44 protein-coding genes are annotated in these 47,324 nt (G+C 64.5%); 21 read left to right on the forward strand and 23 right to left on the reverse strand.

Annotated elements, in window-relative coordinates; translation table 11 throughout:
- On the forward strand, positions 1–676 hold a 676-nt coding region (locus H8A92_RS19665; protein WP_476695695.1), incomplete at its 5' end, for a saccharopine dehydrogenase family protein.
- Positions 677–795: 119 nt separating this feature from the next.
- Here H8A92_RS19665 and H8A92_RS19670 read toward each other — a convergent pair.
- Complete coding sequence (locus H8A92_RS19670) at positions 796–1,995, reverse strand: FAD-dependent oxidoreductase (RefSeq protein ID WP_229197294.1); 1,200 nt, start codon at positions 1,993–1,995, stop codon at positions 796–798.
- Between the two features lie 147 nt (positions 1,996–2,142).
- Between H8A92_RS19670 and H8A92_RS19675 the strand changes: the two genes are divergently transcribed.
- On the forward strand, positions 2,143–2,616 hold the full coding sequence (locus H8A92_RS19675; protein WP_229197330.1) for a MarR family transcriptional regulator: 474 nt from the start codon (positions 2,143–2,145) through the stop codon (positions 2,614–2,616).
- On the opposite strand, the gene H8A92_RS19680 is transcribed toward H8A92_RS19675, so the two are convergent.
- The 4 genes from H8A92_RS19680 to H8A92_RS19695 all read right to left on the reverse strand — a co-directional run bounded on the left by H8A92_RS19680 (position 2,588) and on the right by H8A92_RS19695 (position 7,421).
- Positions 2,588–3,856 carry an O-antigen ligase family protein gene (locus tag H8A92_RS19680; protein ID WP_229197295.1) on the reverse strand — a complete coding sequence of 423 codons (1,269 nt, stop codon included), beginning with the start codon at positions 3,854–3,856 and terminating at the stop codon, positions 2,588–2,590. The two genes, H8A92_RS19675 and H8A92_RS19680, sit on opposite strands and share 29 nt — an antisense overlap.
- Positions 3,857–3,997: 141 nt before the next feature.
- Complete coding sequence (locus tag H8A92_RS19685) at positions 3,998–5,539, reverse strand: undecaprenyl-phosphate glucose phosphotransferase (RefSeq protein WP_229197296.1); 1,542 nt, start codon at positions 5,537–5,539, stop codon at positions 3,998–4,000.
- Positions 5,540–5,654: 115 nt separating this feature from the next.
- Entirely contained in the window at positions 5,655–6,794 is a 1,140-nt protein-coding gene (locus H8A92_RS19690) for a glycosyltransferase family 4 protein (protein ID WP_229197297.1), read from the reverse strand.
- Between the two features lie 3 nt (positions 6,795–6,797).
- Complete coding sequence (locus H8A92_RS19695) at positions 6,798–7,421, reverse strand: polysaccharide biosynthesis/export family protein (protein WP_229197298.1); 624 nt, start codon at positions 7,419–7,421, stop codon at positions 6,798–6,800.
- A 177-nt stretch (positions 7,422–7,598) separates the two neighbouring features.
- Between H8A92_RS19695 and H8A92_RS19700 the strand changes: the two genes are divergently transcribed.
- Positions 7,599–9,935, forward strand: coding sequence for a GumC family protein (locus H8A92_RS19700; protein WP_229197299.1), 2,337 nt, complete (start codon positions 7,599–7,601; stop codon positions 9,933–9,935).
- A gap of 78 nt (positions 9,936–10,013) precedes the next feature.
- Here the strand turns inward: H8A92_RS19700 and H8A92_RS19705 are convergent, their stop codons facing one another.
- Positions 10,014–11,351: an MFS transporter gene (locus H8A92_RS19705; RefSeq protein WP_420831342.1), complete on the reverse strand. Its 1,338-nt coding sequence runs from the start codon at positions 11,349–11,351 to the stop codon at positions 10,014–10,016.
- A gap of 234 nt (positions 11,352–11,585) precedes the next feature.
- Here H8A92_RS19705 and H8A92_RS19710 point away from each other — a divergent pair, with 234 nt between their 5' ends.
- The gene (locus H8A92_RS19710; RefSeq protein WP_229197301.1) at positions 11,586–12,524 is read left to right on the forward strand and encodes a LysR family transcriptional regulator; all 939 of its coding nucleotides are present in this window, start codon (positions 11,586–11,588) and stop codon (positions 12,522–12,524) included.
- A gap of 18 nt (positions 12,525–12,542) precedes the next feature.
- Here H8A92_RS19710 and H8A92_RS19715 read toward each other — a convergent pair whose 3' ends face one another.
- Positions 12,543–13,736 carry a GNAT family N-acetyltransferase gene (locus H8A92_RS19715; RefSeq protein WP_229197302.1) on the reverse strand — a complete coding sequence of 398 codons (1,194 nt, stop codon included), beginning with the start codon at positions 13,734–13,736 and terminating at the stop codon, positions 12,543–12,545.
- Positions 13,737–13,891: 155 nt separating this feature from the next.
- Between H8A92_RS19715 and H8A92_RS19720 the strand changes: the two genes are divergently transcribed.
- Positions 13,892–14,956, forward strand: coding sequence for a polysaccharide deacetylase family protein (locus H8A92_RS19720; protein WP_229197303.1), 1,065 nt, complete (start codon positions 13,892–13,894; stop codon positions 14,954–14,956).
- A 51-nt stretch (positions 14,957–15,007) separates the two neighbouring features.
- Here H8A92_RS19720 and H8A92_RS19725 read toward each other — a convergent pair whose 3' ends face one another.
- Positions 15,008–15,217 (reverse strand): DUF2842 domain-containing protein, encoded by a 210-nt coding sequence (locus H8A92_RS19725; protein ID WP_229197304.1) that lies wholly within the window; start codon positions 15,215–15,217, stop codon positions 15,008–15,010.
- A gap of 102 nt (positions 15,218–15,319) precedes the next feature.
- Between H8A92_RS19725 and H8A92_RS19730 the strand changes: the two genes are divergently transcribed.
- Positions 15,320–16,405, forward strand: a complete 1,086-nt coding sequence (locus H8A92_RS19730; RefSeq protein WP_229197305.1) for a COX15/CtaA family protein — start codon at positions 15,320–15,322, stop codon at positions 16,403–16,405.
- A 4-nt stretch (positions 16,406–16,409) separates the two neighbouring features.
- On the opposite strand, the gene nadC is transcribed toward H8A92_RS19730, so the two are convergent.
- The 8 genes from nadC to H8A92_RS19770 all read right to left on the reverse strand — a co-directional run bounded on the left by nadC (position 16,410) and on the right by H8A92_RS19770 (position 24,325).
- Positions 16,410–17,261, reverse strand: coding sequence for a carboxylating nicotinate-nucleotide diphosphorylase (nadC, locus tag H8A92_RS19735; RefSeq protein WP_229197306.1), 852 nt, complete (start codon positions 17,259–17,261; stop codon positions 16,410–16,412).
- Positions 17,258–18,808: an L-aspartate oxidase gene (locus H8A92_RS19740; RefSeq protein WP_229197307.1), complete on the reverse strand. Its 1,551-nt coding sequence runs from the start codon at positions 18,806–18,808 to the stop codon at positions 17,258–17,260. The genes nadC and H8A92_RS19740 overlap by 4 nt, the downstream gene beginning before the upstream one ends.
- Positions 18,805–19,791, reverse strand: a complete 987-nt coding sequence (gene nadA / locus H8A92_RS19745) for a quinolinate synthase NadA (protein ID WP_229197308.1) — start codon at positions 19,789–19,791, stop codon at positions 18,805–18,807. The genes H8A92_RS19740 and nadA overlap by 4 nt, the downstream gene beginning before the upstream one ends.
- Before the next feature lie 54 nt (positions 19,792–19,845).
- Positions 19,846–20,805, reverse strand: a complete 960-nt coding sequence (locus H8A92_RS19750; protein WP_229197309.1) for an NUDIX hydrolase — start codon at positions 20,803–20,805, stop codon at positions 19,846–19,848.
- 14 nt (positions 20,806–20,819) lie between these two features.
- Complete coding sequence (locus H8A92_RS19755) at positions 20,820–21,224, reverse strand: hypothetical protein (protein ID WP_229197310.1); 405 nt, start codon at positions 21,222–21,224, stop codon at positions 20,820–20,822.
- Between the two features lie 155 nt (positions 21,225–21,379).
- The gene (locus tag H8A92_RS19760) at positions 21,380–22,660 is read right to left on the reverse strand and encodes an O-acetylhomoserine aminocarboxypropyltransferase (protein WP_229197311.1); all 1,281 of its coding nucleotides are present in this window, start codon (positions 22,658–22,660) and stop codon (positions 21,380–21,382) included.
- 146 nt (positions 22,661–22,806) lie between these two features.
- Complete coding sequence (locus tag H8A92_RS19765) at positions 22,807–23,391, reverse strand: CoA-binding protein (protein WP_229197312.1); 585 nt, start codon at positions 23,389–23,391, stop codon at positions 22,807–22,809.
- Between the two features lie 106 nt (positions 23,392–23,497).
- Positions 23,498–24,325, reverse strand: coding sequence for an enoyl-CoA hydratase (locus H8A92_RS19770; protein WP_229197313.1), 828 nt, complete (start codon positions 24,323–24,325; stop codon positions 23,498–23,500).
- A gap of 70 nt (positions 24,326–24,395) precedes the next feature.
- Between H8A92_RS19770 and H8A92_RS19775 the strand changes: the two genes are divergently transcribed.
- The 5 genes from H8A92_RS19775 to H8A92_RS19795 all read left to right on the forward strand — a co-directional run bounded on the left by H8A92_RS19775 (position 24,396) and on the right by H8A92_RS19795 (position 27,665).
- A complete protein-coding gene (locus H8A92_RS19775; protein ID WP_229197314.1) occupies positions 24,396–24,824 on the forward strand; it encodes a PaaI family thioesterase in 429 nt (142 codons plus the stop codon).
- Between the two features lie 153 nt (positions 24,825–24,977).
- A complete protein-coding gene (gene rplM / locus H8A92_RS19780) occupies positions 24,978–25,442 on the forward strand; it encodes a 50S ribosomal protein L13 (RefSeq protein WP_229183248.1) in 465 nt (154 codons plus the stop codon).
- Complete coding sequence (gene rpsI, locus H8A92_RS19785) at positions 25,442–25,918, forward strand: 30S ribosomal protein S9 (protein WP_229183249.1); 477 nt, start codon at positions 25,442–25,444, stop codon at positions 25,916–25,918. Before rplM ends, rpsI begins: the two co-directional genes overlap by 1 nt.
- Positions 25,919–26,166: 248 nt before the next feature.
- Complete coding sequence (locus tag H8A92_RS19790; RefSeq protein ID WP_229197315.1) at positions 26,167–27,384, forward strand: GGDEF domain-containing protein; 1,218 nt, start codon at positions 26,167–26,169, stop codon at positions 27,382–27,384.
- Between the two features lie 44 nt (positions 27,385–27,428).
- Positions 27,429–27,665: a hypothetical protein gene (locus H8A92_RS19795; protein WP_229197316.1), complete on the forward strand. Its 237-nt coding sequence runs from the start codon at positions 27,429–27,431 to the stop codon at positions 27,663–27,665.
- Here the strand turns inward: H8A92_RS19795 and H8A92_RS19800 are convergent.
- Positions 27,658–28,824, reverse strand: a complete 1,167-nt coding sequence (locus H8A92_RS19800; protein WP_229197317.1) for an AI-2E family transporter — start codon at positions 28,822–28,824, stop codon at positions 27,658–27,660. The genes H8A92_RS19795 and H8A92_RS19800 overlap by 8 nt on opposite strands.
- Positions 28,825–29,109: 285 nt before the next feature.
- Here H8A92_RS19800 and H8A92_RS19805 point away from each other — a divergent pair, with 285 nt between their 5' ends.
- Entirely contained in the window at positions 29,110–29,880 is a 771-nt protein-coding gene (locus H8A92_RS19805; RefSeq protein WP_163152533.1) for a gamma-glutamyl-gamma-aminobutyrate hydrolase family protein, read from the forward strand.
- A gap of 224 nt (positions 29,881–30,104) precedes the next feature.
- Here H8A92_RS19805 and H8A92_RS19810 read toward each other — a convergent pair whose 3' ends face one another.
- Positions 30,105–31,184: an aldo/keto reductase gene (locus tag H8A92_RS19810; protein WP_338026567.1), complete on the reverse strand. Its 1,080-nt coding sequence runs from the start codon at positions 31,182–31,184 to the stop codon at positions 30,105–30,107.
- Between the two features lie 115 nt (positions 31,185–31,299).
- Here H8A92_RS19810 and H8A92_RS19815 point away from each other — a divergent pair, with 115 nt between their 5' ends.
- The 7 genes from H8A92_RS19815 to H8A92_RS19845 all read left to right on the forward strand — a co-directional run bounded on the left by H8A92_RS19815 (position 31,300) and on the right by H8A92_RS19845 (position 40,380).
- Positions 31,300–32,142 carry an ABC transporter permease gene (locus H8A92_RS19815; RefSeq protein WP_229197318.1) on the forward strand — a complete coding sequence of 281 codons (843 nt, stop codon included), beginning with the start codon at positions 31,300–31,302 and terminating at the stop codon, positions 32,140–32,142.
- Between the two features lie 87 nt (positions 32,143–32,229).
- Positions 32,230–33,192: an ABC transporter substrate-binding protein gene (locus H8A92_RS19820; protein WP_229197319.1), complete on the forward strand. Its 963-nt coding sequence runs from the start codon at positions 32,230–32,232 to the stop codon at positions 33,190–33,192.
- 21 nt (positions 33,193–33,213) lie between these two features.
- Entirely contained in the window at positions 33,214–33,984 is a 771-nt protein-coding gene (locus tag H8A92_RS19825) for an ABC transporter ATP-binding protein (protein ID WP_229197320.1), read from the forward strand.
- A gap of 16 nt (positions 33,985–34,000) precedes the next feature.
- On the forward strand, positions 34,001–35,092 hold the full coding sequence (locus H8A92_RS19830) for an LLM class flavin-dependent oxidoreductase (RefSeq protein WP_229197321.1): 1,092 nt from the start codon (positions 34,001–34,003) through the stop codon (positions 35,090–35,092).
- 21 nt (positions 35,093–35,113) lie between these two features.
- Complete coding sequence (locus H8A92_RS19835; protein ID WP_229197322.1) at positions 35,114–36,475, forward strand: LLM class flavin-dependent oxidoreductase; 1,362 nt, start codon at positions 35,114–35,116, stop codon at positions 36,473–36,475.
- 358 nt (positions 36,476–36,833) lie between these two features.
- Positions 36,834–39,104 carry a hybrid sensor histidine kinase/response regulator gene (locus tag H8A92_RS19840; protein WP_229197323.1) on the forward strand — a complete coding sequence of 757 codons (2,271 nt, stop codon included), beginning with the start codon at positions 36,834–36,836 and terminating at the stop codon, positions 39,102–39,104.
- A 208-nt stretch (positions 39,105–39,312) separates the two neighbouring features.
- Complete coding sequence (locus tag H8A92_RS19845; RefSeq protein WP_229197324.1) at positions 39,313–40,380, forward strand: ABC transporter substrate-binding protein; 1,068 nt, start codon at positions 39,313–39,315, stop codon at positions 40,378–40,380.
- 421 nt (positions 40,381–40,801) lie between these two features.
- On the opposite strand, the gene H8A92_RS19850 is transcribed toward H8A92_RS19845, so the two are convergent.
- Entirely contained in the window at positions 40,802–42,031 is a 1,230-nt protein-coding gene (locus H8A92_RS19850; RefSeq protein ID WP_229197325.1) for an ABC transporter substrate-binding protein, read from the reverse strand.
- Between the two features lie 183 nt (positions 42,032–42,214).
- Positions 42,215–43,192: a GlxA family transcriptional regulator gene (locus H8A92_RS19855; RefSeq protein ID WP_229197326.1), complete on the reverse strand. Its 978-nt coding sequence runs from the start codon at positions 43,190–43,192 to the stop codon at positions 42,215–42,217.
- Between the two features lie 152 nt (positions 43,193–43,344).
- Here H8A92_RS19855 and H8A92_RS19860 point away from each other — a divergent pair, with 152 nt between their 5' ends.
- The gene (locus H8A92_RS19860) at positions 43,345–43,608 is read left to right on the forward strand and encodes a tautomerase family protein (protein ID WP_163152514.1); all 264 of its coding nucleotides are present in this window, start codon (positions 43,345–43,347) and stop codon (positions 43,606–43,608) included.
- A gap of 74 nt (positions 43,609–43,682) precedes the next feature.
- Here the strand turns inward: H8A92_RS19860 and H8A92_RS19865 are convergent, their stop codons facing one another.
- The 3 genes from H8A92_RS19865 to H8A92_RS19875 form a co-directional block, all read right to left on the reverse strand.
- Positions 43,683–44,132: a GNAT family N-acetyltransferase gene (locus H8A92_RS19865; RefSeq protein WP_229197327.1), complete on the reverse strand. Its 450-nt coding sequence runs from the start codon at positions 44,130–44,132 to the stop codon at positions 43,683–43,685.
- 150 nt (positions 44,133–44,282) lie between these two features.
- Entirely contained in the window at positions 44,283–45,692 is a 1,410-nt protein-coding gene (glnA, locus tag H8A92_RS19870; RefSeq protein ID WP_229197328.1) for a type I glutamate--ammonia ligase, read from the reverse strand.
- A 151-nt stretch (positions 45,693–45,843) separates the two neighbouring features.
- Complete coding sequence (locus H8A92_RS19875) at positions 45,844–46,182, reverse strand: P-II family nitrogen regulator (RefSeq protein WP_011441447.1); 339 nt, start codon at positions 46,180–46,182, stop codon at positions 45,844–45,846.
- A 355-nt stretch (positions 46,183–46,537) separates the two neighbouring features.
- Between H8A92_RS19875 and H8A92_RS19880 the strand changes: the two genes are divergently transcribed.
- The coding region (locus H8A92_RS19880; protein ID WP_229197329.1) for an NAD(P)H-hydrate epimerase at positions 46,538–47,324 on the forward strand (787 nt) is incomplete at its 3' end.

The raw sequence follows: 47,324 nt of genomic DNA on the forward strand, positions 1-47,324 counted from the left end.
CGTCAAAGGCCGCGTGCGCGACATGCGCGGCACGCTGTCCGGCGGCACCGCGGCGAGCGCCAAGGCGACGTTCGATGCGGTCGCCAAGGACCTCAGCCTGGTCGCGATCCTCAACAATCCGTTCGCGTTGACACCGGGCTTCGAGGGGCCGAAGCAGCCGCGCGGCAGCAAGCCGACTTACGAGGAAGATCTGCACTCCTGGACCGCGCCGTTCATGATGGCGCTGATCAACACGCGCAACGTCCATCGCTCCAACATGCTGATGGGCTTTCCCTACGGACAGGACTTCGTCTACGACGAGATGGTCCTGACCGGGCCCGGCGAGAAGGGCGAGGCCAATGCCAAGAAGGTGATGGCGCTGAATTCCGAGAAGACCGGTCCGAGTGCACCGAAGCCGGGCGAAGGCCCGTCAAAGGAAGAGCGTGAGAACGGCCGCTACGATCTGCTCTACCTCGCGGTGGCGCCCGACGGCCGCATGGTCCGCGCCGGCATCAAGGGCGATCGCGATCCCGGCTACGGCTCGACCTCGAAGATGATCTCGGAATGCGCGATCTGCCTGTTGCGCGACACGCCCGATGTCGCACCGGGCTTCTGGACCCCGGGAGCCGCGATGCAGGGCAAGCTCATCAAGCGCCTGGTCGATCACGCCGGACTGACCTTCGAGGTCGAGAAGTAGTTGTCCTCGATGTCATCGCGGCTCGACCGGGCGATTCAGTACTCCGCGGCTTCTCCGCTCGAGCACAAACGTCTCTGAAATACTGGATGCCCCGCTTTCGCGAGGCATGACAGCCAGCACTACGCCGCCGCGCGCGGATTGTACGCGTACATGAAGTCCATGCCCTTCGACGACACCGGCAGGATCAGCTTCAGCATGTGATCGCGAAGCCAGGCGCCGGTTGGGCTGAACTCGCGCTTGCTGTTGCCGTTGCGGCGGGCGATCGCCACGATCTTTTCGGCGCGCGGGCGCCGCTCGTGCTCGAAGGCCTGGAACGTCATGCCGAGCTCCTGGCCGTCGCGCATCAGCGTGCCGAGCCGCAGGGCGTCCTCCAGCGCGAGCGACGCGCCCTGACCGGCATGCGGGCTGGTGGCGTGCGCGGCGTCGCCGATCAAGAGCGTGCGCTTGCGCGACCAAGTCGGCAGCGTCGCAACGTCGAGCGTGTCGGTCACCACGATGTCCTCGGCGGCTGCGATGATATCGGGGATCGGCGCATGCCAGCCGGCGTGGAAGTCGCGCAGATGCTGCTTGATCGCATCCTGGGTCTGCAATCGGTAGGCCGCCGCGGTCATGCCGCGCGACGGCTGCGTGCTCCACCACATCGCACCCGCGTCCGGATCGGGGCTGCACAGGCCGTAGCCGAAGAAGCCGCTTTGTCCGAACGTGGTCTCGACCTTCTGGCCGATCGGCAGATGCTCGATCACCTTGCGCGGTACGAAGCCGCCGAAGCCGAGCAACCCGGTATCGAACGGCGTCGGGCCGTCCGGGATCACGTGCCGCCGTACCGCCGAATGCACGCCGTCGGCGCCGATCACGAAATCGCCCTCGGCGGTGGTGCCGTCGTTGAAATAGGCGATGACGGGCTGGTCGCCGCGGTCCTCGATCCTGACCAGCTTCTTCTCGAAGAACACCGAGACGTTGGAGGCCCAGGCCTTGTCGATCAGAGTCTCGTTCAGGGTTGCGCGGCACATGTTCACCGCGGGCTGGCCGAAGCGCTGCTGCATATTCTGATTGAGCGAGCCGAGCTTCTTGCCGCTCTGCGAATAGAAATCGAATGACTCCGCGATCGAGCCGTTGCGGATCAGTTCGTCGGCAAGGCCGAGCTCTGCCAGCACATGCATGCCGTTGGGCGCGATCTGCAGGCCGCCGCCGATCCCGGTGGAGTAGGGCCAGGCCTCATAGAGCTCGACCTCGATGCCGGCGCGGGTCAGGAACATCGCGGCCACCGGACCGGCGATCCCGGCGCCGATGATGAGTGCCTTGCGGGGACGTCTGGTCATCATGGCTTGCTCCATGCATCCTTGTCGGCTAGGAAGGATTAGCGGCTAATCATCTTAGTTGCTAAGATATTTATCTTCTGAGGTAAGAGGTCGCACTTGTCAAGCGCCAAATCGCGCGATGCGCTGATGCAGCAACTCGAGGAGGCCATGCGCCGATCCTCGGCGCAGGGCGTGATGTATGGCCAAGCCGTTGCAAACATGGCCGGAATTTCCAATTCCGATATGGAGTGCATGGACATCCTCAACCTTGAAGGAAGGGTCACTGCGGGGCGTCTCGCGGAAGTCACCGGGCTGACCACCGGTGCGATCACCGGCGTGGTCGATCGCCTGGAGAAGGCCGGCTACGTGCGCCGCGAGCGGGACGAGAGCGACCGCCGCAAGGTCTTCATCTCGGTGGTGGAGGAAAAGGCGATGGAGATCGGCAAGTTCTACGTGCCGATGCAGGAGGCGATGCTCAAGCTCTGGAGCAGCTACACCGACGACGAGCTGCGCCTGCTGCTGCGCTTCGCCAATGACGGCTACAAGGGCGTCTTGCAGGCGACCGAAGCATTGAAGGCGGTGATCGAGATGCCGCCGGAGCAGCGCGCCGATCTCAAGCTGCCGCCGAAGTCTCGTCGATGACCTCGGTCGACGTCGCGCGGGTGTGCTCGGCCGCCGCGTACATGCCCCACATCGTGCCCAGCATCATCCAGAAGTGCCGCCAATGGTCGGTGTCGATGATGAAGCTCTCGCCGACGAAGCCGAGGAATGCCGAGAACAGCGCGAGATAACCGCGCTGCCACGGCACCCGCGTATACACGTAACGGAAGCCGATGATCGCGGTGACGAACACCAGCGCGGGATAGCAGACCCCCGAGATCCAGCCGCCCGACATGAAGGCATTGAGATAGGAGTTGTGGGTGTCCTCGGGGAAGTAGGTGTGGAATTGCAGCGGTCCTATGCCGAACGGCAATTCGAGCGCCATCTGGGCGCCGAGGATGTGGCGGCCGAACCGGCCGAAGCGGCCTTCGTCATAGCTCTGGTCGAAGCTCGCGCGCTGCTTGAACATGTCGGCGACCGAGCCGATCGAGAGCAGCACCGCAATCAGCGCAACAGCCAGGACCGCCGCGATCAGCGTCATCACGATGATGCGCGAACGCTGCGCCTGGGAGCGGCTGGTGAACACCATCAGCGCCAGCATGAAGGCCGCAGTGATCAAGAGGCCGCCCCAGGCGGCGCGGGAGAACGACAGCAGGATCGCAAGCGAGATGATGCCGAACGCGATAGCATTGCGGAATGCCTTGCCGAAGCGGTCGGAGACGACGCTCTGTAGCGTGAAAAGCGCCGGCAGGATCAGGAACGCGCCGAGCACGTTGGGATCCTTGAAGGTGCCGCGGGCGCGATCATACAGCGTCAGCAGATCGTAGCCGCCGGGCACCAGGTGAAAATAGCCGGCGATGCCCGCGAGCGAGGCGATCATCGCGCCGACGATCAGGCCGCGGCGCAGCATGTCGAGCCGGGCTTCGGTGTCCTCCGACATCACCATCGCGAAGAAGATCACGGTGACGGCCATGTACCAGGAGGTGAGGACCCAGTTCACCACCTCCGGCTTGTCGAGGAACGGCACCGCGCCGATGCTGTAGCCGACATTGAGCACGATCAGCGTGAACAGCAGCGGCATGAACACCAGCTGCATGCGCAGGCCCGTGGCGAAGAACAGCACGCAGGCGGTCAGTGTGACGAGTTCATACGGGCTCGGTTCGATGAACACGATGGCCATCGACGCGCCGGCCAGCCAGATCAGCGCCCGCTGCAACGCCAGCACGCCTGACGGCGCCGATGTCAACGATTGGGAAGTCCCGGCTGTCGCCGCATAGGCCATCGGATACTCACGCAACGCGGTACAAAACACTCGATTGCTTCGTCATTGCGAGGAGCGAAGCGACGAAGCAATCCACCTGTCCCCGAGCCGCAGCATGGATTGCATCGCTGTGCTCGCAATGACGGCAGTTGGTCTCAGGTCTCAGTACGCGTTCTCGTTCTTTGTAATCAGCGAGAACGGGGTCTTGAGCAGAATGTAGAGGTCGAACAGCACCGACCAGTTCTCGATGTAATAGAGGTCGTATTCGACGCGCTTCTGGATCTTCTCGTCAGTGTCGACCTCGCCGCGCCAGCCGTTGATCTGCGCCCAGCCGGTGATCCCTGGCTTGACGCGGTGGCGGGCGAAGTAGCCGTCGACGGCCTCGTCGAACAGCCGGTTCTCCAGCTTGCTCTGCACGGCGTGCGGGCGCGGGCCGACCAGCGAGAGATTGCCCTTCAGCACGACGTTGAACAGCTGCGGCAGTTCGTCGAGCGAAGTCTTGCGGATGAAGCGGCCGACGCGGGTGACGCGCGGATCGTTCTTGGTCACCACCTTGGAGGCGGTGGGATCGGCCTGGTGGTGGTAGAGCGAACGGAATTTGTAGACGTCGATGCGCTCATTGTTGAAGCCGAAGCGCTTCTGGCGGAACAGCACCGGGCCGGGGCTGTCGAGCTTCACCGCGAGCGCCACCAGTCCCAAGACCGGCAGCGCGGCAAGCAAGGCCAGGCCGCCCACGACGCGGTCGAACAGCCATTTCAGCACCAGATCCCAGTCGGTGATCGGCGCCTCGAAGACATCAAGTGTCGGTACCTTGCCGAGATAGGAATAGGAGCGGGGCCGGAAGCGCAGCTTGTTGGTATGGGCCGACAGGCGGATGTCGACCGGCAGCACCCAGAGCTTCTTCAGCATCTCCAGGATGCGGGTCTCTGCCGAGATCGGCAGCGCGAACAGCACGAGGTCGACGCGGGTGCGGCGGGCGAACTCGACGATGTCGTCGACCTTGCCGAGCTTCGGTGAACCGGCGCAGGTCTCCGTGGCCCTGCTGTCATTGCGGTCGTCGAACACGCCGAGCACGTGGATGTCGGAATCATCGTCGGCGTTCAGCGCCTCGATCAGCTTCTCGCCGTTCTGGTCGGCGCCGACGATGATGGTGCGGCGGTCGAGCCGGCCGTCATGCGCCCAGGCGCGCACCATCGAGCGCAGCGCCAGCCGTTCGGCGATCAAGACCGCAAGGCCGACGCAGAAGAACGACGACAGCCAGACCCGCGAGACCTCGCCGCCGAGCTTGACCAGGAAGGAGACCCCGATGAACAGCAGGAACACGAAGGCCCACGATGAGATCATCCGCGTCATCTGGCGGAGCTGGCCGCGGAAGACCTGCACCTGGTAGATGTCCGCGGCCTGGAAGCAGACCACGGCCGCAGCCGACATGCCGAGGATCGAGGCGATGTATCCCCAGTGGATGTCGCCGGCGAGCGGCCTGACATAGGCGAAATAGAGCCCGACGCCGACCAGGCTCAGCAGCACGAAATCGGCGAGGCGAACCACGCCGGCGATCACGACCGGCGAGTAGGCGCCGCGAACTTTTTGATTGGTGACGGCGAGCGCGGCCGGCGACAGGCGGCGGCGGCGTTCGACCTGCGGCTTGGTGGCCGTCGCCGACGCAGCGGCATCCAGCATCGAGCGTGCGTTAAACGGTTCCACGAGTCCACGTCCATTCCTGCGCTTGCAGATGGGCATCCGCGCGCAGCAGCGAAATTCCCCGGGACGTGACTTAAGGGGACAAATCGGAAGAAACGGTTACGTGCGTAAGAGATGGTTAACGTTTGGCAAATGCGTCCCGGTAGCCGGCCAGCACGCCCTCGACCATTGCGTTCTGCGAGAAATGTTCGGAGATCCGCTCGCGCAGTCGCTCGGCGCGCGCCGCGGTCGCAGTCGGATTGTCGAGCGCGGCCTTGATCGCCTCGGCCATCGCGGCCGCATTGCTCGGCGCGAACAGGGCGTCGGTGTGGGTGTCGAAGATCTCCGGGATGCCGCCGACATTGGCGGCGATCATCGGAACACCGGCCGCTCCCGCCTCTATCACCACATAGGGCATCGAATCGCCACGCGAGGGGACCACCAGCACGCTGCCCTTGGAGAAGCCGAAGCGCGCCTTGACGTGGCCGATGAAGCGGACGGCATCGCCGAGCGACAGCCGCTTTACCTGCTCCTTGAGGCGTTCGAATTCTTCGCCGTCGCCGCCGAGCGTCAGCGTCACCGGCTTGCCGTCGGCGCGCAGCTTGGCGACCGCGTCGATCAGGAGATCGGCGCCCTTGATGCGCCGGAACTCACCGACATAGGCCACGTCGGAGGCGTCGTCGGCCTTGGGGACCGGTTCGAATTCTTCTGAGGTGACGCCGTTGAAGACGCAGCGCACGAGGCCGGCAGGCTTGCCCACGGTGCGCTGATAGGTGTCGCGGGCGAACGCACTCTCGAACAGGAACAGGTCGGTGCTGTTCATCAGCGTGCGCTCGAGCTGGCTGTAGAAGCGGCCCTTCCAGGTGTCGAGCGGGTAGTGCAGCGAGCCGCCATGCGGCGTGTAGACCCGGATCACCTTGTTCGACCGCCGCCGCAGCCGGACATAGGCGCCGGCCTTGGCGCCATGGCCGTGCACGACATCGGGCTTCAGCTTGCGGATCAGGCCGGCGATATGCGCCCAGACCATGAAGTCGGCGAAGCGCGGCTCGCGGCGTATCGCCACCCGGTGGACGCCGAGCTTGAGGCGCGGTTCTATCTCGGCCAGCACCGCGTCGGCGCGGGTACCGCCGGTCAGGCTGTCGGCGACGATGCCGACATGGTGACCGCGCTCGATCTGGCCGTTGGCGACATCGAGGATGTGACGAATGATGCCGCCGACCGGGGCACGAACGACGTGCAGGATGCGGAGCGGCGGTTGCTGGTTTGGGTCCTGCGCCATCGATCAGAACCAGCGTTCGCCGACGAACACGGTGTCGCCGGGTCCGATCGGCGTGCCCAGGGGAGCGACGAAGCGGCCCGCGCCCGATGCATCGGTGTGGGTGAGGGTGACCTCGTCGCGCCGGGCGCGCGGCGAGAAGCCGCCGGCGATTGCCACCGCGCTCTCGACCGTCATGTTGGGCACGTAGGGATATTGGCCGGGCGCGGCGACCTCGCCGAGGATGAAGAACGGACGGTAGGACTCGATCTCGACCGCGACCGACGGCTCGCGGATGAAGCCGTTGCGCAGCCGCGCGGTGATCTCGGCAGCGAGCCCGGCCGGCGTCCGGCCGCGCGCCGGCACCGAGCCGATCAGCGGCATGGTGATCGCGCCGGCGGCGTCGATCGCATAGGAGTTGGTCAGCCCTTCCTGGCCGTAGACCACGACGCGAAGCTTGTCGCCGGGCCCGAGATTGTAGGCCGCGCGCGGCGCAGGTTCGGCGTAGGCAATCGGCGCAGCAAAGGAGGGCTGCCCATACGCCATCGAATCGAGGGCCGGGTCGCCGGCGACCGGCGACGTCCGTCCCATGCAGCCCGACAGCGCGAGCGCAGCAATCAGACAAACAAGGGGAGCGCGCAGATCGCGCATGTGAAGAATCCCGCGAAAATACTGGGTCCGATTAACGGCACTCATGGTTAACAAAGGATGACGGGCCGGGTGGTGGCGGCCATGTCCGTCAACCCCGCCGATTAACCCAGCAGCAACCTTAATGGACTGTAATCGCCCGCATTGAGGTGGAATCGCGGCGTCCGCGGGAGTTCGGTTATGCGTTTTGCATTTTGGCGTAGAGGCGAGGAAAAGGCCGTCGCGCAACGGGCGTTGCCGAAGTCTGCGCCCGCTGCCGACGAGGCTGTTGCCAAGCCGGCTTCGCCGAGACCGGTTTCCGACAAGCCGGCGCGTCCAGCCGAGGCCGCCGACCTCGATCTGCATGTGCTTGGCCGCGCGCTAGCGCGCAAACGCGGCTGGATCATCGTTCCGACCGTGCTGGTGTTCGCGTTGTCGCTAGCTGCGGTCAACGTCGTGACGCCGCGCTACAAGTCGGAAGCGCGCATCCTGATCGACAATCGCGAGAACGCCTTCCTGCGCCCGAATGGCGAGCGCGATCTGGAGCGCACCTCACTCGACGCCGAGGCCGTGACGAGCCAGGTCCAGCTCTTGCTGTCGCGCGATCTCGCACGCGACATCATCAAGAAGAACAAGCTCGCCGAGCATCCGGAGTTCGATCCGGTGCTGCGCGGCTTTTCCCCGCTGAAGTCGCTGCTGGCGCTGTTCGGCATCGGCCGCGATCCGTTTAGCCTGACGCCGGAAGAGCGGGTGCTCGATTCCTACTACGAGCGCTTCCAGGCCTTCGCGGTCGACAAGTCGCGCGTCATGGTGATCGAATTCCAGTCCGAGGATCCCGAGCTTGCGGCGCGCGTCGCCAACTCGATTGCTGACGGCTATCTGGTGTTGCAGCAGGGGGCGCGGCAGGATCAGGCCAAATCCGCCAGCACCTGGCTGCTCGGCGAGATCGACAAGCTGCGCGGCAAGGTCGCGGACGCCGATTCTCGGGTCGAGGAGTTCCGCTCGAAGTCGAGCCTGTTCGTCGGCACCAACAACATCCCGCTGTCGAACCAGCAGATGGGCGAGCTGAACACCCAGCTCAACAACGCCCGCGCGCTGAAGGCGGACGCCGAGACCAAGGCGCGGCTGATCCGCGAGATGCTTCAGGGCGGTAAGCCGATCGAGGCCTCGGAAGTGCTCAATTCCGAGCTGATCCGCCGACTCGCCGAACAGCGCGGCACGCTGCGTGCGCAACTTGCCGAGCAGTCGTCGACCTTGCTCGACAACCATCCGCGCATCAAGGAATTGAAGGCGCAGATTTCGGACCTCGACCGGCAATTGCGCGAGGAGGCCGGCAAGATTTCACGCTCGCTGGACAACGATGCCCGCGTCGCCGACGGCCGAGTCCAGGCGCTGCAGGCGAGCCTCGACCAGTCGAAGAAGCAGGCGTCGTCGAGCAACAGCCAGGACGTGCAGCTGCGCGGCCTGGAGCGTGAGGCCAAGGCGCAGCGCGACCTGCTGGAAGCCTATCTCGCCAAGTATCGCGAGGCGACCGCGCGCGAGAACATCGAGGCCGCGCCGACCGACGGCCGCATCATCTCGCGCGCCACGGTCTCGAACACGCCGGCCTATCCGAAGAAGCTGCCAATCGTGCTGATCGCGACACTGGCGACGCTGTTGCTGTCGGCCGGTATCATCATCACCGGCGAGTTGCTCCGGATCTCCGCGCCGGGTGCGGTTGGCCGTGCCTTCGCGCCGGCGGCTGCCGTGATCCGGCGCCGCGAGCCGGTCATGGAGGCCGCACCCGTGGACGAGCCGGCACCGGCGCTGCCGCCTGAACCCGTGCTCGCGCCGCCTGTTGCAGCCAGGCAGGCACCTGAGCCTGAATTGCCGCTGGAGCCTGCGGTTGTATATGAATCTGCCGTCAGCGAGCCGCAGCCCGGGCCGGCCCAGACTGTCGACGAGATCGACGAACTCGCCGAGCGCCTCGTCGCAGCAGGTCCCGTGGCCCACAAGGTCACAGTGCTCGGCCCGGCCGCCGGCGAGAGCGTCACAACGACCGCGCTGACGCTGGCCCGCCTGATGGCGCGCCAGGCCAAGGTTGTGGTGGTCGATCTCGTCGCGTCCTCGCCGGTGTTGGCGGCGGCCACCGTCGATCCCGCAGCGCCCGGCCTCGCCGAACTGATGCAGGGCGAGGCGACGTTCGCGCAGATCATCACCAAGGATCGGCAGTCGCGCGTCCAGATCGTCAGTGCCGGTCGTCCGGGCTTCGATCGCAGCCATCTGCAATCGCCACGGCTGGTGCTTGCGATCGACGCGCTGCTGCGGGTCTACGATCACGTTCTGCTGGATGCCGGTTCGGCGGTCGACCTGCCGGCCGAGCTGCTGACGGCAAAGGCGCAGGCCGTCGTCGTGCCCGATGCCGCCATGGCGCAGGATGCACGCCGCTCGATGGTCGATCAGCTCAGGGCCGTCGGCTTCTCCGAGGTGACGATGCTGAGCAAGCCCTGTGCGCCGTCGGAAACGGTCGTGACGGGCCCGCGGGTGGTCGCAGCCTGAACAAGACTTCCAAAGCGCGATGAGTCGTCATCGCGCTGCCCTTCGAAGATCGGCGTCACCCGGTTTCCAAATGGCGCTTCAGTGCGCCAGCATCGGCTCCCGCGCGGCTCGCTCCAGCACCGGATCGATCCGCAGCCGGATCGTGACGAGAGCGCCGATCAATCCGACGACTGCGAGCAGCAGCAGGCCGGCGGTGAATCCACCGGTCAGGTCCTTCAGATAGCCCATGGCGAACGGGCCGGCGAAGCCTGACAGATTGCCGAGCGAGTTGATCGCGGCAATGCCGGCCGCGGCCGAAGCGCCGTTCAGGATGCTGGCCGGCATCGGCCAGAACATCGGTGGCACCGCCGAAACGCCGATCTGGGCGATGCAGAGCAGGCCGACGATCAGCACCGGACTGGAGACCAGCCCGGCAAGGCCGATGCCGACGGCAGCGAGCGTCAATGCGCTGGCGACATGGTAGCGCCGCTCGCCGGTCTTGTCGGAATGGCGGCCGAGCAGCACCATGCCGACCGCGCCGAACACGAAGGGCAGGGCGGCGATGAAGCCGGTCTGGGTGTCGGTGACGCCAAACGCCTTGATGATGGTCGGCAGGAAGAACGCGACGCCGTAGCTCGCTGCATTGAGGCAGAAGTACACCAGCGCGCAGGCGAGCACCCGCGAGTCGGTGAGCGATTGCATCACCGAGATGTGCTCCACGGCCTCCTTCTTCTGCCGCTCGATCTCAAGGGTGTTCTGCACCCACTTGATCTCCTCGGGCTGCAGCCAGCTCGCCTGGCGCGGGAAGTCGGGCAGCATCGCCAGCACGGCGAAGCCGACCAGCACCGACGGCAGCGCTTCGCAGATGAACAGCCACTGCCACCCGGTCAGACCGCTTCCCGACAGGTTGAGCAACAGCCCCGAGATCGGCGCCCCGATGATGCTTGAGATCGGGATCGCGAGCATGAACAGGCTGATGACGCGGGCGCGATAGATCGTCGGGAACCAGAGCGTCAGGTAGAAGATGATGCCGGGGAAAAAGCCGGCCTCGCAGGCACCAAGCAGCAGGCGCAGGAAGTAGAATATCCATTCGCTCGACAGGCCGCTCGCCGCGGACATCTGCGGGATGAAGGCGAATGCCGCCGAGACGATGCCCCAGCTGATCATGATGCGGGCGATCCAGCGCCGCGCGCCAAACCGTTCCAGCAGGATGTTGGAGGGCACTTCGAAGAAGAAGTAGCCGACGAAGAACAGACCGGCGCCGAGCCCGTAGGCGGCTTCGCTGAGGCCAAGCGCGGTGTTCATGTGCAGCTTGGCGAAGCCGACGTTGACGCGATCGAGATAGGCCACAAAGTAACACAGGATGAGGAAGGGGATCAGCCGCCGCATCATCTTTCCGATTGCGCGCTTCTCGACATCGTCGCTCATCGTTCCCATCCCTTCTGGTTTTCAAGTCGGCGCACGGTCACCGCGCTGTCCGGGGTGCCACATTGTACACCCGCAGCGGTCTGTCGCGTTGCCCTTGCAAGTCTCCTTGCAATCCTCGCATTCATTGTTGTGTAATCGACGGTCGCGTGACTAATGGCATTTGGGAATGGAGCCATGGCGAAACCGTCATGATGCACCGCGGCATAATCGCGGGAACCTTGCCGGGCGGGATGGTGGCGGGCGGTGATCAACAATCTGAAATTACGCCAGTTGCGCCTGCTGGTCGCGCTCGACACCGAGCGCAAGCTGCAACTGGCTGCCGAGCGCCTGAACATCACCCAGTCGGCAGCATCGAAGATGCTGGCCGAGATCGAGGCGGTGGCGCGGGTTCCGTTGTTCGAGCGAACGGCGCGCGGCGTTGAGCCGACGGCCTATGGTTCGATTCTGATCCGTGGGGGCAGGAGTGTGCTGGCGGACCTTGACCGGGTCACCGATGAGTTTGCCGGTTACAGGTCCGGCGAGCTCGGTACGGTATCGGTCGGAACGGTCGCCAAGCCCAGCATCGACCTTGTCGTCGACGTCATGCAGTATCTCGGCGAGAAGCTGCACCGGGTGAACATTTCGCTTGATGTCAGCACCAGCAAGCCGTTGATCGCGCGTCTGCTCGCGCTCGAGCTCGACTTCGTCGTTGCGCGCATACCCGCCGGCGTCGATCCCGGGCAGTTCGACTATCACGAGATCGGCGCCGAGCAGGCCGGCCTGCTGGTTCGCGCCGAGCATCCGCTGGCCGCTCTCGACAGCGTCAATCTGGAAGATACGGTCGACCTGCAATGGATCTCCCAGCCGCGGGAATCCTTCATGCGCCAGGCGCTTGAGCGGCTGTTCTACAGCCGCGGCATTGCGCCGCCACAGCGCATGATCAACACCGAGTCCTTCTCCGCCTCGATCGGAATTGCCGCAGGAATCGATGCGATCGTGCCGGTGCCCTTGCTGATCTTCGACCTGCTCGATCCGCAGCGCTTCAAGATGCTGCGGATCCGCGACCAGCTGATGCTCGAGAGTTACGGGCTGATCAAGCTTCGCAAACGCGCGCTGTCGCCGGCCGCGATGCTGGTGTTCGATGCGATGATGCGGCTCGGCGTCGAGAGCAGCCGGCCGGCGGCTGACGGGCAGTCCGCGTGACGCAGTCCGCAGTCGTGCTCAGCGGAACATGCTGCGCAGGTTCTGTGCGATCTCGAACAGCGCGGGATTGTGCTTCACGGCGCGCTTGGCGCGGCTGATGGCCGACAATGCGCCGGCCGCAGCCTTTCCACGCAGGCTGAGCGGAATGAAGCTGTCGACGATCGCTTCGTCGTCCTTGCAGAACAGCCGCTTGTACTCGTCCGAGCCGATGCCGAGATCGAAAGCGCGGTAGTTCTGGCCGGCATGGCGATCGATGATGTCGCGCATCAGGATCAGGCCGGGGCTGAACTTGGAATTGGCCGACATCGTGTAGGTGTTGAACATCATCGAGAAGCGATGACCGTCGGAGACGCCGGCGAAGATCGCGATCACTTCCTCGTCGCACTCCAGTGCATGGATGTCGATCGCGTAGCCCTTGCCGTCGGCGCGCGGTGCGAGGCAGGCGCTGCGAATGAACTGCTCGACGCCCGGCTCGGCGAACACGTCAGGGAGCTTCTGCTCGGCCATGCGCTGCGGCTTGACGCGGAAGAACCAGTCGAGCAGGCGGCAGACATCGGCGCTCTCGCTCGCGACGTGATAGCGATAGCCGGGCAGCGGCTGCAGCTTGCGCTCCTTGCCCTTGAGGCGGCGGCGAAACGAATTGCTGATCAGTGCCGCAGGTTCCGCGCCGGGCTCGATCTGCAGCAGCGGGCAGTCGTTGACCGAAGGCTGGTGCGGCAGCAAGGCGAGGGGATTGGGCAGGTCCTGCCAGCGCAACGGTTGCTGACACAGCACGAGCGCGTCGACGCGGGAGCGCTCGGCAATCGAGCTGATCAAGGCGGTGACATCGGCTTCGGTCGCATTGGCGGCGAAATCCTTGTCGCACAGCGCCATGTTGAAGGTTGCGTGCTTGCCGCCCATGAAGCTCGCGCAGTTCGCGCCCAGACGGGACTCGGCGGCGAGCGGCAACAGCAGCAGCGGCCGGCGTTCGCTGTCATGCGCGACGACGATGAAAGGCCGCTGGCCCTCGCGTTCGCCGACCTGGCGCTGCCAATTGGCAAGAAAATCGAAGCGCTGATAGGGTGTGTAGCTGTGTTGCGATGTCTCGAGACTGCGCCAGGTCGCCTCGGCCGCAGCGAGATCATGAAAGATGTCGACGCCTGCAACGCGGATTGCGTTCGGCCACGTTCGCGTCCCCACCGTCTGGCCTTCGATTGCCGCAGCCATGGTCATCTCGGAACCTAAATTTTTTAAGGTGATAATATACAGTTCTCGGCTGGGGCCGACCTTCGCAGGGAAATGTCAACAAAGAGTAAGAACAATGGCCCAACGGGGTGCTTGGCGGCGTATAGGAACTGCCCGACGGGGCAAGGGCGGGTAGAGGGATCTTGGCGCCGGACAACGGGATTTTGCGACGGGCCCGGATGGAGCTCGCCTATTTCAGCGGCGCTTTCAGGCTGCGGGAACGCGAGGTCGGTGGCGCCGGGGTCATCCTGCGCTTTGCGCGCGTCCGCCCCGCGCGTCGAGGACGGTTCCAGCCGCTGAAGTCGCAGGAGATCACGCCGGCGTTGCTCGATCGCACGATCCGCGCGCTGAAGCGCTGGCAGTACGACATCGTCGGGATGGACGAGGCCTGCCGCCGCGCGGTGACCATGCCGGAGCGCCGGCGCTTTGCCTGCCTGACCTTCGACGGCGCCACCAAGGACATCGTCACCCATGCCTATCCCGTGCTCGCCAGGCACGGCGTTCCCTTCACCCTCTACCTGCCGACGGCGTTTCCCGACGGCGTGGGCGTGGCGTGGTGGCTGGTACTGGAAGATATCATCGCGCGCGAAAGCCGTATCAACCTGGTGATCGACGGCCGGGACCGACACTTCGTGGTCTCAAGCCTGTCGGACAAATACGAGCTGTTCGACTTCCTATCCGGCTGGCTGCGCAAGCTGTCGCCGTCGGATCTGTCCTATGCGGTGAACGATCTCGGCCGGCGCTATTCGGTCGATGCAGCGCAATTGTCGCGCAGCGCCTCGTTCGACTGGGCGGATCTGGCGAAACTCGCGGCCGATCCGAACGTGACGCTCGGCTGCGCCACGGTGAACTATCCGGCGCTGTCGAGCCTGAAGGGGGCCGCCGCGCTGCGCGAGATGGCGATGGGAAAGGCGGTCGCCGAGAGTGCGCTCCGGCGGCCGATCAAGCACTTCGCGTATCCTTTCGGGGATCGCGACGCGTTCGCTCGTCCGGATGTGGTGATGGCGGAGGAGGCCGGCTTTGCCAGCGCAGTGTCGACCATCTCCGGCGTCGTCGAGGCGCAGGGGCGCACCAACCTTCACGCCCTGCCGCGCATCGCATGGGACGGCCGTGTGCGCTCTTTACGGATCATGCGCGTGCTGCTCTCGGGCGTGATGTTCGCGCGGGTTCGGCCGACGCGGAGCGCGAGCATCCAGAGCGGAGTCTAAGTTGGGCATGGTCTTTTCGGAAAACCGCTTCGCACTTTTCCGGATCAGGCCTTAGGCGCGGTCGGGCCGCGACATCCAGGAGACGATCGGCATCGCCGGCAGCACCCAGCCGAGGCCGGCGACGACGTAGAAGATCGCCTGCAACAGGCCGGAATTGGCGAGCCACGGGGTCTGGGCGACTGTCATGCCGAGCAGCGACCACACCACCACCAGGATGAGCAGGAAGACGGTTCCGAGCAGTTTGCGGGTGCGTATGGCCATGGCGGATATGTGCAACTCGTGATCCCAAGCGTTTCGGCGGCGCTTGCGCCGCGGGCGCGCCGGACTATAAGGGGCCCGAAAATCCAATCAAGTCAGGGCGAAATGGCCGGTATTTCCGCAAAGACATCGCAGCTTCGTGCCGTCAGGGTCTGGCTGGTCGCGGTCGCCGGTCTGATCGCTTTGATGGTGCTGGTCGGCGGCGCAACGCGGCTCACCGAGTCCGGCCTGTCGATCGTCGAATGGAAGCCGGTGACCGGTGCGCTGCCGCCGCTGACCGAGACGCAGTGGACCCAGGCGTTCGAGGGCTACCGGAAGATTCCGCAATATCGCGAGCTCAACGCCGGGATGACGCTCGCGCAATTCAAGACGATCTTCTGGTGGGAGTGGAGCCACCGGCTGCTCGGCCGCGTGATCGGCATCGCCTATCTGCTGCCGTTCCTGTATTTCCTGTGGCGCGGCGCGGTGAGCGGTGAGCTCGGCCGCCGGCTCTGGGTGATCTTCGGCCTCGGTGCGCTGCAGGGCGGCGTCGGCTGGTGGATGGTGGCGTCCGGCCTCTCGGAGCGCGTCGAGGTGTCGCAGTATCGACTGGCGACGCACCTGGTGCTCGCGCTGCTGATCTTCGCGGCGATCGTCTGGACGCTGCGGCGGCTGACTGACCGCCCGGCCGTGGTCGCGCCAGTCAGGCTGAAGATTACAAGCGTGGTGCTGCTGGTGCTGACTTTCGTGCAGCTCTATTTCGGCGCGCTCGTCGCGGGGCTTCGTGCAGGCAGGGTCTACAACACCTGGCCCGAGATCGATGGCGGCTTCATTCCGTCGGCTGACCGGTTGTGGTTCGAGACGCCGTGGTGGCGCAACCTGTTCGACAACACGCTGACGGTGCAGTTCGAGCATCGCATGACCGCCTATCTGCTGTTCGCGTTGGCGATCGCACATGCGATCGATGCCGTGCGCGCGCGCGCCGGCGGCGCTGTCATCGCGGGCGCCTGGTGGCTGGTCGCCGCGATCACCCTGCAGGCAACGCTCGGCATCCTGACGCTGCTGCACCAGGTGCCGATCGATCTGGCGCTGACCCACCAGGCGGTCGCCATCGTGGTGCTGACGCTCGCGGTGCTGCAGGCCGAGCGCTTCGCGGCGGGCCGGACCGAGCGGGACCAGCCGACCCTGGTTCCGGTCGGTCAGCCCGGTTAGTCGATCAGGACAGATAGTCGAGCCCGATATCGAGCGTGGCCGAGCTGTGGGTCACCCAGCCGACTGAGATGAGATCAACGCCGGTGGCGGCAATCGCCGCCGCCGTCGCCGCCGTGATGCGGCCGGAGGCCTCGGTGAGTGCCTTGCCGCGCGCCATCGCCACTGCCTGAGTGAGCTGCTCGGTCGTCATGTTGTCGAGCAGCACCGCATCGACGCCAAGCGCCAGCGCTTCCTCGAGCTGGGACAGCGTGTCGACCTCGACCTCGATCTTGACGAGATGACCGGTATTGGCCTTGGCGCGTTCCACCGCGGTGCGGATGCCGCCGGCGAGCGCGATGTGGTTGTCCTTGATCAGCACGGCGTCATCGAGCCCGAAGCGGTGATTGCCGCCGCCACCGGCGCGCACCGCATATTTCTCCAGCGCCCGCAGGCCCGGCGTGGTCTTGCGGGTGCAGACGATCTGCGCGCGGGTGCCGGCGACGGCCTTGACCAGCGTGGCGGTTGCGCTCGCGACGCCGCTCAGATGGCAGAGGAAGTTGAGCGCGGTTCGTTCCGCGGTGAGCAGGCTGCGGGCCGGGCCGTCGATGATCGCGATGACCTGGTCGGATTCGACCGCGCTGCCGTCGGGCTGCTCGGCGCGCAGCTCGATCGCCGGAGACACCGTCTGGAAGGCTGATCGCGCGACGTCGAGGCCGGCGATCACACCGGGTTGTCGCGCCCGCATCACCAGCCGGGCCTGCTGGCTCGCCGGTACAATTGCATCCGCGGTGATATCGCCGGCGCGACCGAGATCCTCGCGCAAGGCGGTCAGCACGATCGGTTCATAGAGCAGTGGCAGCAGGGGATTGAGGGTCATGAGAGGGCACTCCTGGCGAATGTCTTGGATTCTACGATGTCGCGTGCGGCGGCGAGCGCCTCGGCGCGGGTGAGGGACGACGGGGATGCCGACAAGGCGGTGTGCGGGAAGTCGATGCGGAAATGGCCGCCGCGGCTCTCCTCGCGCCTGATTGCGGCAACCGCGATCATCAAGCCGACCAGCGCAGCGTCGGATGCGGCGCTGGAGCCGCGCGCGAGCGGATAGAGGCTGCGGATCGCGCGCGTGATGCCGTCGCGGTCACGCAACACGCCGAGCCCCTGGGTCAGGATCGGCCGCACGGCGACGGGATCGGAGGCCTGCGGCATCGCATCGTCGCGCAGCATCGCGCGCGGTCCTGCGCTCATGCCCTCGATGCTCTCGGCGACCCAGCGCGCGCAGACGATCGCTTCCATCAGCGAGTTGCTGGCGAGCCGGTTGGCGCCGTGCAGGCCGGTGCGCGCGGCTTCGCCGCAGGCCCACAGGCCCTGCACCGTGCTGCGGCCAAAGCCGTCAACCGCGATGCCGCCCATGTGGTAGTGAACCGCCGGTCGGATCGGGATCGGGTCAGTGGCGGGATCGATGCCTGCCATCTTGCAGAACGCGCTGATCACGGGATAGCGCTGCGCGAACTCCGCGCCCGGATGTTGGCGCGCGTCGAGGAAGGTGCGATGCCCCGCGGCACGGTGGCGCCAGACGGAGCGGGCGACGATGTCGCGTGGCGCAAGTTCGGCGCCGGGTTGATCGGCCATGAAGCGTTCGCCGGTCTCGTCGATCACCACCGCGCCGTCGCCGCGGATCGCCTCGGTCAACAGCGGCATCGGCCGTGACGGTCCGTCGAAGGCAGTCGGATGAAACTGGACGAATTCGATGTCCGACAGCTTTGCACCGGCATGCGCGGCGAGCGCGAGCCCCTGGCCGAAACATCCACCGGGATTGGTGCTGTCGGCGAACAGCCCGCCGATGCCGCCGGTGGCGATCACCACGCGGTTGGTGATGATCGTCAACGCGCCGCGGTCGCTGGCTGCAAGCACGCCCCTGACCGCATTGTCCTCGACCAGCAGCCGGCGCGCCTCGACGCCTTCCAGCAGCGTGATCGACGGCGTCCGGCGCACCGCTGATATCAGCGCGCGCATGATCTCGCGGCCGGTGCCGTCGCCGGTGGCGTGCACGATGCGGTTGCGGCCGTGTGCGGCCTCGAGCCCGAGGCGCCAGCTGCCGTCGGCGCGCCGGTCGAAGGCGACGCCGAGCTCAGCCAGATGCTCCACGGCCGCAGGCGCGGCGTGGACGATCCGCGACGCTGCTGCCGCATCGCAAAGGCCGGCACCTGCCGCGAGCGTATCGGCGAGATGGAGCGCAGGAGTGTCATCCGCGCCGACCGGCGCGGCAAGGCCGCCTTGCGCCCACATGCTGGAGGCTTCCGCGCCGAGCGGCGACTTCGACAGCAGCACGACCGGCTCGGGCGCAAGTTGCAGCGCGGTCATCAGCCCCGCGGCGCCGCCGCCGATGATCACCGGGCGGCCGTTGAGATCGGAAACGTCGGTACTCATATTGCCAGCATCCTTTCGACGCTCTTGCGCGCGCGATCGGCGATCGCGGGGTCGATCGTGACCTCGTGCTGGTTGGTCTCCAGCGCGTGGCGGATGTTCTTCAGCGTGATCCGCTTCATGTGCGGGCAGAGATTGCAGGGGCGGACAAAGTCGACATCGGGATTTCGCGCCGCGATGTTGTCGCTCATCGAGCATTCCGTCAGCAGCACGACGCGCGGCGGGCGTTTGGTCTCGACGAACGACTGCATCGCGGCCGTCGAACCAGCGAAGTCAGCTTCAGCGACCACCTCGGGCGGGCATTCCGGATGCGCCAGCACGGTGACGTCAGGGTAGTTTTCGCGCAGCTGGCGCACGTCATCGGCGGTGAACAACTCATGCACCTCGCAATGGCCCTTCCAGGCGATGATCTTCTTGCTGGTCTGCTTGGCGATGTTCTGCGCCAGGTATTCATCAGGAAGCATGATGACGCGCTCTGCATCGAGCGATTCCACCACCTTGAGCGCATTGCCTGACGTGCAGCAGATGTCGGACTCCGCCTTCACCGCGGTCGATGTGTTCACATAGGCGACCACCGGCGCATCCGGATAGCGCGCGCGCATCAGCCGCACGTCCTCGGCCGTGATGGAATCGGCCAGCGAGCAGCCGGCCGCAAGGTCGGGGATCAGCACGGTCTTGGCCGGATTGAGCAGCTTCGCCGTCTCGGCCATGAAGTGCACGCCGGCGAGCACGATGACATCGGCGTCGACCTTGGTCGCTTCACGCGCGAGCAGGAGGCTGTCACCGACGATATCGGCGACGCCGTGGAAGATCTCCGGCGTCTGGTAGTTGTGCGCCAGTACCATCGCACTGCGGCGGCGCTTCAGCGCGAGGATCGCATCGACGTCCTCGGCAAACGTGGCCCATTCGAATGGCGGGATGACGCGTTTGACGCGCTCATAGAGCGGCGCGGTGCGGGTGAGAACATCGGTATCGAGCAAGGCCATTTATACTCTCCTTGAGCATAAGATGGCTTATACTTATCCTGAGCATAAGGCGTGTCAAGTGCGCGAAAGCGGCAGCTTGGTGCCGGCGACGGCCCGTTCGGCCAGCACGGCATGGCGGAAGCGGAACAGCTTGGCCGGCCGTCCGACGGTATCGGCGGCCATTGCGCCAGTCTCTTCAACGAGTTCCTGCTGCTCGATGAGTCGGCGGAAGTTCTGCTTGTGGACCAGCCGGCCTGCGAGCGCCTCAACACTGCGTTGCAGTTGCAGCAGGGTGAACTCGGCCGGCATCAATTCGAATACCACCGGACGGTATTTGATCTTGGCGCGCAGCCGCGCAATCCCGGTCGCGAGGATGCGGCGATGATCCGCCGTCATCGGCTTGCCCGGCACGACAGGCGCCTCGCGGCCATGCGCGCGGCCGGCTTCCGGGATCAGCGACGCCTCCCAGAGCAGCTCGTAGCGCTGCAACACCAGTTCTTCGTTCCAGTCGCGATCGTCGAGACCAAAGGTGATCGCGCAGCGCTGCCAGCGCTCGCGCTGCAGCATTGGCGACGACGCAGCCTTCGCCCACGCCTTCAGCTGCGGCGCGATGATCTTGGCGAGGCAAGCCGGTGCGCCGGCGCGATGATCCTCCCACGGGAAATAGTCGTACCAGCCGGACCAATGCGCCTCGAAACCTTCGCCGACCCTGTCCTCGCGGGTCAGGCCGAGATAGCTGATCGAGACGCTGTGCGGCCCCTTGGCGTCGCCGGAGCGGCCGCGGTCGGCAAAGGTGTAGAGCTGCTCGACGTAACCGAGCGGGTGGCCGGTCTGCGCCTCGACCCAGGCCCGCAGCGCGGTCTGCAGCGAGCGGTGGGTGAACTCGAACGGACCGCTCGGCAGTGCGGCGCCGCCGGCGATGGTCATGATCTTGGGCGTGCCGTCGGTGACGGCGACCAGCACCGCGACGAGGTCGGCGGTGACCGCATTGCCCGAGGCCGGTGCGCTGGCTTTCTTCTGCGGCGATCTGGCCACGCGTTCGTCCCGGGCTAGCAGTAGCCGTAGATGCCGCAGGCGTAGGGCAGGCGGTCCCAGTAGGTCACATAGGCGCCGCCGTAATAGGGGCCGAAATAGTTGTACGAATGCCAGTTGCCGTAATAGCCGGGCAGTGACGACGATCCGGGCAGCAGCGGTTCACCCGGCACGTACGGGATGTACGGCTCCGTGTTCAGCGGGATCACCGCGGGCTCGACGACCACGAGCTGGCGTCCGCGCCGCACGTAGGTCGGCTGCGTGATGGTGGTGCGATAGGCGTAGTGCCGGCGCGGCAGGCCAGCCGGTAGCTGGCGCGCGGCCTTGGCGGTTGGGCTCTTGGCGACGACAGGGCCGTCGGCAGCGTCAGCGGGCGGTATCGCAAACAGCGCGATCGCGAGCGGCAATATCCAGCGCAGCATCCATGGTCTCCCGAATCATCCGGAGCCTATCACTGCCACTTTATGCCGGATTGAGCGTTAACGAGAGACCCGTCGGTATTAAGCGTTAACGGGAGACTCGTCGTTTGGGCAAGATTGCCGGAGCGATGTCGCGCACCGCTCCGGCAATGGCGGGATCAGGCGCGCAGGGCCTGGTCGAGATCCGCGATCAGGTCTTCCTTGTCCTCGATGCCGATTGACAGCCGCACCACCTCGGGCGCCGCGCCGGACTTCACCTTGGCGGCGTCGTCGAGCTGGCTGTGGGTGGTGGAGGCCGGGTGGATCACCAGTGAGCGGGTGTCGCCGACATTGGCGAGATGAGAGAACAGCTTCAGGTTCGACACCAGATTGACGCCCGCGTCATAGCCGCCCTTGAGGCTGAAGGTGAACACCGCGCCGGCGCCCTTCGGTGCATATTTGCGCTGCAACGCGTTGTACTTATCGCCGGGCAGGCCGGCATAGTTCACCGCCGACACGGCCGGATGGGTGGAGAGGAATTCCGCCACCGCCTTGGCGTTGTCGCAGTGCTTCTGCATGCGCAGCGGCAGCGTCTCGATGCCGGTCAGGATCATGAAGGCGTTGAACGGCGACAGCGCGGGGCCGAGGTCGCGCAGGCCGAGCACGCGGCAGGCGATCGCGAAGGCGAAATTGCCAAAGGTCTCCTGGATCCGGATGCCGTGATATTCCGGGCGCGGCTCGCTCAGCATCGGATATTTGTTGTCCTTCGACCAGTCGAAGGTGCCGGCGTCGACGATGATGCCGCCGAGCGAGTTGCCGTGGCCACCGAGGAACTTGGTCAGGGAGTGCACGACGATGTCGGCACCGTGGTCGATCGGCTTGATCAGATAGGGCGAAGCGAGCGTGTTGTCGACGATCAGCGGCACGCCGGCCTTGCGCGCGACGGCCGCGATCGCCTCGATGTCGGTGATGCTGCCGGCGGGGTTGGCGATCGATTCGATGAAGATCGCCTTGGTGTGCGGCGTCACTGCGCGCTCGAAGCTTTCGATCTCGTCGGGATCGGCCCAGGCCACGTTCCAGCCGAACGCCTTGAAGGCGTGGGTGAACTGGTTGATCGATCCGCCATAGAGTTTTCGCGCGGCGATGATCTCGTCGCCGGGCCGGAGCAGTTGCTGCAACACCACCAGCTGCGCGGCGTGGCCGGAGGCGACCGCGAGCGCCGCGGTGCCGCCCTCGAGCGCTGCGACGCGCTCCTCGAGTACGGCGTTGGTCGGGTTGCCGATGCGGGTATAGATGTTGCCGAATGCCTGCAGGCCGAACAGCGAGGCCGCGTGGTCGGCGTCGTTGAAGACGAATGACGTGGTCTGGTAGATCGGCGTCGCCCGCGCGCCGGTGGTGGGATCAGGCTGTGCGCCGGCGTGCACGGCGAGGGTGGAAAATCCCGGAAGGCGATCGGTCATTCTTTGCGTCCTGTTGTGGCCTGGTCGAAATGCGCGGCATGCTGATGGTGGCGGCGTCCGCCGTCAAGCGAGTTCGGGACGCTGCCATTTCCTGGAACGGCATCCTACGCCATACCGGATCAGTGGAAGTATTATTCAGCCCGACGTCAGGTCGTCTCGGTCTTGTTTTTCGCCGCGCGGTCGGATGCCGCAGTCTGGCCGCCGCCGAAGCTCGTGCGGTTGAGCGACAGCCGCATGCCCTGCGTCGGAATCGGCGCGCGCTTGGAACTCAGCGTGCGCGAGTTGACGCCCATCCAGGAGATTTCCGACGACAGCCGGCCATACTCGATCTTCGGGCAGCGGTTCATCACCACCTTCAGCCCCGCGGCCTCGGCCTTCTCGGCCGCGGCATCGTCGCGCGCGCCGAGCTGCATCCAGATCACCTTCGGCAGCGGCGATAATTTCAGCGCCTCCTCGACGACAGGCATGATGTGGCTCGAGTTGCGGAAGATGTCGATCATGTCGATCGGACGGTCGATGTCCGCAAGCGACGCGACGAACGGCTTGCCCATCAGCGCCTTGCCGACATGACCGGGGTTGACCGGGATCATGTCGTAGCCGCGCTGGGCGAGGTACTTGAATGCGAAAAAGCTCGGCCGCACATTGACCGGCGAGGCGCCAACCATCGCGATCGATTTGACGTTGTTCAGGATGCTGCGGATGTAGTTGTCGTCGTAGGCGTCGTGATTCATTAGTCGTCTTTTTCGGTTGCGTCATCGCGAGGAGCAAAGCGACGAAGCAATCGATACTTCCTGGTGGCGCGATGGATTGCTTCGCTTCGTTCGCAATGACGGGAATTCACTTGTCTTGCCACTTCGGATCGCGCTTCTCGATGAAGGCGCCGATGCCTTCCTCGGCGTCGCGCGCCATCATGTTCTCGGTCATCACCTCGGCGGCGAAACGATAAGCGTCCGCGAGGCTCATCTCTGCCTGGCGGTAGAACGCCTCCTTGCCGAGCCTGACCGTATAGGCCGATTTCAGCGCGACCTTCTCGGCCAGCGCAATCGCGGCGTCACGTTCGGTGCCTGCGGACACCACGTGGTTGACGAGACCGATGCCCTGGGCGGTCGCTGCGGAGACCGGCTCACCGGTCAGCAGCATTTCCATCGCCTGCTTGCGCGGCACGTTGCGCGACAGCGCCACCATCGGTGTCGAGCAGAACAACCCGATATCGACGCCCGGCGTCGCAAATGCCGCGGCCTCGGAGGCGACCGCAAGGTCGCAGCTTGCGACGAGCTGGCAGCCGGCCGCGGTCGCGATGCCCTGGACGGATGCGACAACCGGCTTCGGCAGATGCACGATGGCCTGCATCATCGCGCTGCACGCGTTCATGATCTCAGCGAAATAGGCGCGGCCGCGGTCGGCGTCGGTGCGGCGCGCGGTAAGCTCCTTGAGGTCGTGGCCGGCGCAGAAGGCCGGGCCATTGGCGGCAAGCACCACGGCGCGGATGCTCTTGTCACCGCTTATATCGATCAGCGCAGCATGCAACGCCCCGATCAGGCCTTCGGAGAGGCTGTTCCGCGCCGCGGGGCGGTTGAGCGTCAGTAACGCGATACTGCCGACGGTCTCGCGCAGCAGGATCGGCTGATGTTGCGGCGCTTCCGCGCGGGCGGCTTGGGCGGACATGGTGAAATTCCACTTTGGTCTCTGTGACAACTTAATGTAACAGGCAGACTGAAGCGAGGGCAGGGACCGCATGGCGATTGCGAAAATGAGCGTGGCTGACCTGGAGGAGTTCCTGCGCAAGGAGTTTCCGCAGGCATTCACCCACGATGACATCAGGATCGAAAGCGCCGACGGCGGGACGGCGCTGCTGCGCCAGCGCTTCAGCGAGCGGATGCTGCGGCCGGGCGGCACGGTGTCCGGGCCGACCCTGATGGGGCTGGCGGATTTCGCGATGTATGTGGTGCTGCTGTCGGCGATTGGGCCGATCGGCCTCGCCGTCACCACCAACCTCAACATCAATTTCCTGCGCAAGGGCCAGCCGGGCCAGGACGTGCTTGCGGTCGCCAAGCTGCTCAAGCTCGGCAAGCGGCTCGCGGTCGGTGAGGTGAACCTGCTGTCCGGCACCTCGCCCGATCCAATCGCCCATGTCACGGCGACCTATTCCATTCCGAATCAATAGTCTTTTTCACGGTATTATTACACCTTATTTTTAAGTCATTGTTTTTGCTTGTGTAATTATCGCGCGCCGACATTGACGTGGGGTCGGGGCTTCTCTAGAAAGCCACGCAGTTCGGCGCATACGGCGCCGATTTCTTTTTCACGGATTTCACACATGAGCACGTTCTCGGCCAAGCCCGCCGAAGTGACGAAGAAGTGGGTTGTGATCGACGCCAAGGGTCTGGTCGTCGGTCGTCTCGCCACGCTCGTCGCGATGCGCCTGCGCGGCAAACACCTGCCCACCTACACCCCGCATGTCGATTGCGGTGACAACGTCATCATCGTCAACGCAGCGCATGTGGTGCTGACCGGTCGCAAGCGCGACCAGAAGGTCTACTACAAGCACACCGGCTTCATCGGTGGCATCAAGGAGCGCACCGCGAAGCAGATCCTCGAGGGTCGCTTCCCCGAGCGCGTCGTCGAGAAGGCGATCGAGCGCATGATCCCGCGTGGTCCGCTCGGCCGCATGCAGATGGGCAACCTCCGCGTCTATCCGGGTGCCGATCATCCGCATGAAGCCCAGAGCCCCGAGAAGGTCGATATCGCTTCCCTGAATCGCAAGAACACGAGGGCCGCATAATGTCCGATACGTTGCAGTCCCTCGACCAGCTTTCGCAGGTCAAGCCGGCCACTCCCGACGCGCCGAAGTATGTCAAGAAGGTCGACAAGTTCAACCGCGCCTACGCCACCGGCAAGCGCAAGGACGCGGTCGCCCGTGTCTGGGTCAAGCCCGGCTCGGGCAAGATCTCGGTCAACACCCGCGAGTTCGAAGTCTATTTCGCTCGCCCGGTGCTGCGCATGATGATCCAGCAGCCGCTGGTCGCTGCCGCCCGTAACGGCCAGTATGACGTGATCTGCACTGTCGCCGGCGGCGGTCTCTCCGGCCAGGCCGGTGCTGTCAGACACGGCATCTCGAAGGCTCTGACGAATTTCGAGCCCGAGCTGCGCAGCGTCCTCAAGAAGGGCGGCTTCCTGACCCGCGACTCCCGCACGGTCGAGCGCAAGAAGTACGGCAAGGCCAAGGCCCGCAAGTCCTTCCAGTTCTCGAAGCGCTAATTCGAGTCCTAAAATTCGCGGCAATTGTCGCGTGCATCGAGTTGCAGAGGGCGCCGCGAGGCGCCCTTTTTGCTGTGCCCAAATCGGGCGTGCTTCGACGGGAATTAGCGCAGTTTTCATGAAAACTTGCGTGTGCGTGCAAACGAAATTGGAACTCGGGCCTTCTAGCCTGCGGTCTCGCACTGGCGCTGCATCACCGTATTAATTGCGCCTGCGAACGTTGCATCACACCGGGCTGGGGTGACTCTATGTCGTTCGATCCATCGACGCTTTATTTGTTCGCCACCATGGTCGCGGGCATGCTCGGCGCCATGCTCTGGTTGTTCGGCAGGCAGGAGAATATCCCCGCGCTGAAATGGTGGGGCACGGCCTATCTGCTCGGCGCGGTCTCGGTCGCGCTCTGGACGGTCGGCAGCTCGACGCTCGATCCCATGGTCCTGCTGGGCCTCAATGCGATCGGCTTCGCCGCCTGCGGCATGGTCTGGAATGCCTCGCGGATCTTCCACGGCCGCAAGGCCAACCTGCTGGGCCTCGTGCTCGGCCCGGTCGCGTGGATCGGCGCCATGACGACGGTGGCGGATCCGGCGATGCGGCTGACCATCGGCGCCGGGATCGTGGCGATCTATGCCGCGCTGACCGCCTCTGAACTCTGGAGCGAGCGCCGCCGTGCGATGCAGCGGCGCTGGATTGCGATCGCCATCCCGGTTGCTCATGGCTGTGTCCTGATGCTGCCGATCCTGGTCGGCGACCTGCTGCGACTGAACGGCCAGAATTTCATCAGCACCTTCTGGGTCACGCTGTTCTCGATCGAACTCGTTCTGTACGCGATCGGCACGGTGTTCGTGATCTTCATGATGGTGTCGGACCGCGCCGTGGCCGTGCACAAGACCGCTGCGTCGATCGATCCTTTAAGCGGCATGCTCAATCGCCGCGGCTTCTCCGAGGCCTGCGCGCGCGTGATCGAACGCGAGGCCAATGGCGGCCGGCCGGTCACCGTGATGATCTTCGACATCGATCATTTCAAGTCGATCAACGACCGGTTCGGCCATCCCGCGGGTGACGAGATCCTGAAACTGTTCTCCGCCGTGGTGGTCAACAGTCTCAGGATCAGCGATCTGTCGGGCCGGATCGGCGGCGAGGAATTCGCGGCACTGCTGCCGTGCTCGCTGGAGGAGGGCGTGCTGGTCGCCGAGCGGGTGCGTGAGGCGTTCGAGAACAGCAACATCACTTGCGAGGACGGCGCGGTCGACACCACGGTCAGCATCGGCGTCGCCGGTGGGCCCGCCGGGACCGAGCTCGAGGTGCTGCTGGCCTCGGCCGACACTGCGCTCTACCAGGCCAAGCGCGGCGGCCGGAACCGGGTCGAGGCTGCTGAGGAGCTGCCGCTCTCGCTGGAGAACTGGCGACGCAAGACCGCGGGCCTGTCCGCATCGGCGCGGCAAAAGCCGGCGACTGCCCGCGTGTGACTGCGGTAACGACCGGTTAACCATTCGATCCCATGCTTTCGGGCATGGAGTCGATCCGCACCCGCAATCCGCAATCAGCCCTGATGTCACTCGAAGCCGACGCGGTTTCCGCGCGCAGCGGCTTCGCCTGCCTGTTCTCGGACTCGGATGAATACGAGACCGCGCTGATCGCCGAGCGGCGCGCGCAGGGGCGGTATGAGCCGCCGAAGAGCCGATGGCCGATCGTGATGCTGCTCGGCCTGTTGCTGATGGTTATCGGTACCGTCCTACTCTTCAACTGAGTTGCGGCGCGCTCGACGGAGCGTGCGCCGGCGCCTGATCCTCTGCCTTGAAGTGATCGATCATCACCTTGGCGATTGCCATCAGCGGCAGCGCCAGCGCCAGACCCCAGACGCCGAACACGACGCCGAGCAGGATCTGGAACGCGAACAGCGTGGCCGGCGGGATGTCGAGCGCCTGGCGCTGGATGATCGGGGTCAGCACGTAGCTTTCCAGCGCGTGCACGCCGAGGAACAGGACGAAGGCCGACAGCGCCGCGATCCAGCCGGTTGCCAGGCTCGCCAGCACCACGATCAGCCCGCCGAGGATGGCGCCGACCGTCGGGATGAAGGCGAGCAGGCCGGCCTGGATGCCGAGGATGAACGAACTCGGAATGCCGATGATGGCAAGCCCGATCCAGGTGACCAGGAACACCGCCGCCATGGTGATGATCTGGGCGAGCAGCCAGCGCTGCAGCGTCTCGCCGATGTGGTCGACGATGATGGTCGCCTGAGCGCGGTATTTTGCCGGCGCGATGAACAACAGCCCGGCGCGGTAGATGCCGGGCTGAGCCGCGAAGGCGAGCCCGAGGAACAGCACGATGAAGAAGTTGCCGACCACGCTGACGGTGCCGAGCAGCACCTTCAGCGTCTGGCTGATGATGGCGCCGCCGCTCGAGGCCAGTGCGCCGGCGCCGGGGATGCCGTGGGACTGGGACGCCGCCGCCGGGGTCGTTGTCGTCGTCGCCACCGCGGTGCCTTCGCCCTTGGCCTCGCCGGCGGCATTGGTGAAATCGAGATAGCTGGTATCGACGCCATGCTGCTCGAGGAACTCCTTGACGCTGCCGAGCTGCGACTTGATCGTGTTGCTGAGCACCGTGGCCTGCTGCGCGATGGTGGCGCCGCCGAGGAACACGATCCCGGACAATAGGCCGGCCATCGCCAGGCAGACGATCGCAAGCCGCAGCGCGTGCGGCAGCCCGGTCAGCCGGCCGAGCAGGGTGGTCATGGCATTGAGGCCGACCCCGAGCAGCATGCCCGCGAACAGCAGGAACAGCGTCGCGGCGAACTGCCAGGCGAACAGCAGCAGGGCGGCGAACAGCACAACGCCGATGCCGCCGACGGCGATCGCCCATGCCAGGTCGTTGCGGGCCTGCAGGCGATTGTCAGCCGAATCTGTCACGGGTGATTCCCCCTTCGCGGACGATGTCCGGAGCAGTCTTTGGCGAAAATCCCGCCGGGATCAAGCTGCCCGGACCGTCCCGGTTTGCCGCTGACGGGCGGTGGCATCCGGCACGACCGCCGGGCGCCGGGCGCCGGGCCGGACCTGGGCTTCCCGGGGGCGAATCTGTGCAGGTCTGCAAGCCCCCCTGTGCAGATATAGACGGTTGATCCGGCGGGAACTCGAAGGCATGATCGTCTCCGCGACGTCGCAAACTTAGAAGAATCATTGCGCGAGACTTCAATAATGAGACGGCCCGTGGTCGGCGTGATCGGAAACGCCCATCGCATCGAAAATCGTTTCACGGTCCAGATGGTCGGAGAGCGCAACCTGCGCGCGGTTGCCGAGGTCTCGGGGGCCGTGCCCCTGATGTTCGCCGGCAGCCCCGAAATCACCGAGGTTGGCGCCTTGCTCGACGTGGTCGACGGCGTCGTCCTGACCGGGGCCCGCGCCAACGTCCATCCGACGCGCTTCAACATCGAGCCTTGCGCCGCTCACGAGCCCTACGACATCCACCGCGACGACGTTGCGCTGGCGTTGTCGGAAGCCTGCGTCGCGCGCGGGGTGCCGATCTTTGGAATCTGCCGCGGCCTCCAGGAGATGAACGTCGCCTTCGGCGGTTCGCTGCATCCGGAGATCCGCGAGATTCCCGGCCGCATGAACCACCGGATGCCGCGGCTCGAGAACGGCGAAATCCATCCCGATCCGACCGTGGTGTTCGCCGACCGGCACGACGTCGCACTGACGCCCGGTGGTGCATTCGCCAAGATCCTCGGCCGCGAGACCATTCGCGTCAATTCGCTGCACGGCCAGGGCATCCTCGAGCCCGGCAAGCGCGTCGTGATCGAGGGGGTCGCCGAGGACGGCACCATCGAGGCGATCCGCATCGCCGATGCCCCCGGCTTTGCGCTCGGCGTGCAGTGGCACGCCGAATACGATCCGCAGCGCAATCCGATCAACCGCGCGCTGTTCGAGGCATTCGGCGACGCGCTGCGCGAGCGGCGGCGGGCGGCGTAGGGAGCGGCAAATGCCGTTGTCGTCCCTGCGAAAGCAGGGACCCATACGCCGCGGCGCGTGTTGTGAAACGGGATCGTCGATCCGGCGTCGCTCAACAATGGCTGCCGGTGGTTATGGGTCCCTGCTTTCGCAGGGACGACACTGAGTTTGTTGCGCGGACGTTGGGTCATAACTTTCGCATTCTCGCGAGGGTTTCGCTTCGCTCTATCCGTCCCGCCAGTCCCTTATCGCAAGCCGGCAGACCGGCGAAACAGGCGCTTGAGGTCGGCCGCCGCGGTCTGCCCGGATTGCAATTGCTCATTGCGATCGTGCTGAACCTGTTGCGGACGGTAGGCCTCTTCGAGGGTATCGAGCTCCTGATCGGTGAACTGGATAGAGAGCGCGGCAACGGCATCGTCGATGTGGTGGAGCTTGGTCGCGCCGAGGATGGGGGCCGTCACGGCTGGGTTGTGCAGCAACCAGGCAAGCGCGACCTGGGCGGGCTTGCAGCCGCGCGCCTGCGCCACGGCGAATACGCGATCGATCACCGCGTCGTCTTCCGGACGCGAGAAGTCCTTCACGACGCGTGAGCGCTCGGTGTTGTCGCGGCGGCTGCCGGCGAGCAGTCCCCGCGCAAGCGGGCTGTACGGAATGACTCCGACACCCTGATCGAGACAGAGAGGAATCATCTCTCGCTCCTCCTCGCGATAGAGAAGATTATACTTGTTCTGCATGGTGACGAATTTCGTCAGACCGTTGGCTTGTGCAAGCGCCTGCAGCTTGGCGAACTGGAACGCGTGCATGCTCGATGCGCCGATGTGCAGTGCCTTGCCGGCACGCACCACGGCATCGAGCCCCTCGAGGATCTCCTCGCAAGGCGTAAGGGGATCGAGACGGTGGATCTGATACAGGTCGACATAGTCGGTGCCGAGGCGACGCAGGCTGTCGTCGATGGCGTGTCGGATATGCTTACGCGACAATCCTCTCTGATTGGCGTTGGTGCCCGTCGCAAAAAATACCTTGGTTGCGATGACGACCTGATCCCGTCCTGCGGCGTAGCGCTTTACGGCGCGCCCGAGAATCTCTTCGCTGAGGCCGGACGAATAGGAATCGGCGGTATCGAAGAAGGTAAAGCCAACCTCAAAGGCACGACGATAATGATCTTGCGCCTGCTCCTCGCTCAGCGTCCACGGCATCCAATCCTTCGATCCATAGCTTGAACACCCGAAGGCAATTCGCGACACCTGGATTCCGGTGTTCGCGAGCGTTCCATATTTCATCTGCATATCCTTCACTGTCGCGCGGGCCTTTACGAGATGTCTCATCACGTGTGGCCTCAAACTATGGAATATCTTGTCTGCCGAAATGGTCTAGTTTGCTTGCACTGCAAGGGTACGGTCGCAAGCGTGATCACCGCCCGTAGCGTATTAGGGCATGGTCATGTCAGTCGAGTCGATCGAATCCGTTGTTGATGTTCAGACGACCACAGGCAAGAACAGCCGCACAACGCTGCGCTCGCTCACCGCCAAACTTCCGTGGATCGTCATCATTCAGATCGCGGTGGTCGCCGCGATCCTGCTCGCCGTGCAGATGGCGGTCGACAGCGGCGCAGTTAAACGAATCTATCTGGCGTCACCGACGCAGATTCTTGCTGCTTTCCCTCAGCTCTTCACCAGGGAGAATTTGCTGTTTCATCTTTCGGTGACGCTCGCCGAGGCCGGCGTCGGCGTGGCGCTGAGCGCGATCCTCGGCATTGCGACGGGCATCGCCATGGGCCTGTTCCCGAAGGTGCATCGGTTTCTCAACCCGTTCCTGATCTGGTTCATGGCGATCCCGAAGGTCACCATCATTCCTCTTCTCACGCTCTATCTGGGCCTCGGCTTCGAACACAAGGTGTTCATCATATTCCTGTTTTGCTACTTCCTGTTCGTCTTCAATACGATCGCTGGCATCAAGCAGGTACAGGACAATCATATCAAGGTCGCACGCGCGCTCGGAGCGACGCAGCGGCAAATCATCTGGAAAGTGGTGCTGCCGTCAGCCGCGCCATCGATCGTGGCCGCGGTCCGCATCGAGGCGGCGACCTGTCTGCTTGCAACCCTGTTCGCCGAGATCGTCGCCTCCAAGGCCGGCGTCGGCAACCTCCTCAACAAGCTCTCGGGCATCTACGACACGGCCGGTGTCTTCGCCCTCGTCATTCTCGTTACGTCGATCGCATTGCTGATCATCTATCTGGTGGATCTGCTCGAGCGGCGTGTCTTGCTCAAGTGGAAATACGTCTGACCGATCCCGGTTTCGCGTCTTCCCGTCACCGCTCCGTTCGAGGGATCGATCATGCGCTCACCAAGCCTTTCGGCTCGTCTTCTTGTTTTGACCGCACTCGCTCTCGGCATCTTCGCGGCGGCCGGTACAGAGGAAAAGAAGACTCTCAAGCTTCAGGATACGACAAGCTATACGCAGCAGCCCATCGTGTTCGGCGTCGAGAAGGGGTTCTTCGCCGAAGAAGGTTTGAACGTTGAGTTTGTGGGGACGCAAGATCCGGTCACGGCCACCTCGCGCGGCGATGTGACCTTCGCCTTTGGTCCGACCAGCGTCTATCTGCGCGCTGCGGCCTTGGGAGCGCCGATCAAGATCGTCTCCGCCGCCTTCCGCTCGAAGGGGCCTTATTTTCTGATCGCCCGGAAGGGCATCAAGTCCTTTGCGGACCTGAAGGGTAAGACAATCGGCGTTGGGCCCGACACAAGCGGCAACCTGGCGTCGGTCGCTCGCTACCTCCTGAGAGCCGAAGGTCTCGATCCCGACCGCGACGTGACGCTTTTTGCCGCGGGCGCAACCGAAAAAGCCTACGGCGCGCTCGAAACCAGCCAGGTCGACGCCACCATCATCCATCAGCCGTTCGCGGCTCTCGGTGAGATTGAGGGGGTCTCGACCACGCTTGCTCGTGCCTGGGACTACCTTCCGACCTATCACACGGGAGTCCTGATCGCTGGCGACGCGGTGATCGCCCGGGACCCTGACCTGCTGCGGCGGGGCCTGCGGGCCTACTTCAAATCCTACACTTACGCCAAGGCGCATTACGACGAATACCTGCCTTGGCTGCAGGCCCGTTTGAAGATCAATCCGGAGGCGGTGAAGCGCGCCATCTATCAGGAGGACGACGTCTGGGACGCCAATCCGGCGATCGATCCGAAGGCGATCCACGACACGCAGCAGCTGGAGATCGATGTCGGCAACCAGAAGGAATTCTACGACGCCGCCAAATACATCGATGAGCGCTTCATCCCCCAGGATTATGTGAAGCCATTCGTCTATCCCGGGCGCAAGACGCAGTGAGTGAGCAGGAGCGCAAAGGGTATGCCAGCCTTCACCATCAGGTCCCTCGATAAAATCTATCCTGGCGCGCCGCCGGTGCGTGCGCTGAGCAACATCAGCTTCTCGGTCGAGGAGGGCGAGTTCATCGTCCTGCTTGGTCCGAGCGGTTGCGGCAAGAGTACGCTTCTGGAAATTCTCGCCGGGCTGCAGCAGCCGAGCGGCGGCTCGGTGCTGTTTCGCGACAGGCCGATCATCGGTCCGGGTGGAGAGCTCGGTGTCGTCTTCCAGGATGCCTCGCTCTACCCGTGGCGAACGGTTGCGGCCAATGTCGGCCTCGGGCTCGAATTGCGCGGGGTGGACAAGGTCCAAGCCCGCCGATTGGTCGAAGAGCAGCTATCCCTGGTCGGGCTCGACGGCTTTGGCGGCAAGTTTCCGCACCAGATCTCCGGCGGCATGAAGCAGCGTGCCGGCATCGCGCGCGCACTCGTCAATGATCCCGACGTGATCCTGATGGACGAGCCTTTCGGAGCGGTCGATTACGTCACGCGCAACAAGTTGCAGGAAGACCTGATCCGGATCTGGCAGCAGCGCCGCAAGACTATCGTTTTCGTGACCCACGACGTTGGCGAAGCCGTGTTCCTTGCCGATCGTATTGTCCTGCTCTCACCGCGGCCCGGACGGATCGCTGAGATCGTCACCCTCGACCTGCCGCGACCGCGTCGGCGGGGCGACATCGAGCTTCTGCAACACGAAGCCCGGATCTATGAGGCACTGCGCGCGCTGGAGCCAGCTGCGACAGCAACCGTGGCTTGACAGAACGGAGATCAAAATGGCCAAACCGCTCCACCTCGGCTTTCTCTATGCGCCGCAATCGGGGTCCCAGACGCACGACAAAAGCTTCGATCCCCTGAGCCCGCTCCACCTGACGGGTCTCGCGCGGGACCTGGAGGGTGCCGGCTTTGCTTTCCTCCTGATCGACGACAGCGTCGGCCGTGCGGAGCCAGCGCGCAGTGAAGCGTTCACGACGGCGTCCTTCCTCGCGACCAGGACGCGCCACATCGGTCTGATCGCTGCGGCCAACACAAGCCATGTCGAGCCCTACAATGTGACGCGGCTCGCCGCCTCGCTCGACCATGTCACGCATGGGCGCGCCGGCTGGCTGGTCTCGACCGGCGTGGTCGATCCCGCCGGCGCCAACTACGGGCAGACGGCTGTTGCGCCTGACGTCCACTATGAGCGCGCCAGCGAAATCCTCGATATTGCGCGCCGGCTATGGGATAGCTGGGAGGACGGTGCCTTCATTCGCGACAAGCAAAGCGGCGTGTTCGTCGATGGCAGCAAAATCCATCCCATCGATCACGTCGGCGCTGCCTTCTCGGTCAAGGGGCCCCTGAACGTTGCCCGACCGCCGCAGGGCCAGGTCGTCGTTGCGCATCGCGTGGCGGACAAGCGATCGGCGGAGTTCGCGGGGCGACACGCCGATATCGCCATTCTGGCGGCAGAGACTGCAGGCGATATCGCGGCCTTGCGCGACAATGTACTTGCCGCCGCGAGGGGCGCCCGTCGCGACGAGCAGCATGTGCTGCTGTTTGCGGAGATCGTTTCCGTGATTGGGTCGGACCATGCGGCAGGCGCACCGAAAGCGCCCGTCGCCCACTACGTGTCCGGTACTCCGACGGAGATCGCTGACCAGATCGAGGCCCTGGCGAATGCCGTGACGCTGGATGGTCTGGTAGTGGCGCCTGGGGTCGTGCGCAGCAGCCCCGATGCCTTTTCCCGGGATGTCATTCCGGAGTTGGTGCGGCGGCAGCGGCTGCGATCAGGCGACCGATCGGCCACTTTGCGCGAAAGGCTCGGTCTGGCGCGGCCGGGGAATATCTTCGAACACAAGGCACCAGAGCCAGCCAGTACGGCAGCCTGAACCTCCTGCGAGCGTTTCATCATGTCCAAGCGAGAACTCCATTTCGGCCTGATGTTCTGGGCGGGTGGCACACACCCGAGCGGCTGGCGCTATCCGTCCTCCCATGCAGGCGCCGCCTTCGACATCGCGTTCCTGCAGCGGGTCACCCAGCTTGTGGAAGCGGCCAAGTTCGACTTTCTCTTTCTTGGCGACCGGCTGGCGAGCGATCCAAGCCTGCAAACCACCAATCCCTCCCAGATGTCGCGCCTCGAGCCCTTCGTGTCCGGTGCGAGCCTGGCGGCAGCGACCAGCCATATCGGCATCGTCGTCACGGCCAATCCGACCTATTATGATCCCTATAATCTCGCGCGCATGTTCGCGTCGCTCGATCACCTGAGCCAAGGCCGCGCATCATGGAATCTGGTGACCGGCGCGGACGAGATTGCAGCGGGCAATTTCTCGCGCCAGTCCCATTGGGACACCGAGCGGCGCTATGATTGGGCGGATGAATTCGTCGCTGTGGTGCGGGGACTTTGGGATAGCGATGCGATTACGCCGCTGCACCACAAGGGGCGCTATTTCGACGTCGCCGGACCGCTGAACGTCAAGCGCCCGCCTCAGGGCCACCCGGTGATCTTGCACGCCGGCACCTCGGACCGTTCGCGCGAACTCGGCGCGCGCGATGCCGATGTCATCTTCGCCGGCCAGGCGACGATCGAGAGCGCCAAGGCTTACTATGCGGACGTCAAATCCAGGGCCCGCAAATACGGCAGGCGCGATGCCGACATCGCGATCCTGCCAGGGCTTACCCCCGTCGTCGCGGAAACGACCGAGAAGGCGGTTGAGATATTCGACCATCTCAATTCCTTCATTGCGCTGGAGCCCGAGGGCGATGGCGGCGAGGCGAGCCGCTATGGTTCGCTGGGCAGAATGGGCAAGCGCCGCAATCTCACCGCGGTGTCGGCTGCGATCGGCGTCGACGTCTCCGGTCAGGACCGGGATGCTCCGGTCGATCCCGTGGTGCTGGCTGAGGCTAACGAAAACGGCCAGCGGCTGTTTGCCGATGTTAAGCGGCTCACCCGCCGCGACGTCAAAGGTCCCAACCGTCTGACCTATCGCGATCTCATCTTCGGACATATCAGCACCGGCGCCGTGGTGGTCGGCAACCCGAACGAGGTCGCCGATCACATCCAGCTCTGGTTCGATGAAAGGGCGGCCGACGGCTTCAATATCTTCCCGCCTTACGTGCCGGAATCGGTCGAGGCCTTCACCAGCCTGGTGGTGCCCGAATTGCAGCGGCGCGGCCTCTACCGGACCGAATATTCCGGTCCAACCTTCCGCGATCATCTGGGCCTCGCCAAGCCGGCGGCGGTTCTCTCCGGCAGCCGCAGCCTTCGCGGCTAAGCTGTTCGCACCAGATCGCGTATACGGCGCGGCCTCCCGCAGGTCGGTGAAACGGCCTTGCGGAGCCTGAGCGGGGCGCGGACGATCACGCGAATATCCCTCAACCGACCCGGTCCGGCCCGTCACTGGAACCGGCTGATTCGGCAGTGGCACATGCCTGCGGCCTTCCTCCGTACTAATACGGACACGAAAGTGGCGGATTGGCAGGCCGGACTCGGCTAAGCAAAGGGGAAGCCACCCGATATTGCCCCGGCGCCGACGCCTTTTCTGACACTGTTTTCCTTTTCCATTTTCCGGTGCAACTGCTCGCGATGAGTTGGTCGGGATGATTTTGTCGGGCCGTCTGGCGGTCGGAATCATGCTTCCGGTCGTCGTGCTGCTGCTTGCGCTGGGCTTCATCCATGGCGTCACCTGGCCGGGCATCCTGCTCGCGGGCGGCGTGGTTGCGGTGGTATTGATGAGTGCTGAGGGGATTGCGAGGTCAACGTCCGAGCCGCTCGCCCAGATGACACGGGCGGCGGAGACGCTGTCTCGTGGCGAGCCGGCGCCGACCCGCCCTGACGGCAATCCCGATGCCGCGCGGCTCGCGGCGACGCTGGCCGAGTTGTCGGCACAATTGGGCAGCAGGCAAAGCCTACTGGAGAAGACCATCGAGAGCATCCGCGATCCGGTGGTGGTGGTCGACCAGCACGGGGTGGTCGTGATCGCCAACGCCGCGGCGCGGCGGCTGTACAGCGTCGAACCTGGGTTCGACACCCTGACTGGCTTTCGCACGTTCCAGAACTATTATCCCGACGGCACGACCGTGATGCCGATCTCGGACACGCCGGTGGCGCGCGCGCTGCGCGGCGATGACATCGACGATTTCGAACTGATCGTAAGGCCTCTGTCGCCGGATCCGGAGGTTTGCCTCGTCGCCAACGCAAGGCCGCTGCGCGACGATGCCGGCAAGCTGCGCGGGGCGGTTGCCGTGCTGCACGACGTCACGGCGCAGCGGCGGGCGCATCAGGCGCTGGTCGACAGCGAGCGGATGGCGCAGGCCATCATCAGGACCGCGCTCGACGCCTTCGTCCAGACCGACCAGGACGGTATCGTGCTCGACTGGAGTCCGCAGGCCGAGGCGCTGACCGGCTGGACGCGATCCGAGACGATCGGCTGCCGGGTGGTCGAACTGGTGTTTCCGGAGGAACTCCGGGATGCGCACCGGCTGCGGATCGCCCGATTCCTGAACGAGACCGCCGGCGGCGGCATGGGGATGCGGTACGAGTCCGAATCCGTGCACCGCGACGGCCACCGGTTCTTCGTCGAGGTGTCGCTCAATGCGCTCAGGCGAGGCGGCGGTTACGTCATCAATGCCTTCGTGCGGGACATCACCCAGCGCCGGATCGCCGAGGAGCAGTTGATCCAGGCGCAGCGAACCGAATCCCTCGGGCGGTTGACCGGGGGCATCGCGCACGACTTCAACAACATGCTGACCGTGATCACCGGCACGGTCGAGATCCTGGCCGATGGGGTCAAGGATAATCCGCAGCTTTCTGCCATCGCCAAGCTGATCAGCGATGCCGCCGATCGCGGCGCACAGCTGACGTCAAGCCTTTTGGCATTTGCGCGCAAGCAGCCGTTGCAACCCGCCGAAACCGACGTCAACGACCTGATCGGCGAGGTGGTGCGGCTGTTGTCGCAGACGCTGGGCTCGCAGACCGAGATCAGGACCGAGCTTGGCCGCGGCGCCTGGCTTGCCTTTGTCGACCGCAGCCAGCTCGGTGCGGCACTGGTCAATCTCGCCATCAATGCGCGCGATGCCATGCCTGAGGGCGGCACGCTGACCTTTGCGACCCGCAACGTCCAGCTCGGCGTTCCCGATGCCGTGGCGCGCGGCGTCGAGCGCGCCGGCGACCATCTCGTGATCGAGGTGAGCGACACCGGCACCGGGATCTCGCCGTCGCATCTGGAGAAGATCTTCGATCCGTTCTTCTCCACCAAGGAGGTCGGGCAGGGCACCGGGCTCGGGCTCAGCATGGTGTTCGGCTTCGTCAAGCAGAGCGGCGGCGGGATCGAGGTCAAGAGCGAGCCGGGAAGTGGCGCGATCTTCAGGATCTACCTGCCCAAGGCCGACGGCACCGCGCAGCGGCCGGCGGAGGAGGACGATCAGCCGGTCAGGGGCGGCAACGAGACCGTCCTGTGCGTCGAGGACGATCCCACGATCCGTGCTTACGTCACCGAGCAGCTCGAAAGCCTCGGTTATCAGGTGCTGGTGGCGGCGAATGCGGACGCCGCGCTCGAGATCGTCAACCGCGGCACCGCGTTCGATCTGCTGTTCACCGACATCGTGATGCCCGGCAGCATGAACGGCCGGCAATTGGCCGACACGCTGATGGCCGGGCGGCCGGCGCTGCGGGTGCTGTTCACCTCGGGCTACAGCGACGGCGCGCTGCCGGCACAACAGGGGCGCAGCGGCCACGGCATCCCGCTCTTGACCAAGCCGTATCGGCGCAGCGAACTGGCGCGGATGCTGCGGCGCTGCCTCGATCTTCAAATCGACTTCCAAGGCGATCCAGTTCCGCAGCCATACTCTGTGCAGCCTGACCTCGAACGCTTCCTGCGCGAGAATCCGCCGGACAAGACGTAGCGTTCGGCCCACACTGCGCGCTACGCTGAGCCGCGAATGTTAGGCGAAGAAGAGCGGCGCGGTGCAGGACCACGGCAAGATCGCCTTCGACAATTGGATGCGGGTGCTGCGCCAGAGGAAACCGCTGCACACTTTCCACCGATCGTGATCTATTGTCGGCACACAACAACGGCGCGGCCGGTCAACGGCCCGATTCGGGGAGCGTGGAATGCAGGACCGCAAATGGTCGAGGCGCGACTGGCTCAAGGTGACGGCAGCGACCGCCGTCGGCATGGTATTCGCCGAACCCTCAAGGGCGGCGGCGCCGCCGGCTGAGGCCGTGACGCCGGAACTGATCGCTGCGGCGAAGAAGGAAGGCAGGATCTCGTTCTACAGTGCGCTGGAGCTGAACACGGCCGAGCGTCTGGCGCGCGATTTCGAGCAGAAATATCCAGGGATCAGCGTGCGCGTCGAACGCTCCGGCGCCGAGCGGATATTCCAGCGTATCGCACAGGAGCAGGGCAGCGGCATCCATGCCGTCGACGTCGCCAATTCGACCGATCCCGCGCATTATCTCGACTGGAAGAAGAACGACTGGCTCACGGCCTATATGCCGGAAGAGGTCGCCAAGCACTTTCCGGCCGACCAGATCGATCCCGACGGCACGTCCGCGACATCCTGCGCCTGGTTCGAGGTGATCGGCTACAACACCGAGCAGGTGAAGCGCGAGGAGGCGCCGAAGAGCTACGCCGATCTGCTCGATCCGAAATGGCGCGGCAAGATCGTCAAGGGCCATCCGAGCTACTCCGGCGCGATCATGACCGCGACCTTCGTGCTGGCGCGCGATCTTGGCTGGCCGTATCTGGAAAAGCTTTCGCAGCAGCGGGTGATGCAGGTGCAGTCGGCAGCCGATCCGCCGAAGAAGATCCTGCTCGGCGAGCGTGCCGTCATGGCCGACGGCAATGATTACAACCTCGTGCTGGCCAAGGATCAGGGCAAGCCGGTCGAGGTCGTTTACCCGGCCGAAGGCGCGCCGCTGATCATCGTGCCGAGCGGCATCTTCAAGAGCGCGCCGAACCCGAATGCGGCACGGCTGTTCCAGAGCTACTTCTTCAGCGCCGAGACCCAGCAGATGCTGGCCGACGAGTTCGCGCACCGCTCGTTCCACGCCAAGGTGAAGGAGAAAGCCGGGCACGTGCCGCTTGATAAATTGAAGATGCTGAAGGCCGACCCGGCCCAGGTGCAGGCGCAGAGCGAGGAGATCAAGGCAAGGTACGCGAAGCTGTTTCGAGTGTGACGGCAGGGCAAATCGCATATGCGCTCGCTCCCCCACAAACTCGTCATGCCCGGCCTTGTGCCCGCTTTCGCCAAGCTTCGGCGGGGCTGACAGCAAAGCCCGGCGTAGCCGGCTGCCGGCCATCCACGTCTTCGTTTCCATGCAAAGAAAGACGTGGATGGCCGGGGATAGGCGAACGGAAGCGACGCCGTCCCCCGGACGGCTTTGCCCGGACAGGACGGTGTAGAAACCAGCGCCGCACTGTTCGCCGTAGCTGCGCGGACCAAAATATCGAAAACAACCCCATGCAAAGGCGCGGGGGCCGCCGCCATCCGACCGGCAGCTTGACACGTCGGGCAAATCAGGGATAAATTTCCAATATTCCGAAATCGTGCAGGTGCTCCAGGCCCGCGAGCCTGTTGCATATGGGTGCGATGGTCGGCTAACCGCCCACTTCTGCGCTGAGCATGGGCCCGAACAACTCCCATCTCTCGCCCTTCAATCGTCTGAGCTGCATCTGCTTGATCGGCGCGTAATCGATCGGGCTGGTGTTCATCGTGATTCCGGGCAGCAGGTTGTTGGTGCGGAAGGCCTTTAGGTTCGCGGCCTGCTTCATCACGTTCGCGCGCGTGAGATCGTCGCCGCACTGCTTGAGCACCTGAACCAGCGTCTGCGCGGCGTTGTAGCCCGTCATCACCAGACTATCGGCCCGGTTGCCTTCGGGGAAGTATTTGGCGAGATATTCGTCGAACGCCTTCATGCCGGGGTCGTCCTTCCATTGCGGATCGAGCGGATCCATTTGGTAAGCCACCGAAATGATGCCTTGCGCGTTCTCGAATCCGGCCGGTTGGATCACGGCGCCGATCGAGGAGCCGACCGAATTGAGGATGTGTAACGGCTTCCAGCCGATCTCGGCCGCCTTCTTGATGGCCTGCGCGGCGAATTTCGGCGAGGCAATGTCGACGAACACATCGGCATTCAGCGACTTCATCTTGACGATGTGCGTGTCGATGGTCGGCTCGGCTATCTCGTAGGCATCCTCGGTCACGATCATCGATGCCGCCTTGTCGCCGAGGCCGTCCTTGAGGCCCTTGAGATAGTCCTTTCCATAATCGTCGTTCTGGTAGAGCACGGCGATCCTGCCGGCCGGCTTTTCCTTCAGGATGTGCTTGGCGTAGATTCGTCCCTCGCTCTGGTAGCTGGGTTGCCAGCCCATGGTCCACGGGAAGTTCTGCGGATCGTTCCATTTGGTCGCGCCGGTCTGGATGAACAGCTGCGGCACCTTCTTCGCGTTCATGTACTTCTGAATGGCGCTGTTTGAGGCCGTGCCGAGGGCGGCGAAGATCAGCAAGACCTCATCGCCTTCGACCAGCTTGCGCGCCTGCTCGACCGCTTTCGGCGGACTATAGCTGTCGTCGTAGGAGATGAAATTGATCTTGCGCCCGTTGATCCCGCCCTCGGCGTTGATCTTGCGGAAGTAAGCCGCCTGGGACCGGCCGTTGGTGCCAAAGGCGGATCCCGGCCCGCTGTAGGGCATGATGTTGCCGACCTTGATTTCAGTATCGGTTGCGCCGGTGTCGTATTTCTTCTGGGCAAATGCGCCGCCAGCAAAGGTGGCGAGAATAATGATGGCGGTCGAAAGCGCCGCCATTCGTCGAGCGACGAAGGACATCTCGTTTCTCCCAAAATGCAAAAATGAAGGTGTCTGTTTTTGTCGAGGCCGCTTTCGGGTCCTTGGTGCGAGTGAACACCCGGCCCCGGGCATTGTCGATCCCGAACGCCGCACTTTGCGTGCCGCTTCGCATCGCGCGGTTTGTCAGTCTTGCTGACCGTAGTCTTCCGGGAACCGCTGCGGCTAAGCCGCACGCATCGATCGCTGTGCGCGATAGGCCTGCGGCGACAGCAGCGTGAGCTTGCGGAAGGCTTTCCGGAAGCTGCTCTCGTCCTCGTAACCGGTGGCGCGGGCGATCGCCTTGATCGGTTGCGCCGTGGTCTCCAATAGCGTGCGGGCGTGTTCGACGCGGCGGCGCATGATGAAGGCCTGCGGCGGCTCGTGGGTCAATTCGCGGAAGCGGCGGTTCAGCGTGCGCTCGCTCAGGCCCAGCGCATGCGCGAGGCTGCGCACCGTGATCGGTGCCTTGCCGGTGCGGCGCACCAGCATGTCCGCCTTGATCAGCAGCGGGTCCTGTCCGAGCATGTAGCCGAGCGGCATGAAGATCGCCTGCGTGCGCTGTGCGGTGTCGATCACCGCATAGTCGGCGCAGACTTTTGCGACTTCCGGGCCCTCGACAAGCTCGATCAGCCGCAGCAGCAGATCGACCCACGACATCGGACCGGCGGCGCAGACCAGGCGATCGGCCTGCGTGATGACGGCATCACTGGCGAGATCGATCCTGGGATGGCGGCGTCGCAGTTCGCTCTGCAGCCACCAGGTGATCGTGGCGCGGCGGCCGTCGAGCAGCCCGGCATTGGCGAGCAGCAGCACGCCGCTGCAGAAGGCGCCGATCAACCGGCCGCCGGCGTGCTGCTGGCGCAGCCAGGCCCCGACACGGTCGTATTGCGATTGCAGGCGTTCGGCGGTCAGATGGTCGACCAGGCTGCCGGGCACGATGATCGCGTCGCATGCCGTCCGCTTGCCGAAAGCGCCGTCGACGGCGAGCAGCTTTCCGCCGCCCGCGCGAACCGTCTTGCCGTCGAGCGAGAGCGTTTGCCAGCTGAAGCGCGCCTTGCTGCCGCGCAGCTGCATCACATGGTTGGCGAGTGTGAGGATGTCGGCGATGCCGGCGACCGCCGATTGCATGCAGCCTTCCAGCGCGACGATCGCAAGTTTCATGGGACCTCCGGATTTGCCGTCATCCTACCCGATCTGGGCCATCGGGCCGTGGCAGATATTGCCCGATCTCTGTCCGATCGGCCACTGCCTGATCGGGCCATGCCGGTCCATCTTCGCTGCGTTGTCACAACCTCAGCTAATGGAGAGAGACCATGCCTTACGTCACCATTTCCACGGTCCGCGGCATCTTCGATGTCGCGCAGAAGCGCGCGATGCTGGAGCGCGTCACCGATCTCATGGTCGAGATCGAGGGCCAGGGTAACCCCGATTTCCGCCGCAACGTCTGGGTCAAGATCGAGGAAGGCGAGCCGGCGAGCTGGTCGCTCGGCGGCATGATCCCGACGCCGGACATGATCGCGGGCAATTTCGGTGCGCTCGATTCAGGCGGGCGGCGGATCGCCAAGGCCAAGGTGTAATCGGCGGACAAGGACAAAGGGCGCCTCCGGTGGAAGCGCCTTTTGCACGCATCACGATCTGTTCACGACGGTAGCTAAGGACGGCGTATTTCGAAGTAGGTCTTGCCCCCACGCTGAAAGCCCGCTTCCTCATAGAATCGGAGGGTGGTTTCCCGTTTCGATCCCGTTGCCAGCAGAACCTTGTAGCAATAGGCCTGCCAGGCAATATCGAGCGCATGAGAAAGAACCCGTCGGCCGAGCCCCTGCCGACGGTAGTCGGCGTGAGTGACTACGTTCTCAATTACCCCATATGATCGGCCGCCTCGGGACAGGTTCGGCACGATCGCAAGCGTGCACGAAGAGACGAGCAATTCTGCTGCTTGCGCCACGACCACGGTCATGAAGCTGGATGCAAGCAACTCCGACCAGACACGTTCGGCAGTAGCTGTGTCCAGTTGGGGATCGTGTGGATGAAGGTGTCGGTAAAGCTTTAGCACCTCGGGTAGTTCGCGTTCTGCGGCGGATCGGACAGTGATTCCGGTCATGTGCTGATACCAAAGGTGATGGCTTCGCAGTGGTGGGGTGGGTATCGCTTCGCTCCACCCATCCTACTGATCGCGCGCAATAGCGATATCGCAAAAACAAAAGGCGCCTCCATCGGAAGCGCCTTTTGCATTCGTGAGGTGCCGTAAAGCTTACAGCGAGTAGTACATCTCGAACTCGACCGGGTGCGGGGTCATTTCGAAACGGGCGACCTCGGTCATCTTCAGCTCGATATAGGCGTCGATGAAGTCGTCGTCGAACACGCCGCCGTTCTTGAGGAACGCGCGATCCTTGTCGAGGCTCTCGAGCGCTTCACGGAGCGAGCCGCAGACCGTCGGGATCTGCTTCAGCTCTTCCTTCGGCAGATCGTAGAGGTCCTTGTCCATCGCCGGACCCGGATCGATCTTGTTCTTGATGCCGTCGAGGCCGGCCATCAGCATCGCAGCGAAGCCGAGATAGGGATTGGCCATCGGGTCGGGGAAACGCACCTCGACGCGCTTGGCCTTCGGGTTCGCGGTGTAGGGGATGCGGCAGGAGGCCGAGCGGTTGCGCGCGGAGTAGGCGAGCAGCACCGGGGCTTCATAGCCCGGGACCAGACGCTTGTAGGAGTTGGTCGACGGGTTGGTGAAGGCGTTGATCGCCTTGGCGTGCTTGATGATGCCGCCGATGTAGTGCAGGCAGGTCTCCGACAGGTCGGCATACTTGTTGCCGGCGAAGGTCGGCTTGCCGTCCTTCCAGATCGACTGATGCACGTGCATGCCCGAACCGTTGTCGCCATAGACCGGCTTCGGCATGAAGGTGGCGGTCTTGCCGTAGATGTGCGCGACCTGGTGGATGCAGTACTTGTAGACCTGCATCTGGTCGGCCATCAGCGTCAGCGTGTCGAACTTCATGCCGAGCTCGTGCTGGGCCGAAGCGACTTCATGGTGGTGCTTTTCGACCTTGACGCCCATCTTGGCCATCGCGCCGAGCATCTCGGAGCGCATGTCCTGCACCGAGTCCTGCGGCGGCACCGGGAAGTAGCCGGCCTTGGTGCGGATGCGGTGACCGAGGTTGCCACCCTCATATTCGGTGGCCGAGTTGATCGGCAGCTCGGAGGAGTCGAGACGGAAGCCGGTGTTGTAGGGCTCGGCCGAATAGCGCACGTCGTCGAACACGAAGAACTCGGCCTCCGGGCCGACGAAGACGGTGTCGCCCACGCCCATCGACTTCACCATGGCCTCGGCCTTCTTGGCGATGCCGCGGGGATCGCGGTTGTAGGGCTCGCCGGTGGTCGGCTCGAGCACGTCGCAGGTGATGACCATGGTGGTCTCGGCGAAGAACGGGTCGATCGTCGCAGTCACCGGGTCCGGCATCAGGCACATGTCGGATTCATTGATCGCCTTCCAGCCGGCGATCGACGAACCGTCGAACATCGTCCCCTCGGCGAAGATCTCGTCGTCGATCATGCTGACGTCGAAGGTGACGTGCTGCCACTTGCCGCGCGGATCGGTGAAGCGCAGGTCGACGTATTTGACGTCGTTGTCCTTGATCGATTTCAGGACGTCTTTGGCGGTCTTCATGAATACCCCTTATGGATGTGCGGGTCGGTTTCCAGCGGAGAGCGACATTATTCCCGCTTTTGGCGAGTTCGTGTGACTGCACAAACGAAATCAGGCTGCCGAAGCAGCCTTTTTTCTCTTTTGCCGTCAGAAATTCCGGATAGCACCGCCCTTAAATAGCGTCCAGCCCGGATTCGCCGGTCCGGATGCGGATCGCTTCCTCGATGTTGGAGACGAAGATCTTGCCGTCGCCGATCCGCCCGGTCTGGGCCGCGCGGCGGATTGCGTCGATTGCCTTCTCGACCAGGTCGTCGCCGATCACGATCTCGATCTTCACCTTGGGCAGGAAGTCGACGATGTATTCCGCGCCGCGATACAGTTCGGCGTGGCCCTTCTGGCGGCCAAATCCCTTGGCCTCGGTGACGGTGATACCTTGCAGTCCGACTTCCTGGAGCGCTTCTTTCACCTCGTCGAGCTTGAAGGGCTTGATGATGGCTTCAATCTTCTTCACTGAGCGCCTCCCGGGCATTGCAGATTGCAGGGTCGAGTTCGATGCGCGTGGGGCGCAGTCAGGTTGGTGTTAAGCCTTCCGGCTTGTGGCCGGAAACACGCGCAATGGTCGCATGAAGCGACCCTTGTACGCGGCTTCCTCAAAAGCAGGGTCTATGCCAAGTTGTTAAGGTCCCCGATTTCGGAATGTTATCAGCCTTTTAACAGGCAGTCGGCGGATATCGAACCAGATGGGCTATGATATCCAAGCTCAACAAATAGGCAAATAGATCAATCTATATGCAGTCGGTCATGAGAAGCCCCGCGAACGTCACAGGAATTGCCTCTCGAAAAGGCGAAGCGATTGAGGATTCGGCATGGACGTTCTGACCACCACCGAGATGGAGCGCGCCGACCGGCTAACCATCGCTGCCGGAACGCCGGGCTTCGCGCTGATGATGAGCGCCGGCCAGGCCGTCGCCGAAGCCGCGATGGACCTGGTCGAGGAGGGGCCGATCGTCGTGGTCGCCGGCCGGGGCAATAATGGCGGCGACGGTTTTGTCGCCGCCGCCGAGCTCGCCGCGCGCGGACGGGAGGTCTCGGTGATCCTGCTCTGCGAGCGCGACAGCCTGCAGGGCGACGCGGCGCTGGCGGCGAAGGGCTGGAAGTATCCGGTGCTGCCGTTCAACCCGCAGGCGCTCGGCAGGCCGGCGCTGATCATCGACGCGCTGTTCGGCGCCGGGCTCAACCGCCCGGTCAAGGGGGACCCGTTGGAGATGATCGCGGCGATCAATGCCAGCGGTACGCCGGTGCTGGCGGTCGATCTGCCGAGCGGCATCAACGGCACCACGGGCGCTGTCATGGGGGCGGCGGTGCAGGCAACCGAAACCGTCACCTTCTTCCGCAAGAAACCCGCGCATCTGTTGCTGCCGGGCCGGATGTATTGCGGCCGGGTGCGCGTCGCCGATATCGGCATCGAGGCGCAGGTGCTCGACGAGATCAAGCCGCTGACCGCGGAGAATGCGCCGGAAGCCTGGCGCTGGTCGTTTCCGGTGCCGCGGATCGACGGCCACAAATACGCAAGGGGGCACGCCGTCGTGGTCTCGGGCGATCTCGCCTCGACGGGGGCGGCGCGGCTCGCGGCGCGTGCGGCGTTGCGCGCGG

The sequence above is a fragment of the Bradyrhizobium acaciae genome (assembly GCF_020889785.1).
Taxonomy (GTDB): domain Bacteria; phylum Pseudomonadota; class Alphaproteobacteria; order Rhizobiales; family Xanthobacteraceae; genus Bradyrhizobium; species Bradyrhizobium acaciae.

Excerpts from the sequence above, each read along its gene's own strand:
- H8A92_RS19855 (WP_229197326.1), bottom strand. The coding sequence starts at position 43,192 with ATGAAACTTGCGATCGTCGCGCTGGAAGGCTGCATGCAATCGGCGGTC.
- H8A92_RS19790 (WP_229197315.1), top strand. The coding sequence starts at position 26,167 with ATGTCGTTCGATCCATCGACGCTTTATTTGTTCGCCACCATGGTCGCG.
- H8A92_RS19690 (WP_229197297.1), bottom strand. The coding sequence starts at position 6,794 with ATGGCGCAGGACCCAAACCAGCAACCGCCGCTCCGCATCCTGCACGTC.
- H8A92_RS19840 (WP_229197323.1), top strand. The coding sequence starts at position 36,834 with ATGCTTCCGGTCGTCGTGCTGCTGCTTGCGCTGGGCTTCATCCATGGC.
- H8A92_RS19770 (WP_229197313.1), bottom strand. The coding sequence starts at position 24,325 with ATGTCCGCCCAAGCCGCCCGCGCGGAAGCGCCGCAACATCAGCCGATC.
- rplM (WP_229183248.1), top strand. The coding sequence starts at position 24,978 with ATGAGCACGTTCTCGGCCAAGCCCGCCGAAGTGACGAAGAAGTGGGTT.
- H8A92_RS19760 (WP_229197311.1), bottom strand. The coding sequence starts at position 22,660 with ATGACCGATCGCCTTCCGGGATTTTCCACCCTCGCCGTGCACGCCGGC.
- glnA (WP_229197328.1), bottom strand. The coding sequence starts at position 45,692 with ATGAAGACCGCCAAAGACGTCCTGAAATCGATCAAGGACAACGACGTC.
- nadA (WP_229197308.1), bottom strand. The coding sequence starts at position 19,791 with ATGGCCTTGCTCGATACCGATGTTCTCACCCGCACCGCGCCGCTCTAT.
- H8A92_RS19755 (WP_229197310.1), bottom strand. The coding sequence starts at position 21,224 with ATGCTGCGCTGGATATTGCCGCTCGCGATCGCGCTGTTTGCGATACCG.
- nadC (WP_229197306.1), bottom strand. The coding sequence starts at position 17,261 with ATGACCCTCAATCCCCTGCTGCCACTGCTCTATGAACCGATCGTGCTG.
- H8A92_RS19700 (WP_229197299.1), top strand. The coding sequence starts at position 7,599 with ATGCGTTTTGCATTTTGGCGTAGAGGCGAGGAAAAGGCCGTCGCGCAA.
- H8A92_RS19695 (WP_229197298.1), bottom strand. The coding sequence starts at position 7,421 with ATGCGCGATCTGCGCGCTCCCCTTGTTTGTCTGATTGCTGCGCTCGCG.
- H8A92_RS19725 (WP_229197304.1), bottom strand. The coding sequence starts at position 15,217 with ATGGCCATACGCACCCGCAAACTGCTCGGAACCGTCTTCCTGCTCATC.
- H8A92_RS19865 (WP_229197327.1), bottom strand. The coding sequence starts at position 44,132 with ATGACCGGAATCACTGTCCGATCCGCCGCAGAACGCGAACTACCCGAG.
- H8A92_RS19705 (WP_420831342.1), bottom strand. The coding sequence starts at position 11,351 with ATGGGAACGATGAGCGACGATGTCGAGAAGCGCGCAATCGGAAAGATG.
- H8A92_RS19835 (WP_229197322.1), top strand. The coding sequence starts at position 35,114 with ATGTCCAAGCGAGAACTCCATTTCGGCCTGATGTTCTGGGCGGGTGGC.
- H8A92_RS19830 (WP_229197321.1), top strand. The coding sequence starts at position 34,001 with ATGGCCAAACCGCTCCACCTCGGCTTTCTCTATGCGCCGCAATCGGGG.
- H8A92_RS19740 (WP_229197307.1), bottom strand. The coding sequence starts at position 18,808 with ATGAGTACCGACGTTTCCGATCTCAACGGCCGCCCGGTGATCATCGGC.
- H8A92_RS19765 (WP_229197312.1), bottom strand. The coding sequence starts at position 23,391 with ATGAATCACGACGCCTACGACGACAACTACATCCGCAGCATCCTGAAC.
- H8A92_RS19795 (WP_229197316.1), top strand. The coding sequence starts at position 27,429 with ATGGAGTCGATCCGCACCCGCAATCCGCAATCAGCCCTGATGTCACTC.
- H8A92_RS19805 (WP_163152533.1), top strand. The coding sequence starts at position 29,110 with ATGAGACGGCCCGTGGTCGGCGTGATCGGAAACGCCCATCGCATCGAA.
- H8A92_RS19825 (WP_229197320.1), top strand. The coding sequence starts at position 33,214 with ATGCCAGCCTTCACCATCAGGTCCCTCGATAAAATCTATCCTGGCGCG.
- H8A92_RS19810 (WP_338026567.1), bottom strand. The coding sequence starts at position 31,184 with ATGAGACATCTCGTAAAGGCCCGCGCGACAGTGAAGGATATGCAGATG.
- H8A92_RS19715 (WP_229197302.1), bottom strand. The coding sequence starts at position 13,736 with ATGACCATGGCTGCGGCAATCGAAGGCCAGACGGTGGGGACGCGAACG.
- rpsI (WP_229183249.1), top strand. The coding sequence starts at position 25,442 with ATGTCCGATACGTTGCAGTCCCTCGACCAGCTTTCGCAGGTCAAGCCG.
- H8A92_RS19680 (WP_229197295.1), bottom strand. The coding sequence starts at position 3,856 with ATGGCCTATGCGGCGACAGCCGGGACTTCCCAATCGTTGACATCGGCG.
- H8A92_RS19860 (WP_163152514.1), top strand. The coding sequence starts at position 43,345 with ATGCCTTACGTCACCATTTCCACGGTCCGCGGCATCTTCGATGTCGCG.
- H8A92_RS19850 (WP_229197325.1), bottom strand. The coding sequence starts at position 42,031 with ATGTCCTTCGTCGCTCGACGAATGGCGGCGCTTTCGACCGCCATCATT.
- H8A92_RS19730 (WP_229197305.1), top strand. The coding sequence starts at position 15,320 with ATGGCCGGTATTTCCGCAAAGACATCGCAGCTTCGTGCCGTCAGGGTC.
- H8A92_RS19775 (WP_229197314.1), top strand. The coding sequence starts at position 24,396 with ATGGCGATTGCGAAAATGAGCGTGGCTGACCTGGAGGAGTTCCTGCGC.
- H8A92_RS19845 (WP_229197324.1), top strand. The coding sequence starts at position 39,313 with ATGCAGGACCGCAAATGGTCGAGGCGCGACTGGCTCAAGGTGACGGCA.
- H8A92_RS19675 (WP_229197330.1), top strand. The coding sequence starts at position 2,143 with ATGCGCCGATCCTCGGCGCAGGGCGTGATGTATGGCCAAGCCGTTGCA.
- H8A92_RS19815 (WP_229197318.1), top strand. The coding sequence starts at position 31,300 with ATGTCAGTCGAGTCGATCGAATCCGTTGTTGATGTTCAGACGACCACA.
- H8A92_RS19670 (WP_229197294.1), bottom strand. The coding sequence starts at position 1,995 with ATGACCAGACGTCCCCGCAAGGCACTCATCATCGGCGCCGGGATCGCC.